The 56,363-nt window shown below is 60.2% G+C and carries 55 protein-coding genes and 1 pseudogene (1 of these 56 running past the window's edge); 30 read left to right on the top strand and 26 right to left on the bottom strand.

The annotated features are described in order from the left end of the window. The 4 genes from arcC to arcD (ACLD1Y_RS11535) form a co-directional block, all read right to left on the bottom strand. A protein-coding gene (arcC, locus tag ACLD1Y_RS11550) for a carbamate kinase (protein WP_429478127.1) crosses the window boundary here: on the bottom strand, positions 1-93 show its 5' end (the start). The gene continues 837 nt to the left of window position 1, outside the view; 93 of the gene's 930 nt are visible here — the first part of the coding sequence; it begins with the start codon at positions 91-93; its stop codon lies off the left edge, out of view. A gap of 159 nt (positions 94-252) precedes the next feature. After that, positions 253-1,263 (bottom strand): ornithine carbamoyltransferase, encoded by a 1,011-nt coding sequence (locus ACLD1Y_RS11545; RefSeq protein ID WP_429478126.1) that lies wholly within the window; start codon positions 1,261-1,263, stop codon positions 253-255. A gap of 69 nt (positions 1,264-1,332) precedes the next feature. Beyond that, positions 1,333-2,589 (bottom strand): arginine deiminase, encoded by a 1,257-nt coding sequence (arcA, locus tag ACLD1Y_RS11540; RefSeq protein WP_429478125.1) that lies wholly within the window; start codon positions 2,587-2,589, stop codon positions 1,333-1,335. Positions 2,590-2,614: 25 nt separating this feature from the next. Beyond that, positions 2,615-4,042, bottom strand: coding sequence for an arginine-ornithine antiporter (gene arcD / locus ACLD1Y_RS11535; protein WP_429478124.1), 1,428 nt, complete (start codon positions 4,040-4,042; stop codon positions 2,615-2,617). A 447-nt stretch (positions 4,043-4,489) separates the two neighbouring features. Here arcD (ACLD1Y_RS11535) and arcD (ACLD1Y_RS11530) point away from each other — a divergent pair, with 447 nt between their 5' ends. Both arcD (ACLD1Y_RS11530) and ACLD1Y_RS11525 read left to right on the top strand, forming a co-directional pair. Further along, entirely contained in the window at positions 4,490-5,920 is a 1,431-nt protein-coding gene (arcD, locus tag ACLD1Y_RS11530) for an arginine-ornithine antiporter (protein ID WP_429478123.1), read from the top strand. Next, positions 5,887-5,988, top strand: a pseudogene (locus tag ACLD1Y_RS11525) (hypothetical protein); the annotation flags it as partial. The gene arcD (ACLD1Y_RS11530) and the pseudogene ACLD1Y_RS11525, both read left to right, overlap by 34 nt. Before the next feature lie 179 nt (positions 5,989-6,167). Here ACLD1Y_RS11525 and ACLD1Y_RS11520 read toward each other — a convergent pair. From ACLD1Y_RS11520 to ACLD1Y_RS11490, 7 genes are all read right to left on the bottom strand, one after another. Further along, positions 6,168-7,517 carry a CoA transferase gene (locus ACLD1Y_RS11520; protein ID WP_429478122.1) on the bottom strand — a complete coding sequence of 450 codons (1,350 nt, stop codon included), beginning with the start codon at positions 7,515-7,517 and terminating at the stop codon, positions 6,168-6,170. A 40-nt stretch (positions 7,518-7,557) separates the two neighbouring features. Next, complete coding sequence (locus tag ACLD1Y_RS11515; protein WP_429478121.1) at positions 7,558-8,901, bottom strand: sensor histidine kinase; 1,344 nt, start codon at positions 8,899-8,901, stop codon at positions 7,558-7,560. A gap of 70 nt (positions 8,902-8,971) precedes the next feature. After that, the gene (locus ACLD1Y_RS11510; protein ID WP_429478120.1) at positions 8,972-9,436 is read right to left on the bottom strand and encodes an LTXXQ domain protein; all 465 of its coding nucleotides are present in this window, start codon (positions 9,434-9,436) and stop codon (positions 8,972-8,974) included. A 252-nt stretch (positions 9,437-9,688) separates the two neighbouring features. Then, positions 9,689-10,366, bottom strand: coding sequence for a response regulator transcription factor (locus ACLD1Y_RS11505; protein ID WP_429478119.1), 678 nt, complete (start codon positions 10,364-10,366; stop codon positions 9,689-9,691). Positions 10,367-10,373: 7 nt separating this feature from the next. Continuing rightward, a complete protein-coding gene (locus tag ACLD1Y_RS11500) occupies positions 10,374-10,781 on the bottom strand; it encodes a translation initiation factor 2 (RefSeq protein ID WP_429478118.1) in 408 nt (135 codons plus the stop codon). Between the two features lie 107 nt (positions 10,782-10,888). Next, positions 10,889-11,188 carry a YciI family protein gene (locus ACLD1Y_RS11495; RefSeq protein WP_429478117.1) on the bottom strand — a complete coding sequence of 100 codons (300 nt, stop codon included), beginning with the start codon at positions 11,186-11,188 and terminating at the stop codon, positions 10,889-10,891. Between the two features lies 1 nt (position 11,189). Continuing rightward, a complete protein-coding gene (locus tag ACLD1Y_RS11490) occupies positions 11,190-11,786 on the bottom strand; it encodes a septation protein A (RefSeq protein WP_429478116.1) in 597 nt (198 codons plus the stop codon). Positions 11,787-11,873: 87 nt separating this feature from the next. On the opposite strand from ACLD1Y_RS11490, the gene ACLD1Y_RS11485 reads away from it, so the two are divergent. The 8 genes from ACLD1Y_RS11485 (at position 11,874) to arfB (ending at position 19,808) form a co-directional block, all read left to right on the top strand. Continuing rightward, positions 11,874-12,737, top strand: coding sequence for a PHP domain-containing protein (locus ACLD1Y_RS11485; protein ID WP_429478115.1), 864 nt, complete (start codon positions 11,874-11,876; stop codon positions 12,735-12,737). Positions 12,738-12,750: 13 nt separating this feature from the next. Continuing rightward, on the top strand, positions 12,751-13,380 hold the full coding sequence (locus ACLD1Y_RS11480; RefSeq protein ID WP_159955800.1) for an L-threonylcarbamoyladenylate synthase: 630 nt from the start codon (positions 12,751-12,753) through the stop codon (positions 13,378-13,380). A 120-nt stretch (positions 13,381-13,500) separates the two neighbouring features. After that, positions 13,501-14,199, top strand: coding sequence for a segregation and condensation protein A (locus tag ACLD1Y_RS11475; RefSeq protein ID WP_177053511.1), 699 nt, complete (start codon positions 13,501-13,503; stop codon positions 14,197-14,199). Between the two features lie 12 nt (positions 14,200-14,211). Next, positions 14,212-15,132: an SMC-Scp complex subunit ScpB gene (gene scpB, locus ACLD1Y_RS11470; protein WP_429478114.1), complete on the top strand. Its 921-nt coding sequence runs from the start codon at positions 14,212-14,214 to the stop codon at positions 15,130-15,132. A 304-nt stretch (positions 15,133-15,436) separates the two neighbouring features. Then, on the top strand, positions 15,437-16,648 hold the full coding sequence (rluB, locus tag ACLD1Y_RS11465; protein WP_010208149.1) for a 23S rRNA pseudouridine(2605) synthase RluB: 1,212 nt from the start codon (positions 15,437-15,439) through the stop codon (positions 16,646-16,648). A 523-nt stretch (positions 16,649-17,171) separates the two neighbouring features. After that, complete coding sequence (locus ACLD1Y_RS11460) at positions 17,172-18,593, top strand: amino acid permease (RefSeq protein WP_429478113.1); 1,422 nt, start codon at positions 17,172-17,174, stop codon at positions 18,591-18,593. 105 nt (positions 18,594-18,698) lie between these two features. Next, positions 18,699-19,382 carry a pentapeptide repeat-containing protein gene (locus ACLD1Y_RS11455; RefSeq protein WP_429478112.1) on the top strand — a complete coding sequence of 228 codons (684 nt, stop codon included), beginning with the start codon at positions 18,699-18,701 and terminating at the stop codon, positions 19,380-19,382. 12 nt (positions 19,383-19,394) lie between these two features. Continuing rightward, entirely contained in the window at positions 19,395-19,808 is a 414-nt protein-coding gene (arfB, locus tag ACLD1Y_RS11450; protein ID WP_159955637.1) for an alternative ribosome rescue aminoacyl-tRNA hydrolase ArfB, read from the top strand. On the opposite strand, the gene ACLD1Y_RS11445 is transcribed toward arfB, so the two are convergent. The 3 genes from ACLD1Y_RS11445 to ACLD1Y_RS11435 all read right to left on the bottom strand — a co-directional run bounded on the left by ACLD1Y_RS11445 (position 19,805) and on the right by ACLD1Y_RS11435 (position 21,937). Next, a complete protein-coding gene (locus ACLD1Y_RS11445) occupies positions 19,805-21,001 on the bottom strand; it encodes an MFS transporter (RefSeq protein WP_429478111.1) in 1,197 nt (398 codons plus the stop codon). The two genes, arfB and ACLD1Y_RS11445, sit on opposite strands and share 4 nt — an antisense overlap. A 104-nt stretch (positions 21,002-21,105) precedes the next feature. Further along, complete coding sequence (locus ACLD1Y_RS11440; protein WP_429478110.1) at positions 21,106-21,276, bottom strand: hypothetical protein; 171 nt, start codon at positions 21,274-21,276, stop codon at positions 21,106-21,108. 349 nt (positions 21,277-21,625) lie between these two features. Then, entirely contained in the window at positions 21,626-21,937 is a 312-nt protein-coding gene (locus ACLD1Y_RS11435) for an Mpo1-like protein (RefSeq protein ID WP_429478109.1), read from the bottom strand. Between the two features lie 162 nt (positions 21,938-22,099). Here ACLD1Y_RS11435 and ACLD1Y_RS11430 point away from each other — a divergent pair, with 162 nt between their 5' ends. Further along, positions 22,100-23,158, top strand: a complete 1,059-nt coding sequence (locus ACLD1Y_RS11430; RefSeq protein ID WP_429478108.1) for an AraC family transcriptional regulator — start codon at positions 22,100-22,102, stop codon at positions 23,156-23,158. Here ACLD1Y_RS11430 and ACLD1Y_RS11425 read toward each other — a convergent pair. The 6 genes from ACLD1Y_RS11425 to ACLD1Y_RS11400 all read right to left on the bottom strand — a co-directional run bounded on the left by ACLD1Y_RS11425 (position 23,115) and on the right by ACLD1Y_RS11400 (position 30,317). Next, a complete protein-coding gene (locus tag ACLD1Y_RS11425; protein WP_429478107.1) occupies positions 23,115-24,569 on the bottom strand; it encodes a TrkH family potassium uptake protein in 1,455 nt (484 codons plus the stop codon). The genes ACLD1Y_RS11430 and ACLD1Y_RS11425 overlap by 44 nt on opposite strands. Before the next feature lie 260 nt (positions 24,570-24,829). Further along, positions 24,830-26,173 (bottom strand): imelysin family protein, encoded by a 1,344-nt coding sequence (locus tag ACLD1Y_RS11420; RefSeq protein WP_429478106.1) that lies wholly within the window; start codon positions 26,171-26,173, stop codon positions 24,830-24,832. A gap of 127 nt (positions 26,174-26,300) precedes the next feature. Next, positions 26,301-28,352, bottom strand: a complete 2,052-nt coding sequence (locus ACLD1Y_RS11415) for a putative bifunctional diguanylate cyclase/phosphodiesterase (RefSeq protein ID WP_429478105.1) — start codon at positions 28,350-28,352, stop codon at positions 26,301-26,303. A 183-nt stretch (positions 28,353-28,535) separates the two neighbouring features. Further along, positions 28,536-29,132, bottom strand: a complete 597-nt coding sequence (locus tag ACLD1Y_RS11410; RefSeq protein WP_429478104.1) for a superoxide dismutase — start codon at positions 29,130-29,132, stop codon at positions 28,536-28,538. A gap of 178 nt (positions 29,133-29,310) precedes the next feature. After that, the gene (locus ACLD1Y_RS11405; RefSeq protein WP_429478103.1) at positions 29,311-29,910 is read right to left on the bottom strand and encodes a LysE/ArgO family amino acid transporter; all 600 of its coding nucleotides are present in this window, start codon (positions 29,908-29,910) and stop codon (positions 29,311-29,313) included. Positions 29,911-29,915: 5 nt separating this feature from the next. Beyond that, entirely contained in the window at positions 29,916-30,317 is a 402-nt protein-coding gene (locus ACLD1Y_RS11400) for an ACT domain-containing protein (protein ID WP_429478102.1), read from the bottom strand. A gap of 99 nt (positions 30,318-30,416) precedes the next feature. On the opposite strand from ACLD1Y_RS11400, the gene ACLD1Y_RS11395 reads away from it, so the two are divergent. The 10 genes from ACLD1Y_RS11395 to ACLD1Y_RS11350 all read left to right on the top strand — a co-directional run bounded on the left by ACLD1Y_RS11395 (position 30,417) and on the right by ACLD1Y_RS11350 (position 41,721). Then, the gene (locus ACLD1Y_RS11395; protein WP_429478101.1) at positions 30,417-31,310 is read left to right on the top strand and encodes a LysR family transcriptional regulator ArgP; all 894 of its coding nucleotides are present in this window, start codon (positions 30,417-30,419) and stop codon (positions 31,308-31,310) included. Positions 31,311-31,362: 52 nt separating this feature from the next. Next, positions 31,363-32,361, top strand: coding sequence for an NAD-dependent epimerase/dehydratase family protein (locus tag ACLD1Y_RS11390; protein ID WP_429478100.1), 999 nt, complete (start codon positions 31,363-31,365; stop codon positions 32,359-32,361). 127 nt (positions 32,362-32,488) lie between these two features. After that, the gene (locus ACLD1Y_RS11385; protein WP_429478099.1) at positions 32,489-33,313 is read left to right on the top strand and encodes an ATPase; all 825 of its coding nucleotides are present in this window, start codon (positions 32,489-32,491) and stop codon (positions 33,311-33,313) included. Between the two features lie 263 nt (positions 33,314-33,576). After that, positions 33,577-34,836, top strand: coding sequence for an AGE family epimerase/isomerase (locus ACLD1Y_RS11380; protein WP_429478098.1), 1,260 nt, complete (start codon positions 33,577-33,579; stop codon positions 34,834-34,836). A gap of 104 nt (positions 34,837-34,940) precedes the next feature. Continuing rightward, positions 34,941-36,227: an ABC transporter substrate-binding protein gene (locus ACLD1Y_RS11375; RefSeq protein WP_429478097.1), complete on the top strand. Its 1,287-nt coding sequence runs from the start codon at positions 34,941-34,943 to the stop codon at positions 36,225-36,227. Between the two features lie 153 nt (positions 36,228-36,380). Continuing rightward, complete coding sequence (locus tag ACLD1Y_RS11370; protein WP_003175732.1) at positions 36,381-37,289, top strand: carbohydrate ABC transporter permease; 909 nt, start codon at positions 36,381-36,383, stop codon at positions 37,287-37,289. Continuing rightward, a complete protein-coding gene (locus tag ACLD1Y_RS11365) occupies positions 37,282-38,127 on the top strand; it encodes a carbohydrate ABC transporter permease (protein WP_178925093.1) in 846 nt (281 codons plus the stop codon). Before ACLD1Y_RS11370 ends, ACLD1Y_RS11365 begins: the two co-directional genes overlap by 8 nt. A gap of 2 nt (positions 38,128-38,129) precedes the next feature. Beyond that, complete coding sequence (locus tag ACLD1Y_RS11360) at positions 38,130-39,293, top strand: ABC transporter ATP-binding protein (RefSeq protein ID WP_429478096.1); 1,164 nt, start codon at positions 38,130-38,132, stop codon at positions 39,291-39,293. A 133-nt stretch (positions 39,294-39,426) separates the two neighbouring features. Then, complete coding sequence (locus ACLD1Y_RS11355) at positions 39,427-40,773, top strand: carbohydrate porin (protein ID WP_429478095.1); 1,347 nt, start codon at positions 39,427-39,429, stop codon at positions 40,771-40,773. Positions 40,774-40,875: 102 nt separating this feature from the next. Further along, positions 40,876-41,721 carry a D-hexose-6-phosphate mutarotase gene (locus ACLD1Y_RS11350; protein ID WP_429478094.1) on the top strand — a complete coding sequence of 282 codons (846 nt, stop codon included), beginning with the start codon at positions 40,876-40,878 and terminating at the stop codon, positions 41,719-41,721. Positions 41,722-41,853: 132 nt separating this feature from the next. On the opposite strand, the gene ACLD1Y_RS11345 is transcribed toward ACLD1Y_RS11350, so the two are convergent. Further along, positions 41,854-42,714 carry a MurR/RpiR family transcriptional regulator gene (locus ACLD1Y_RS11345; protein WP_185708207.1) on the bottom strand — a complete coding sequence of 287 codons (861 nt, stop codon included), beginning with the start codon at positions 42,712-42,714 and terminating at the stop codon, positions 41,854-41,856. Between the two features lie 219 nt (positions 42,715-42,933). On the opposite strand from ACLD1Y_RS11345, the gene zwf reads away from it, so the two are divergent. From zwf to ACLD1Y_RS11330, 3 genes are read left to right on the top strand one after another with little or no spacing between them, the layout of a single operon-like run. Continuing rightward, positions 42,934-44,400 (top strand): glucose-6-phosphate dehydrogenase, encoded by a 1,467-nt coding sequence (gene zwf, locus ACLD1Y_RS11340; protein ID WP_429478093.1) that lies wholly within the window; start codon positions 42,934-42,936, stop codon positions 44,398-44,400. Continuing rightward, entirely contained in the window at positions 44,387-45,100 is a 714-nt protein-coding gene (pgl, locus tag ACLD1Y_RS11335) for a 6-phosphogluconolactonase (protein ID WP_429478092.1), read from the top strand. The genes zwf and pgl overlap by 14 nt, the downstream gene beginning before the upstream one ends. Positions 45,101-45,117: 17 nt before the next feature. Beyond that, positions 45,118-45,783, top strand: a complete 666-nt coding sequence (locus tag ACLD1Y_RS11330) for a bifunctional 4-hydroxy-2-oxoglutarate aldolase/2-dehydro-3-deoxy-phosphogluconate aldolase (protein ID WP_429478091.1) — start codon at positions 45,118-45,120, stop codon at positions 45,781-45,783. A gap of 221 nt (positions 45,784-46,004) precedes the next feature. Here the strand turns inward: ACLD1Y_RS11330 and ACLD1Y_RS11325 are convergent, their stop codons facing one another. Beyond that, on the bottom strand, positions 46,005-47,180 hold the full coding sequence (locus tag ACLD1Y_RS11325; protein WP_429478090.1) for an aminotransferase class V-fold PLP-dependent enzyme: 1,176 nt from the start codon (positions 47,178-47,180) through the stop codon (positions 46,005-46,007). 10 nt (positions 47,181-47,190) lie between these two features. Next, positions 47,191-47,427, bottom strand: coding sequence for a DUF3820 family protein (locus tag ACLD1Y_RS11320; protein ID WP_017735664.1), 237 nt, complete (start codon positions 47,425-47,427; stop codon positions 47,191-47,193). A 206-nt stretch (positions 47,428-47,633) separates the two neighbouring features. Between ACLD1Y_RS11320 and ACLD1Y_RS11315 the strand changes: the two genes are divergently transcribed. Next, a complete protein-coding gene (locus tag ACLD1Y_RS11315; RefSeq protein WP_236528964.1) occupies positions 47,634-48,101 on the top strand; it encodes a ferritin-like domain-containing protein in 468 nt (155 codons plus the stop codon). Between the two features lie 137 nt (positions 48,102-48,238). On the opposite strand, the gene ACLD1Y_RS11310 is transcribed toward ACLD1Y_RS11315, so the two are convergent. Further along, a complete protein-coding gene (locus ACLD1Y_RS11310) occupies positions 48,239-48,709 on the bottom strand; it encodes a MaoC family dehydratase (protein ID WP_105523957.1) in 471 nt (156 codons plus the stop codon). Positions 48,710-48,766: 57 nt separating this feature from the next. Next, entirely contained in the window at positions 48,767-49,711 is a 945-nt protein-coding gene (locus ACLD1Y_RS11305; RefSeq protein WP_429478089.1) for a lysophospholipase, read from the bottom strand. 199 nt (positions 49,712-49,910) lie between these two features. Between ACLD1Y_RS11305 and fadD2 the strand changes: the two genes are divergently transcribed. Beyond that, positions 49,911-51,599 carry a long-chain-fatty-acid--CoA ligase FadD2 gene (gene fadD2, locus ACLD1Y_RS11300; protein WP_429478088.1) on the top strand — a complete coding sequence of 563 codons (1,689 nt, stop codon included), beginning with the start codon at positions 49,911-49,913 and terminating at the stop codon, positions 51,597-51,599. Positions 51,600-51,985: 386 nt separating this feature from the next. Then, entirely contained in the window at positions 51,986-53,677 is a 1,692-nt protein-coding gene (gene fadD1, locus ACLD1Y_RS11295) for a long-chain-fatty-acid--CoA ligase FadD1 (RefSeq protein ID WP_429478087.1), read from the top strand. Between the two features lie 127 nt (positions 53,678-53,804). Here fadD1 and ACLD1Y_RS11290 read toward each other — a convergent pair whose 3' ends face one another. Next, positions 53,805-54,182, bottom strand: a complete 378-nt coding sequence (locus ACLD1Y_RS11290) for a hypothetical protein (RefSeq protein WP_429478086.1) — start codon at positions 54,180-54,182, stop codon at positions 53,805-53,807. Between the two features lie 199 nt (positions 54,183-54,381). Here ACLD1Y_RS11290 and ACLD1Y_RS11285 point away from each other — a divergent pair, with 199 nt between their 5' ends. The 3 genes from ACLD1Y_RS11285 (at position 54,382) to def (ending at position 56,231) form a co-directional block, all read left to right on the top strand. Next, complete coding sequence (locus ACLD1Y_RS11285; RefSeq protein WP_176994235.1) at positions 54,382-54,567, top strand: CsbD family protein; 186 nt, start codon at positions 54,382-54,384, stop codon at positions 54,565-54,567. 170 nt (positions 54,568-54,737) lie between these two features. Further along, a complete protein-coding gene (locus ACLD1Y_RS11280; protein WP_429478085.1) occupies positions 54,738-55,688 on the top strand; it encodes a YihY/virulence factor BrkB family protein in 951 nt (316 codons plus the stop codon). 3 nt (positions 55,689-55,691) lie between these two features. Beyond that, positions 55,692-56,231 (top strand): peptide deformylase, encoded by a 540-nt coding sequence (gene def / locus ACLD1Y_RS11275; protein WP_429478084.1) that lies wholly within the window; start codon positions 55,692-55,694, stop codon positions 56,229-56,231. The last annotated feature ends 132 nt before the right edge of the window (positions 56,232-56,363 follow it).

Here is a 56,363-nt window from a genome sequence, read left to right as displayed (position 1 = left end):
GGCGATGCGGATATTGGCGCGTTGGTTGTCCGCCGTCATGGGTTCACCACGGCGGAGCAGGGCGTTGCCGCCCAGGGCTACGACGATGCGCATACAGAGTGTCCTTCCGTAATTCTGCGTTGTGAACACGGGACTAAATGTGGGAGCGGGCTTGCTCGCGAAAGCGGTATGTCAGTTAGCCCATGTATCGACTGATACACCGCTTTCGCGAGCAAGCCCGCTCCCACATGTGCTCCGTGTTCCTTCAGTTATTTACAGGTCGGCGAGGGTAGAAACCAAAATCGCCTTGATGGTATGCATGCGGTTCTCCGCCTGCTCAAAGGCAATACACGCCGGCGACTCAAACACGTCGTCGGTCACCTCAATACCGTTGGCCAAATGCGGATACTGCTCGGCAATCTGCTTGCCGATCTTGGTATCGCTGTTATGGAACGCTGGCAAACAGTGCATGAACTTGGTGCGCGCATTGCCGGTGGCTTTCATCAGCTCGGCGTTGACCTGGTAAGGCAGCAGTTGCTCGATGCGCTCGGCCCAGGCTTCCACCGGCTCGCCCATCGATACCCACACGTCGGTGTGGATGAAGTCCACGCCCTTGACGGCGGCTTTCGGGTCTTCGGTGAGGGTGATGCGCGCACCGCTTTCTTCCGCGTATTTTTTGCAGCGACCGACTAGATCATCGTGGGGCCACAGGGCTTTTGGCGCGCAGATACGCACGTCCATGCCGAGCTTGGAGCCCACCAGCAGCAGCGAGTTGCCCATGTTGTTGCGGGCGTCACCCAGGTACGCGTAGCTGATCTCGTGGATCGGCTTGTCGGCGTGTTCACGCATGGTCAGCACGTCAGCAATCATCTGGGTGGGGTGGTATTCATCGGTCAGGCCGTTGAATACCGGCACACCGGCGAACTTGGCCAGTTCTTCGACGATCTCTTGCTTGAAGCCACGGTATTCGATGGCGTCGTACATGCGCCCAAGTACACGGGCGGTGTCTTTCATGCTTTCTTTGTGGCCGATCTGCGAGGAGCCCGGGTCGATGTAGGTGACGTTGGCGCCTTGGTCGTAGGCCGCCACTTCAAAGGCGCAGCGGGTGCGGGTGGAGGTTTTTTCGAAGATCAGCGCAATGTTGTTGCCCTTGAGGTGTTGCTGTTCAGTGCCGGTGTACTTGGCGCGCTTGAGGTCGCGGGACAGGTCCAGCAGGTAGCGCAGCTCGCGCGGGGTGTGGTGTTCCAGGCTGAGCAGGCTGCGGTTGTGGATGTTGAACGCCATGATGATTCTCCTTGGATTCGGTAATCGGCCCGGTCGGCACGTTTTGAGTGCCGCCGAGTGGAGGGTCGCTTAGTAGTCGATAGGGTCACGGATGATCGGGCAGGTCATGCAGTGGCCGCCGCCACGGCCCCGACCGAGTTCACCGGCGCTGATGGTGATCACCTCCACACCGGCCTTGCGCAGCAGGGTGTTGGTGTAGGTATTGCGGTCGTAACCGATCACCACACCAGGCTCCACGGCCACCACGTTGTTGCCGTCGTCCCATTGCTCGCGCTCGGCGGCGAAGGCGTTGCCGCCGGTTTCCACCACGCGCAGGGTTTTGAGCTTGAGGGCGTCGGCGACCACGTCGAGGAAGCTGGCGTCTTCGCGGCGTACGTCGATGCCGCCGGGCTTGGTTTCATCGGGGCGCAGGCTGAAGGCGACGATCTGCTTGACCACTTCCGGGAAGATGGTGACCAGGTCGCGGTCGCAGAAGCTGAACACTGTGTCCAAGTGCATCGCGGCGCGGGATTTAGGCAGGCCGGCGACGATCACGCGTTCCACGGCCTTGTGTTTGAACAGGTTCAGTGCCAGTTGGCCGATGGCTTGGCGCGAGGAGCGCTCGCCCATGCCGATCAACACCACGCCCTTGCCGATGGGCATCACGTCGCCGCCTTCCAGCGTGGCGTTGCCGTGTTCCTTGTCGGGGTCGCCGTACCAGATCTGGAAGTCGGCGTTGGTGAACTCAGGGTGGAATTTATAGATGGCGGTGGTCAGCAGGGTTTCCTGGCGTCGCGCCGGCCAGTACATCGGGTTGAGTGTGACGCCGCCGTAGATCCAGCAGGTGGTGTCGCGGGTGAACTGAGTGTTGGGCAGCGGCGGCAGGATGAAGCTTGAATGCCCGAGGAAATCGCGGAACATCTCGATGGTCTTGCCACCGAAGCTGGTGGGCAGGTCGTCGGCGGACACGCCGCCAATCAGGAATTCGGCGATCTTGCGCGGCTCAAGGCTGCGCAGCCACGAACCCACTTCGTTGACTAGGCCCAGGCCGACCTGGTTGGCGGTGATCTTGCGTTCCAGGATCCAGTCCAGGGCTTCGGGGATGGCAACGATGTCAGTGAGCAGGTTGTGCATTTCCAGCACATCAATATCCCGCTCGCGCATTTTGGTCACGAAGTCGAAATGGTCGCGCTTGGCCTGGGCCACCCACAGCACGTCATCGAACAGCAGTTCATCGCAGTTGTTGGGGGTCAGCCGCTGGTGGGCCAAGCCTGGGGAGCACACCATGACTTTGCGCAGTTTGCCGGCTTCGGAGTGGACGCCGTACTTCACTTTTTCCGTGGTCATTTCAGATCCTCCAGTGAACAACGAATTACAACGTTAAAAAGCCGTCGTAGAGCCCATAGGCCGCCACCAGGGCGCCAATGACCACTGCGGCGAAAATCAGCTTCTCGACGTTGGTGAATACAGGTTTGCCCAGTTCACGCTTGGCCTTGGCGAACAAAATCGCACCGGGGGCGTAGAGCAGGGCGGAGAGCAGCAGGTATTTGGTGCCGCCGGCGTAGAGCAGCCAGATCGCATAGATCAAGGCGATGGCGCCGATGAACAGGTCTTTCTTGCGCTCGTGCAGGGCGTTTTCGTAGGTCTCGCCGCGCACCGCCAGCAGCAGCGCATAGGCCGCTGACCACAGGTAGGGCACCAGGATCATCGAGGTGGCGAGGTAGATCAGCGACAGGTAGGTGCTGGCGGAGAACAGCGTGATGATCAGGAACAGCTGCACCATCGCGTTGGTCAGCCACAGGGCGTTGACCGGCACGTGGTTGGCGTTTTCCTTACGCAAGAACTCCGGCATGGTGTGGTCTTTGGCGGCGGAGAACATGATCTCCGCACACAGCAGCACCCACGACAGCAGCGCGCCCAGCAACGAGATGATCAAGCCGACGCTGATCAACACCGCGCCCCAGTGGCCCACTACGTGCTCGAGCACGGCCGCCATCGACGGGTTCTGCAGCTTGGCAAGTTCCGGTTGGGTCATGATCCCCAGGGACAGCACGTTCACCAGCATCAAAAACAGCAGCACGGTGATAAAGCCGATCACGGTGGCCTTGCCCACGTCGGAGCGTTTTTCGGCACGGGACGAGAAGATGCTCGCGCCCTCAATACCGATAAACACCCACACGGTGACCAGCATCATGTTGCGCACCTGGTTCATCACACTGCCCAGTTCCGGGTTTTTCACGCCCCAGATGTCTGCGGTGAAGATGTCCAGCTTGAACGCAAACAGCGCGATCAACACGAACAGCACCAGCGGCACCACTTTGGCGACGGTGGTCACCAGGTTGATGAACGCCGCTTCCTTGATCCCGCGCAGCACCAGGAAATGCACGGCCCACAGCAGCACTGAGGCACCAATCACGGCCGCCGGGGTGTTGCCTTCGCCGAAGATCGGGAAGAAATAACCGAGGGTGCTGAACAGCAACACGAAGTAACCGACGTTGCCCAGCCAAGCGCTGATCCAGTAGCCCCAGGCCGATGAGAAACCCATGTAATCGCCAAAACCGGCCTTGGCGTAGGCATACACGCCGCCGTCGAGGTCGGGCTTGCGGTTGGCGAGGGTCTGGAACACGAACGCGAGGGTCAGCATGCCGATGGCGGTAATCACCCAACCGATCAGCACCGCGCCCACATCGGCACTGGCGGCCATGTTTTGCGGCAGTGAGAAAATCCCGCCACCAATCATCGAGCCCACGACAAGTGCAACCAGTGCACCAAGCCTAAGTTTTCCGGGAGTTTCAGACATTGCGTGACTCCAATGCAGGAGAAGAGAGACCACAGAATAATTCCGTGCGCTATTCAAACAGCTGACTCAGATCACTTCATTGGCACATTCCATTGTGAATTAATGACTTAGGTTGGTAATTCGTAGGCGATACTAGTCCTCGGAAAGGCGCGGCGTAGAGCCGTTCCTCAATTGTGGTTAATGATTTAGTCAGGTCTATGGACGTTTGAAGCTAGACCGTATTTGCGGATGTGCAAACTTTTTGAACAAAGTTTCACCAAGGCGCTATAACGATTAGGCGCAGGGCAGTATTTAAAATCTAAATAAGCCTAAACTTCATCGCCTGACAGACCATTAGGTTATGACAGTGTCTGTTTTATCGCCGTCTCTAATAAACGCTACACTCGCTGAGTTAATTAGTTGAGTGCACGGTTGTTAGCTCAAACTGTTATTTATCCAGGAGTGTTCATGTCCCAGCCGGCCCAAAAGCTTCGACTCAGTGCCCTGATCGCCTTGGTGGTGGGGTCGATGATCGGCGGCGGGATTTTTTCCCTGCCGCAGAACATGGCTGCCCGCGCCGAGGTGGGCGCGGTCTTGATCGGTTGGGCCATAACCGCAGTCGGCATGCTGACCCTGGCGTTTGTGTTCCAGACATTGGCCAACCGAAAACCTGAGCTGGATTCCGGGGTTTACGCCTACGCCAAGGCCGGTTTTGGCGACTACATGGGGTTTTCATCGGCCTGGGGGTACTGGATCAGCGCCTGGATGGGCAATGTCGGTTACTTCGTGTTGCTGTTCAGCACCCTCGGCTACTTTTTCCCGGTGTTCGGCCAGGGCAATACGCCGGTGGCCATCGGCTGTGCGTCGCTGCTGCTGTGGGCCGTGCACTTCCTGGTGATGCGCGGGATCAAGGAGGCCGCGTTTATCAACCAGATCACCACCGTGGCGAAGATCGTGCCGCTGCTGATGTTTATCGTGATCGCCGCCGTGGCCTTCAAGGCGGATATTTTTACCCGCGATATCTGGGGCCTGGGCAACCCGGCGCTGGGTGATGTGGTGGACCAGGTGCGCAACATGATGCTGGTCACGGTGTTTGTGTTTATCGGGATCGAAGGCGCCAGCGTGTATTCGGCGCGGGCCGAAAAGCGTTCAGACGTGGGCCGCGCTACGGTGATCGGCTTTCTTGGCGTGCTGGCACTGTTGGTACTGGTGAATGTGCTGTCTCTGGGGATCATGAGCCAGCCTGAGTTGGCCACACTGCAAAACCCGTCGCTGGCGGGGGTACTGGAACATATTGTTGGCCCCTGGGGCGCGATGGCCATCAGTATCGGCCTGGCGGTGTCGCTACTCGGTGCGTTGCTGTCCTGGGCGTTGCTCTGCGCCGAAATCCTCTACGCCACCGCCCATGACAAGACCATGCCGGCCTTCCTGAAAAAGGAGAACGCCAACCAGGTGCCGGTCAATGCGCTGTGGCTGACCAATGTGATGATCCAGCTGTTTCTGGTGATCACGCTGTTTTCCCACAGCACCTACACCACGCTGATCTACCTGGCTTCCTCGATGATTTTGGTGCCGTACCTGTGGTCGGCGGCGTACGCGGTGCTGCTGAGCGGGCGCGGTGAAACCTATGAAGGTGCCCATGGCCGGCGCGTGAAGGACCTACTGGTAGCGCTGGTCGCCCTGGGCTATGCGGTGTGGCTGCTGTATGCCGGTGGCCTCAAGTACCTGTTGCTGTCGGCGCTGCTGTACGCACCTGGCGTGATCCTGTTTGCCCTGGCCAAGCGCGAACAGGGGCAGCCGTTATTTACCCACATGGAGAAGGGCATTTTCAGCTGCGTGATTGCGGGCGCCGGGCTGGCGGCGNCAAGACCGTTGAAAACGCCAAGATCGACACCGTGATGAGCAACAGCTTCGGCTTCGGTGGCACTAACGCCACCCTGGTACTGAAACGCTGGCAGGGCAAGTAAGGCCTGTAGCTTGATCGCATGAAAAAGCCCCGACTGGTTCGGGGCTTTTTTATGGGCGGATGGATTTGAGACCGAGTCGCCTGCTTCGCGAGCAAGCCCGCTCCCACACTTGAGCGCATTCCAAAGGATGTACTCGGTCAAGTGTGGGAGCGGGCTTGCTCGCGAATGCGTACTGAAGGTCACCACTGCGCCCGATGTGCCCCCAATTCTCCAGCTGCCAGATCCCACTGCAACGGTGTGCCGCTGATGCTCAACGGTGGCAATAATCGGTGGGCTGGGCCCCAACTGGTCTGTTCGACTAGCAAGCCTTGGTCATTGGGTTCCTCGGCCCTCAGCGGCGGTTGTTCGGGAACCTGCCCGGCTTGCATCAACAACGATGCGGTGCGCGCCAACGACAACTGCGCCGCCCCCCCGCGGCCGGTTTCCAATCGCTCGCTCAATGCTTGAATCGCACTGGCCGCCATCAGATACCCCGTGGCGTGATCCAGCGCCTGCAACGGCAGCGGCACCGGTTTATCCGCCTGTTTCCAGGCCATGCCCGCGTCAGCAATCCCGCTGCTCATCTGCACCAGGCTGTCAAAGCCCCGGCGATTACGCCACGGGCCGCTCCAGCCGTAGGCGTTGAGACTCACGTCGATCAGGCCGGGGGTGAGGGTTTGCAGTTCGTCGGGGGTGTAGCCCAGGTGTTCAAGGGCGTCGGCGCGGTAGCCGTGGAAGAGAATGTCGGCATCCTTGAGCAGGCTTTCGAACATCTGCCGGCCTTCGGGGCTTTTCAGGTCCAGGCGTGCGCAGCGTTTGCCCAGGGTCATCTCCGGCACCACGCCGGGTTCGTTCCAAGTGAGGGAGTCGATGCGCAGCACATCGGCACCCAGGCCTGCGAAAAAGCGACTGGCGACGGGGCCAGCCAGCACGCGGGTAAGGTCCAGCACCTTGATGCCCGCCAGCGGCCGCGCCACCGAGCCGCGCCAGGGTTTGTCGGTGGTGGTTTCAAACGTGTGGCGTTGCACCAAGGCTTCTGCATTCACTGCCAACCCTTGGGGGTGGGCTTGCCAGGCCTGCCATGAACGCATCTGCGCGGCGCAACCGCCGGCATCGACAATCGCCTGCTCCAGTTCGGCGGCGTTCCAGGTGGCGACCTTGCTGGCCATTGCGACGCGGTCGGCGACCTTGCCCAGTACGCGCTCGGCAGCGGCGCGATGATGGGGGGCGTTGGTGTGCAGGCGAATCCAGCCATCGGCGCTGGCGTAGTCTCCGGCCACCGGGTCCCACAGCGGCGGCACTTGCCAGCCCACCGGACGGATCGAGGAGGAAAACCAGAACGATGCCAGGCGCCGGTCCACGCTGACGCCTGGCAGGCGCCCGGTCTGTTGCGCGATCAACTGAGCCACCGCCTGGCCGGCGGCGCCGATGCTGGCGCTGGCCAGTTCGGTGACGGCGAAGGCTGAGGGCAGGGCGCCAGCTTCGGTGGTGGTGAGTGGTGTGTGCGGTAAATCGAGTGCGGCTTGGATGGGTGTCAGCAGGTCAGTCATCAAAGGCCCTCCGTAAGAGAAGGACCACTATAAGAGATGATCAGGGCGGTGTGACCACCCCAGGTTCCAGCGGCAGGTCGATGCTGGCGATAAAACCGCCGTCGGGGTGGTTGGCCAGGACCAGGCTGCCGCCATGGCGTTCGGCGGCGCGGCGTGCAATCGCCAGGCCCAGGCCATGGCCTTGTGCGGTCTGGCCTGGGGCGCGGTAGAACGGCTCGCCCAATTGGCTAAGGTGCTCGGCTTCGACGCCGGGGCCGTGGTCGCGCACGCTGATCAAGATACGGTCGCCCGTGCGTTGGGCCTGGAGTTCAATCGCCTGGTTTGGCGGGTTGAAACGCTGGGCATTGCGCAGCAGGTTGTCCACCGCCCGCTCGATCATGGTCGGCCAGCCCTTGAGATGCAGGCCGGCTTCGGCGGTGAGTTGTACTTTTTGCTCCGGCGCGCTGAGCAGGGCGTCTTTTTGCAAGGTCTTGAGCAATGGATTGAGGTCCACATCCTCGGCGCTGGCGTTGTCGGCATCGACGCGGGCCAATACCAGAATTTCGCTGATCAAGGCTTCCAGGCGATCACATTCACGGGTCAGGCGCGGCCAGAGTTTTTCCCGCTCCTCGGGGCTGGCCCGCTCGGCCAGGGCCAGGGCGATGCGCAGCCGGGCCAGGGGGGAGCGCAGTTCGTGGGACACATCACGCAGCAACTGGCGCTGGCTGCCGATCAGGCTTTGCAGGCGGGCGCCCATGCGGTTGAAGTCGGTGGCGAGCACGCCAAACTCATCGCGGCGGTTGGCCAGGCGTGCCAGGCTGTTTTGCTGGTAGGTGGCCTGGCCCAGGTCATGCACCGCACCGCGCAGGCGGCTGAGGGGGCGGGTGATGGACAGCGTGACCAGCAAGCTGAACAGGGTTAGCACCACCAGCGCAATTGCCAGCGCACTCAAAGGCCAGAGCAGACTGTTGCGGTGCCAGGCGTCCAGTTCCGGGTGGGGGATGCGGTAGATCAGCAGGTAGGTGTCACCGGTTTTTTCGCTGGTGTACTCGGCAGTCAGGCGCCGCCACGGTAGATGGCCGTCCTGGCTGTCGTTCTGGCGGGCTTCGAAGGCGGCGGCGCGGCGGGGGAAGGTGCCGCGCACCACCGGCTCGCCGCTTTCGTTCAGCACTTGCACGTCGATGTGGTACTGGCGCTTGCGCTGTTGCAACAAGTCCTGGGCGGCGTCTTCGCCTTGGGTTTCGTAGAGCTGGGTCCACTCTTCGGCCAGGTTGTTAAGGCCAGGGTGGCGGCTGAGAATCCAGGCATCTTGATTGAGCATATGCCCAAGCAGGATCGACAACCCGGCAACCAAGGCGATGGCCAGCCAGAAACTGGCCAGGATGCGCCAGAACAATGAACGCACAGGAAACCCTCAAAACAGGAAAAGCCCAGTGGCGAGAGGCCACTGGGCTGGGAGCGTTAACGCGTGGGCATTATTGCGCTTTTTGCGGCTGTTGCGCTTTCCAGGCCTGGAATTCCTTCCATTCGGCACGGCGCTGCTCTTGCTTCTTGACGATCTCGTCGAATTTCTTCTGTTGATCGGGCTTGAGCACGGCACGGATGTCGGCTTGGGTTTTCTGCTTGCCGGCGGCGATTTCGTCCTGCATGGCTTTCTGGTCAGCGGCTGGCAGCTTGTCCAGGTACTTTTTGGTCAGGTCTTTGCGAGCGTGCCATTGGTCGCCCATCAGCTTGCCGATCTGCTGGCGCTGTTCGCGGCTCAGGTCCAGCTGGCTGAAAGGGCCACCTTTGCCACGCGGACCGTGTTCACCGCCGTGGCCCGGGCCACCCATCATGTGACCTTCCGGGCCGCCCATCGGGCCTGGGCCTTCTGGCATGGCAGCCATGGCAACGGTAGGCAGGGCAGCGGCGAACATCAAAGCGATAAGGGTCTTGCGCATGGTGATTCTCCTGTCTCTATTCCGGTGAGTCCGGATGTGAGTAGATTACGGAGATGAAGGTCAGCGGCAGTCAGGGGAGCGTAAAGCTTGGGTAAAGACAGCTTTTATCGAGGCTGACAAAAGCCTAGAGATCAAGGAGGTCAAATGTGGGAGCTGGCTTGCCTGCGATGCAGGCAACTCGGTCTGTCAGCTAGATCTAGGTGATGCCATCGCAGGCAAGCCAGCTCCCACAGAAGAGCAACGAGGCACCTGTCAGGGGGCGTAGTAGTAACCACGGCTGCGCAGGGCCACGATCCGTGGCCGGCCATCGGGGTGCGGGCCGATCTTTTTGCGCAGGTTGCTGACGTGCATGTCCAGGCTGCGATCGTAAAGGGTCAGCTTGCGGCCCAGGGCAATCTGCGCCAGTTCCTGTTTATCCAGTGGCTCGCCAGGCTGGCGCAGCAAGGCTTCCAGCAGGCGGCTTTCGGAGACGGTAAGGGCAAATTCCTGCTCGTCGATGCTGACGACGCCACGCTGCGGGCTGAAACACAAATCACCCAGCTCAAGCTGCGTCGACACTGCCGCCGGGTGGCTGCGGCGCAATACTGCGCGCAGGCGGGCGGTCAGTTCCCGTGGGTCGCAGGGCTTGGCCAGGTAATCGTCGGCGCCCAGTTCCAGGCCGAGGATACGGTCCAGCGGCTCGCCCCGGGCCGAGAGCATCAGCACCGGCAGCTCCGGGTGGTCGTTGCGCAATTGCTTGAGCAGCTCCAGGCCGCTGCCGTCGGGCAACATCACGTCGAGCACCACGGCGGCGGGTGCATTGTCGGCCAAGGCTTTGCGCGCGCTCAGGCCGTCATGGCAGGCGCGCACCTGGAAACCTTCCTGGCTCAACCAACTGGTCAGCAGCTCACAGAGCTCCTGGTCATCATCTATCAGTAACAGCTCGCTCATGACTCACTCAATTTAGCCATTGTCGACGGCGACGGTGCCCACCACTGGCGAAAATCCCGCACAGCAGGGCGATCAGTGCGACGGCGCCACCGGTGACAAACCACTGTTGTTGCTCGGTCAGCCATCGGGTCAAGGCACCGCCCTGTGAATCTTTGAGTTGCTGGGCCAGGCGTTGGTTCTCGTGGCGCAGGCGACTCAATTGGGCGCTTTCGCGGCTGGCGTCTGCATTCTGCAGTTGCTTGCTCAGTTCTTCGCGCTGGCGTTCGCTTTCTTTCAAGCGTTGCTGCAACTCGGTGATCTGGCTGCCGGCACTCAACGACAGTGGCGTGGAATTGCCGGTGTTCGGGGTTTCTTCAGCGTGGGCCGTAGCCCCGATCATTAACACTGCCAACAGACACAACTGACGTAAGCGCATCGGAACTCCTGATTCCACACGAATATTCAGATCGTTGTCGGCAGGTTACCGAGAATAATGAGCAATTAGGAGTGTGCCGAACGTAATAGGTTCGACACATTCCCAGGTCAAGGCAGGACTTGCTTGAACGGCTTGATCACGACATCAGCGTAGACGCCGGCCGCGATGTAGGGATCGGCCTTGGCCCAGGCTTGGGCATCGGCCAGGGAGGCGAACTCGGCGACGATCAGGCTACCGGTGAAACCGGCGTCGCCCGGGTCGTTGCTGTCTACCGCCGGGTGCGGGCCGGCCAGCACCATGCGGCCTTCGGCTTGCAGTTGCTTGAGACGCTCGACGTGGGCGGGGCGCACGCTCAGGCGTTTTTCCAGGGAGTTGGCAACGTCGGTGGCAATGATGGCGTAGAGCATGTCAGTCCTCGGTTTTTGGCGTAGTAGGGTCGGCGTCATGCAGGTGGCGCGACAGGTAGATACCCTGGCCGATCAGGAACAATACGGTCATGCCCAGGCTGCCGAAGACTTTAAAGTCGACCCAGTAGTCCTGGAAGGTAAAGGCCACGAACAGGTTGGCGGCGCCGCAGAACAGGAAAAACACGATCCAGGCCACGTTCAACCGCACCCAGACGGGTTCCGGCAAGGTCAGCGCATGGCCCATGATCCGCTTGATCAGCAAGCGATCACCGATGAAGTGGCTGCCGATAAAGACCAGGGCGAACAGCCAGTTGACCACCGGGGCCTTCCACTTGAGGAAGGTTTCGCTGTGGAAGGCCAGGGTGAGGCCGCCGAATACCAGGCACGCGACCAGGGTCAGCCATTGGCTTTTTTCCAGTTTGCGTTGGGAGATGAAGATGGCGCCGTAGACCACGATGGAGCTGATGATCAGTACGGCGGTGGCACTGTAGATGCCTCCGAACGACAGCTCATGGCCGGCGATATCGATGACCCTTGGGTCGAGTTTGGTAACGATGAAAAACAGCAACAGCGGGATGAAGTCGATGAATTGTTTCACAGTAAGAGCCAGAAGCCGGATGTGGCGGCATAATAACAAACATCCTTGGTAGCGAAAGCGCCAGCTGACTTGAGGTTACACACTCCCGTGAATGTTGATTTGCACTGCCACAGCACGGCCTCCGACGGCGCCCTGGCGCCCGCGGTACTGGTTGCGCGTGCGTTTGAAAAAGGCGTGCGAGTCCTGGCGTTGACCGACCACGACACCCTCGAGGGCCTCGATGAAGCCCGAGTCGCGGCCCATGCCCTGGGCATGCAACTGGTCAACGGCGTGGAATTGTCCTGCACCTGGGGCGGCGCCACCATTCATGTGCTCGGCTACGGTTTCGATCAAACCGCCGCGCCGCTGGTGGCCGCCATTGCCGCTTTGCACGACGGCCGCTGGCTGCGCTCCGAAGAAATCAGCCGCAAACTCAGCCTCAAAGGCATGCCCAATGCCCTCGACGGCGCCCGTGCGATCCAGCAGGAGCTGGGCGACAGCGGCAACGCGCCGGCCCGGCCGCACTTTGCCGACTGGATGGTGCGCGAAGGTTTTGTCAAAGACCGCGCCGAAGCCTTCCGCAAATGGCTGGGCGCCGGCAAGTTGGGCGACGTGAAGCAACACTGGCCGACCCTGGAAGACACCGTCGAGACCCTGCGGGCCTCTGGGGCCTGGGTCAGCCTGGCGCACCCTTGGCATTACGATTTCACCCGCAGCAAGCGCCGCAAGCTGATCAGCGACTATATTGGAGCGGGTGGCCACGCGATCGAAGTGGTCAACGGGCACCAGCCCGCCGAACAGGTCGGCAGCCTGGCGATTCTTGCCCGCGAATTTGGTCTGCTGGTCAGCGCCGGCAGTGACTTTCATGGCCCAGGTGGGTGGTCCGAAATCGGCGAGTATCGCCAGGTACCTGAAGACCTGCCGCTCTTGTCGGGGCGATTCAAGCATGACCCCATTACTGCCACCGTCTGAACAGGTAGAACACGTGAGTCAATTCTTCCAGATTCACCCGGAGAACCCCCAGGCGCGCCTGATCAAACAGGCCGTGGAGATCATTCGCGCCGGTGGCGTGGTGATCTACCCAACGGATTCGTCCTACGCCATTGGCTGCCAGATCGGCGATAAAGGTGCGGTGGAGCGTGTCAGACGCTTGCGCCAACTGGACGACAAGCACAACTTTGCATTGATCTGCAGCGACCTGTCCCAACTGGGCCTGTTCGCCAAGGTCGACACCGGCACCTTCCGCCTGCTCAAGGCCCACACGCCGGGGCCCTACACGTTCATCCTCAATGCCACCCGCGAAGTGCCGCGCCTGCTGCTGCATCCCAAGAAGCGCACCATCGGCCTGCGGGTGCCGGAGCATCCCATTGCCCTGGCGCTGCTCGAAGAACTGGGTGAGCCGTTGATGAGCGTGTCGCTGATCATGCCCGGTGAAACCGAGCCGCTGGAAGACCCGTACGAAATGCGCCAACTCCTGGAGAAACAGGTGGACCTGATCATCGACGGCGGTTTTGGCGGTAACAAGGCCTCCACCGTGATCAACCTGGCCGACGGCGAGCCCGAAGTGATCCGCGTGGGTTGCGGCGACCCGGCTCCGTTCATGGTTGAGGCCTGAATGTCCGCCGTGGAAACCGTCGACAGTCAGGCCGGCGCCCAGCAGGAACTGCCATTTGCCATGGTCTACGGCCAGGCCGTGCTGGAAATGCCGCTGGATTTGTACATCCCACCGGACGCATTGGAGGTCTTCCTTGAAGCCTTCGAAGGCCCGCTGGACTTGCTGCTGTACCTGATCCGCAAGCAGAACATCAACATCCTCGACATCCCGGTGGCGGAAATCACCCGCCAGTACATGGGCTACGTGGAACTGATGCAGTCGGTGCGCCTGGAACTGGCCGCCGAGTACCTGGTGATGGCCGCCATGCTTGCCGAGATCAAGTCGCGCATGCTGCTGCCGCGCTCGGAGACGGTGGAAGCCGAGGAGGACGACCCCCGCGCCGAACTGATCCGCCGCTTGCAAGAGTACGAACGCTTCAAGGCTGCTGCCGAAGGTATCGACGGTTTGAGCCGCGTTGGCCGTGACGTCGTGGTGCCCAAGCTCGACGCCCCCGAAGCCCGGGCCCGCAAGCTGTTGCCGGATGTGAGCCTGGAAGAGCTGCTGATGTCTATGGCCGAGGTGCTGCGCCGCGGCGACATGTTTGAAAGCCACCAGGTCAGCCGCGAGGCGCTGTCCACCCGCGAGCGCATGAGCGATGTACTGGAACGCCTCAAGGGCGGTGGCTTTGTGCCGTTTGTCGAGCTGTTCACCAAAGAAGAAGGGCGCCTGGGGGTGGTGGTGACCTTTATGGCGATCCTTGAACTGGTCAAGGAGTCCTTGGTCGAGCTGGTCCAGAATGAGCCTTTTGCGGCTATCCACGTGCGGGCGCGAGCCGAATAAAGAGCTGAATCGATGAATCTGACTGAACCCCGCGAACTGGCGCCGCTACTGGAAGCCTTTCTCCTGGCCTCGGGTAAACCCCAATCCCTGGAACGCCTGTTCGAACTGTTTGAGGAAGCCGAGCGCCCTGAGCCGCCGGTATTCAAGAAGGCGCTGGAGATTCTGCGTAAATCCTGCGACGGCCGTGCCTTTGAGCTGCGGGAAGTGGCGTCGGGTTATCGCCTGCAGATCCGTGAGAAGTTTTCCCCGTGGGTGGGCCGTCTGTGGGAAGAGCGCCCGCAACGTTATTCACGGGCGATGTTGGAGACCATGGCGCTGATCGCCTATCGCCAGCCGATCACCCGGGGCGAGATCGAGGATGTGCGGGGCGTGGCGGTCAACAGCCATATCGTCAAGACGCTGCTGGAACGCGAGTGGATCCGTATCGTCGGCTACCGTGACGTGCCCGGCAAGCCGGCGATGTTTGCCACCACCAAGGTGTTTCTCGACCACTTCAACCTGAAAAACCTCGACGATTTGCCGCCGCTGGCTGAATTGCGCGAGATGGAAGCCGAGCCGGTGCTCGACTTCGACGATGCGCCGGTGCCGGCAGGTTTGCAGGAACTCGCCGATGCCAGTGCCGAGCCGGAGGAGCCGAAGGACGAAACCAGCTTCCACACGTTGTTGCTGGAATTGGATGACATGGAGCAGGGCATCAAGACCGACTTTGATGATTTGTTGCGTGATGGTGTTGCCGAGCCTCAGGTTGCGGAAAGCATCGAGCCTGAGCCTGAGCTCGAACCCGAAGAAGACATCCTCGGCGTTGCAGAAGCCCGCGAAAAACTCCTGGCCGCCGTTGCAGCGTTAGAGCAGCCGCCCCTGAGCGACGAAGAAGACGAAGCCCGCGCCTTGGCCGAAGCCATTGAGGCCGAGCGCCGCCAATTCGAAGACTGACGCGTTCCTGCAAACACTGCTGAACCCCTGTGGGAGCGGGCTTGCTCGCGAAAGCGGAGGGTCAGTCACCGGAGATGGAGACTGATCCACCGTATTCGCGAGCAAGCCCGCTCCCACATTTTGACCTGCTGTGGTCCACCGGTCGGCGTAAAGCAGGTGACTTGGCCTTTATCGACTACTCTCTGATGCGCAACGCGCGCCATACGCGTATGATTCGCGACCCTTCGCCGACCTCTTCGGCCAAGACCCCGCTTTCAACACTCTTCAGGCCACGCCTGAATCGACCCACCGGGAGGTGCTTAAGATGAACGACAAAGACCAGAACGACAGCCAGGAAATCGGCCCAGCAGGCGAAAAACTGCAAAAGGTGCTGGCGCGTATCGGCGTGGGCTCGCGCCGCGACGTCGAGGCCTGGATCACCCAGAAACGCATCAAGGTCAACGGCGTCGAGGCCACCCTCGGCCAGCGCGTCGATCTGCACGATGCAATCACCATTGATGGCAAGGTCATCAAGCGTGAAGAGGCTGCCGAATCGGTGCGCCGCGTGATCATGTACAACAAGCCCGACGGCGAGATCTGCACCCGTGACGACCCGGAAGGCCGTCCGACCGTGTTCGACAAGATGCCTAAGCCTAAAGAAGGCCGCTGGATCAACATCGGTCGCCTGGACATCAACACCACCGGCTTGCTGATGTTCACCACCGACGGTGAGCTGGCCAACCGCCTGATGCACCCGTCCTACGAGATGGACCGCGAATACGCCGTGCGTGTACGGGGCGAAGTCGATGACGAGATGATCGAGCGCTTGAAAGCAGGCGTCGTCCTCGAAGACGGCCCGGCCAAGTTCACCGACATCAAGCAGGCGCCAGGCGGCGAAGGCTTCAACCACTGGTACCACTGCGTGGTGATGGAAGGCCGTAACCGTGAAGTGCGTCGCCTGTGGGAATCCCAGGGCCTGGTGGTCAGCCGCCTGAAACGCGTGCGTTTCGGCCCGGTGTTCCTCAACTCCGACCTGCCGATGGGCCGCTGGCGCGAAATGAGCCAGTACGAAGTCGACATCCTCAGTGCTGAAGTGGGCCTGACGCCGGTCGCCATGCCGCAGATGAACGCCAAGAGCAAAGACAAGCTTGAGCGTATGCAGCGTAAATCGTCGCGCCCTGTGGCGCGTACCGAACGCGTTGCCCGCACCTTGCGCCCGGCGCTGAATGCACCGGCAACTGGCGGTCGTATCTCCCGTGAGCCGCAGATTGAAGGTGAGCGTCGCCCAACCGCGCCGTCCCGTCAGGAAGGCGAACGTGCACCGCGCGCGCCGCGTCCGGCACCGGCCGGTGGTCGCAGCAACCGTGGTGAAGCCGATCGCCCTGCTGACAACGCCAGCACCAAGCGTCCAGCCAAGCCAGCGGCAAACAAGCGCCCAGGTCCTAAACTGGTCGCGGATGAGCCGTCGGGCAAACGCCGTGGCGCACCGGCCGGCTCTGGCCAGCGTCCTGGTTTTGGTCGCAAGAAGCCGCAGTGATTTGTTAAGCGCTGCCTAAAAACGCCAATCTTCGGGTTGGCGTTTTTTTTTGTCTGAATTTGAAATGCAATCAAGCCCGCTCCCACACAAGCCCGCTCCCACAGTTGATCTTCAGTGCCTGTAACGTCTGTGCTCCGGTCTGTAACGAATAGTTTACGATATGGCGGCGTGTTTATTGAGTGGTATAGCGCTGTAAGGAATATCTGACAGTTTTGATCCGCGACAACAAGGCTCGGCCTTAAGCTTTCCAGCGTGTACAATCCGCCGCGTTTTACTGTGACCCCCCTTGCGTACCCACGCAAAAGGCCAAGACCCAGGGTTTACCCACCCTGATCACTCCGCCCGGCCATGAGCCTGGCGGGTTCGATTTCGTCACAGATAAAAACAAACAGGTGACGCATGACCGTTAGAAACACGCTGTACTCCTGGTGCCTGCGCTGGGGTTTGAGCGGCGCTGCTTGAGTCTTGATTCAAGTCAGCCACGTGCATTCAACATCATCAAACCTTGCGTGAGACCCTTTTCATGAGTGGACCCCATTCCCCTTCAGGCGAGCTGAAACGCGGCCTGAAAAATCGTCATATCCAGTTGATCGCCCTCGGTGGCGCCATCGGTACTGGCCTGTTCCTGGGCTCGGCCGGGGTGCTCAAGTCCGCCGGCCCGTCGATGATCCTGGGTTATGCCATCTGCGGCTTTATCGCCTTCATGATCATGCGCCAACTCGGCGAAATGATCGTCGAAGAGCCCGTCGCCGGCTCCTTCAGCCACTTTGCCCACAAGTACTGGGGCGGTTTCGCCGGCTTCCTGTCGGGTTGGAACTGCTGGATCCTGTACATTCTCGTGGGCATGTCGGAGCTGACGGCCGTCGGCAAATACGTGCACTACTGGTGGCCGGAGATCCCCACATGGGTCTCGGCGGCCGCGTTCTTCGTGCTGATCAACCTGATCAACCTGGCCAACGTCAAAGTGTTCGGCGAGGCTGAGTTCTGGTTTGCCATCATCAAGGTGGTGGCTATTGTCGGCATGATCGCCCTGGGCAGCTACTTGCTGGTCAGTGGCAGCGGCGGCCCGCAAGCCTCGGTGAGCAACCTGTGGGAACACGGCGGCTTCTTCCCCCACGGTGTGGGCGGTTTGGTGATGGCCATGGCGATTATCATGTTCTCCTTCGGCGGCCTGGAAATGCTCGGTTTCACAGCGGCCGAGGCCGACCAGCCACGCACCGTGATACCCAAGGCGATCAACCAGGTGATTTACCGCATCCTGATCTTCTACATCGGCGCGCTCGTCGTGCTGCTGTCGCTGACGCCATGGGACAGCCTGCTGACCACCCTCAACGCCTCCGGCGATGCCTACAGCGGCAGCCCGTTCGTGCAGGTGTTCTCCATGCTGGGCAGCAACACCGCCGCGCACATCCTCAACTTCGTGGTGCTGACGGCCGCGCTGTCGGTGTACAACAGCGGCACTTACTGCAACAGCCGCATGTTGCTGGGCATGGCCGAGCAGGGCGACGCGCCTAAAGCGCTGGCCAAGATCGACAAGCGCGGGGTGCCGGTGCGCTCGATCCTCGCCTCCGCAGCCGTCACGCTGATTGCGGTAGTGATGAACTACCTGATCCCACAACACGCCCTGGAACTGTTGATGTCCCTGGTAGTGGCCACCCTGGTAATCAACTGGGCGATGATCAGCTTCTCCCACTTCAAGTTCCGCCAGCACATGAACCGCACCGGCCAAGTGCCGCTGTTCAAGGCGCTGTGGTACCCGTACGGCAACTATGTGTGCCTGGCGTTTGTGGTGTTTATTTTGGTGATCATGCTGATGATCCCGGGCATCCAGGTGTCGGTGTACGCGATCCCGGTGTGGGTGGCGTTTATGGCGGTGTGTTATTGGGTCAAGAATAAGCGCAGGGCAAAAGCCAGCGTGAACACCTCGGGGACAGTTCTGGAGTAGGACGCTTCCCGTAAACAGAAACCCGGCGCGTTGCCGGGTTTTTTGTGGGCGCTATCGGGTTAGACTCGCGCCTCGTTTTTATTTGTGCCACGCGCGGAGGCCCCCATGCACCACACCGACATCGACGGCGGCACCCTGCAACGCGATGAGCTGGAAGGCCTGATCGCCCAGCACAACGGTCCCTTACGCTTGATCGGCGTTGACCTGAGCGGCGCCGATCTGTCACGTATGGCACTGGACCACTGGATCTTCGAGCGCTGCATCCTCATGCAGACGTCCTTTCTTGGCTCACGCCTGGAAGGCACGCAGTGGAAAAGTTGCCGTGCCAGCCACGCGATTTTCGAAGCGGCCAACCTGCTGGAAGCGCAATTCCACAGCTGCGACCTGAACAACACCCGCTGGCAACGCAGCAAGCTGTCCCAGGCGAGTTTTGAACACTGCAAGCTCACCGGTGCCAACTTCACCCATTGCGCGTCCCTGGGCCTGAGCTTTAGTGAAACCCGCTTGAACAGCGCGTTTCTGTCCGGTTTGTCGTTTGCCCGCACGGTGCTCAATAACCTGGATTTTTCCGACAGCGACCTGTCAGACGCAGACTTTCGCAAGGCTGAGCTGATTGATTGCAGCCTGGCTCACGCCCGCATCAACGGCGCCAATTTCGCCGGTGCCGACCTTCGGGGCGCGGATTTGAGCGGGTTTCGCCTCAATGATGCCAAACTGTTCAAAGGCGCCGTGATTTCCAAAGCCCAGGCGTCGATGTTGTTGTCCGAGTTGGGCTTGTCCGTTGCGTAAGGTTTTTGATTGATGCTGGTGATTTCCAACAATGTGCACTTGCCCGATGCCGAGATCGAGCTGACCGCCATTCGCGCCCAGGGCGCCGGTGGGCAGAACGTCAACAAGGTGTCGAGTGCGGTGCACCTGCGCTTTGATATTCCGGCCTCGTCGCTGCCGGAGTTTTATAAGGAACGGCTGTTGGCGCTGCGGGACAGCCGTATCACCAGTGAAGGTGTGCTGGTGCTCAAGGCCCAGCAATACCGGACCCAGGAACAGAACCGTGCGGATGCGTTGGAGCGCCTGGTGGAGTTGATCCAGAGCGCCACCAAAGTGGAGAAGAAGCGCCGCCCGACCAAGCCGACACTGGGTTCGAAAAAGCGCCGGCTTGAATCCAAGACCAAGCGCGGCAACATCAAGGCCGGGCGCGGCAAGGTCGACTTTTAGTCGCCGCGTGCCTCACGAGCCTTGGGTGCTTGGCGGTAGAGATAGACACTCAGCAGCAAACCACCGAGAGCGGCGAGGGCGGCGAACAGGAAGATCGACGCAAAGCCGAACCCTGACGCCACGGCTCCGGCCAGCGGGCCGGTGATGCCCAGCGACAAGTCGATAAACAGCGAATACGCCCCCACCGCTGCGCCTCGGCTAGAGGCGGGCACCAGGTTGACCGCTTCCACACCCAGCGCCGGAAATACCAGGGAAAAGCCAAAACCGCTCAGTGCTGCGCCGGCCAGTGCCAGGTTCGCGTCCGGCGCCAGCCACAACAGCAGCAGGCCGAGGATTTCTACCGACAGGCAGGCAATGGCTACCCGGAAACCGCCGATACGGTTGATCAAGTTGCCAAACAGTAGTCGCGCACCGATAAAACTGGCGCCGAACAGGCTTAAGGCCCACACCGCGTTATCCCAGTGCTGGGTGGTGTAATACAGCGTGATAAAGGTGGCGATGGTGCCAAAGCCGATCGAGCCCAGCGCCAACGCGCAACCGTGGGGCAGGACGCGGCCCAGCACATTCATGAACGGCAGGCGAACGCCAGCCACAATCGGTGCGGCGACCTTGTTCCAGGCCAAAAGCAGCCCAACGATCGCCAACAGGATGATGCTGACCCCCATGCTCCACAGCCCGAAGTTTCTGACCAGCAGCACCCCCAACGGCGCGCCGACGGCCAGGGCGCCGTAGCTGGCGATGCCGTTCCAGGAAATCACTTTGGCGGTATTTTCCGCGCCCACCCGGCCAATGCCCCAGCCGATAGCACCCGAGCCCACCAGGCTTTCGGCGCTGCCCAGCACAAGGCGGCCGACCAGCAGACTGGCCAGGCTCAACACCGGCAGGCTGGAAAACCACGCCGCCAGCAACATGAACACACCGCTCAAGCCGCAGCCGGCCAGGCCGATCAACACGGCACGCTTGCTGCCCAGGTTGTCGATGATTTTGCCAGCATAGGGGCGGCTCAGCAGGGTGGCCAGGTATTGCACGCTGATCACCAGGCCCGCGACGACCGCGCCATAACCCAGCTCACTGTGGACATAGCCCGGCAACACGGCCAGGGGAATGCCGATATTCAGGTAGCCGATAAAGGTGAACAACACGATGGAAACAACTTGCAGCGTGACCGCTAGGGGGCGCTGGGTATCTGGCATGGGAAAGGTCCACTGTCGCAGCAGGTAAAGATAGGCTGCTAATGATACCGGCGCTTTGGCCGGGCAGGGCGGCTAATGCTTAAAAAGGGTAGCTCAAAAACACATCAAGACTGCGCAGGGGCCACCAATTGGGTGGTAACCAAGGCGGCCAGGGCGTTTTCCTGGGTGCCGAAGCGCTTGAGCAGCAGGGCTTGTTTGTCGGCGCTCAGGCGGTTCCATACATCGACCATCTGCAAGGCAGCGTCGAGTACGGCGGAGTCTGGGGTGTCAGTCATGGCGGGATCTCGATTCATTCAGGCAGTGTGGAAAGCGCTCAATGTTGCGCTTTCCACACGGTCTGGTACGGCGTCAGTCCTGGCTTTCGCTGTCGACTGGTTTTGCTTCTTTGGCCTCAGGCTGCTTGTCGCTGGCCTGCTGCGGTGTTGGCTGCTCAGTAGGGTGCAGGCTTGGGAAGGGGAGATTAGGTATCTCGTGCATCGTCGTCGCTCCTCGCAAGGTCTGTTTTTTCAATCGCAGGTGATTCCGCGCTCTCAAAAAGCCTTGGCAGGATACAGCACTGCAAATGACAAAAAGAATTTTATGTCGGCGGATGTAGGAACTTTCATCGTTAAAACGGTCGTTTGGCTAGAACGGCACCTTGCCCAGGATCATGTCGCGGTACATCACAAAATCCCCCAAGAGGCTGTAGAACGGGTGCTTGAAGGTCGCTGGGCGGTTCTTTTCGAAGAAGAAGTGGCCGACCCAGGCAAAGCTGTAACCGGCTATCGGCACGGCCAGCAGCAAGCCCAGCGAACCCCGACCAATGGCATAGGCCAGGATGCCGATTACCAGGGTGGTGCCGATAAAGTGCAGGCGCCGGCAGGTGCTGTCGGCGTGCTCTCTCAGGTAATACGGGTAGAACTCGGCAAAGCTGTTGAATTGTTTGACGTTTTCCACGGTGGCCGGCCCTTTGATTGTTGTGCCGCCCAACAGATGTTCGGCGGGGAGCTTATTTGAGTCTAGAGTGATCAGTGGTAACAGCCAGTGACAATAGATGCCACTTTAGTATCCTTGGCTTTCCTGGCTGCCGTTTTAAGCCTGCTTTATTAAGAAGACGCCATGAGCGAACGAACAACTTCTGCAAGCTGGGCGATGGGGATAGTCAAGGCGTTGGAAATGGACGGCCTGGATTGCCGGGCCCTGTTCAAGCAATTGGGCCTGGACTACGCCGCGCTGGATGACCCTGATGCACGCTTCCCGCAAGACTCCATGACGCGGCTATGGCAGCGGGCGGTGGAGCTGTCGGGCAACCCGGCGATTGGCCTGAACATGGGCAAGGTGGTGCGCCCGGCGTCGTTTCATGTAGCCGGTTATGCGTTGATGTCCAGCAATACGCTGGCCGAGGGCTTTATGCGCCTGGTGCGCTACCAGCGGATCATCGCCGAAAGCGCTGACCTGAGTTTCCGCCTGTTACCCGAAGGTTATGCGCTGATCCTGACGGTGCATGGCGACCATCTGCCGCCCACCCGGCAAAGCGCCGAAGCTTCGCTGGCCAGTGCGTTGGCGCTGTGCGGCTGGCTGACCGGGCGCACCCTGCAACCGCGCAAAGTGCTGTTGCAAGGCGAGCAACCGACTGACCTTGCACCCTACAAACAAGCGTTCCACGCGCCGTTGGAGTTCAACGCGCCCTATGACGCGTTGATCTTTGAGCGGGCTGACATGGACGCACCGCTGCCCACTGCCAACGAGGCCATGGCCCTGCTGCATGATCGCTTTGCCGGCGAATACCTGGCGCGTTTCTCGGAAAGCCGCGTGACCCACAAGGCGCGGCAGGTGTTGTGCCGCTTGCTGCCCCAGGGCGAGCCCAAGCGTGAGGTGGTGGCCCAGACCCTGCACCTGTCCCAGCGCACCCTGCAGCGGCGCTTGCAGGAGGAGGGCACCAGTTTCCAGACGCTGCTCGACGACACCCGCCGCGAATTGGCCGAGCAATACCTGGCGCAGCCCAGCATGACCTTGCTGGAGATTGCCTACCTGTTGGGCTTTGCCGACCCCAGTAACTTCTTTCGTGCGTTTCGCCGCTGGTTTGATGCCACGCCCGGCGAATACCGGGCGCGGTTGCTGGAAGCGCCGACGGTCAGTGCCGCCAAAACGCCGGAATACACAGCACAAACACCGTAATGATCTCCAGTCGGCCCAGCAGCATGCCGAACGACAGGATCCACTTGGCCGCATCCGGCAGGCTGGCGAAGTTGCCGGCCGGGCCGATGGTCTCCCCCAGCCCTGGGCCGACGCCGGACACCGTGCTGGCGGCGCCGGTAAGCGCAGTCATCCAGTCCAGGCCCAATAGCGACAGGGCCAGGGCGATGGCGCAGATGGTGATGGCAAAGAAAAACGAGAAGGTCAGGATCGACCGCACAATTTCTTCATCGAGACGGTGGCCGTTGTACTTCTGCTTGATCACTGCGCGCGGGTGAATCAGTTGATTCAAGTTAGCCTTGAGCAGGATATAGGCGACCTGGAAACGGAAGATCTTGATCCCGCCCGCCGTCGAGCCTGAGCAACCGCCGACAAAACCCAGGTAGAAGAACAGCATCAGTGAGAAGTTGCCCCAGATGCTGTAGTCCCCGAGCGCAAAACCGGTGGTGGTGACCACTGACGTGACGTTCACCGCTACATGGCGTAGGGCGTCGAGCCACGGCAAATTGGTGGTCCACCAATACCAGGTGCCCAGTACCAGCCAAGTCACCAGCAGCAAGCCGAGCAGGCCTTGTACCTGCTGATCCTTGATCAATGCCTTGCGATTGCCGCGCAACGTGGCGACATACAGGGCGAACGGCAAGCTGCCAAGGATCATCACCACCACAGCCACCCAGTGCACGGCAGGTTGTTTCCAGTGCGCCAGGGATTCATCGGAGGTGGAGAACCCACCCGTGGAAATCGCCGACATTGCATGGTTGATCGCATCGAACAGACCCATACCCGCCCACCAGAAGGCCAGGCTGCCGAAGATGGTGATGCCCACGTACGCCGCCACGATCAGCCGCGCCACCATGTGTGAGCGGGGCATGACCTTTTCGGAGCGGTCCGAGGATTCGGTCTGGAACAGGCGCATGCCACCAATGCGCAGCAGCGGCAGGATCGCCACCGCCATGCCGATAAAGCCGATACCCCCCAGCCAGTGCAGCAGCGAGCGCCACATCAGGATGCCTGGCGACATGCTGTCCAGCCCGCTCAACACGGTGGAGCCGGTGGCGGTGATGCCTGACATGCTTTCAAAAAACGAGTCGGTGTAGCTGATGTGCTGGGTCAGCAAAAACGGCAGGGCGGCGAAGATGCACACCACCACCCAGCTGGTCACGGTGAGCAGGTACATGTCCCGGGGGCGCAAGTGCACATGCTCGGGGCGACCGGGGATCACCAGGGCCAGGCCGGCGATAAACGTGATCAGGCTGGCCCACAGGAACGAGGGCAAATCGCCGGTGCGTTCGAAGATCACCAGGGTGGCCATTGGCACGACCATGGCGATCGCAAGGGTGATCAGGAAGATGCCGATGATGAAACCGATGATGCGTAGGGTCGGCAACGCCATGAAGTTCGCTCGAGATAGGGCAGAGGCGCCATTCTACCTGGGGTGCAGGGCATGTAAACCGAAGCTAGAAATCGCCGCAGGTCAAATGTGGGAGCGGGCTTGCTCGCGAATGCGGTGGATCAGCCGATGGCTTAGGTGGCTGACACACCGCATTCGCGAGCAAGCCCGCTCCCACATGGGTTTTGTGGTGTTTGTTTGATTGGGGAAAAACAGGCAAAAAAAAGCGACCCGAAGGTCGCCTTTTTTCAACTCGGCACCGATCAGAACTCGTGATCAGCGTTATCCGGGTTCAGGTCGCCGATACCCAGCTTGCCGGCAGCAGCTTCGATCGAACCGGTCTGCTTGACCAGCGAGGCGATGGCGTCGCGTACGATCTGGTTGCCCGCGTCGTTACCGGCAGCGATCAGTTGGTCGTAGTGCTCACCCTTGTTGGCGTGATCAACCATGACCTGGATCTTGGCTTCGGTCGCTGCCAGGTCCGCCTTGAGTGCGGTGTCGGCAGCCGGGTCGGCCTTGGCCACCAGGGACGACAGGCTGGCGCCGGTCAGCTTGGTGCCGTCGGTACGGGTGTACTCGCCCAGGTAGACGTTGCGGATGCCCTTGGCGTCGTAGAACTGCGAGTTGTGAGTGTTATCGCTGAAGCAGTCGTGTTCGTCTTCCGGCGAGTTGGCTTCCAGGGAAACCTTCATGCGCTCACCAGCCAGCTCGCCGAGGGACAGGCTACCCATGCCGAACAGCATTTTGCGCAGGCCGTCGGTGGCAGGTTCTGCCTCCAGGGTGGCGCGGTAGTTGTCTTCGACGTTGGGTTTCCAGTTGCCGACCATTTCTTCGAGGTCGCTGACCAGCAGTTGGGTCACGGCGCTCAGGTAGGCGCGACGACGTTCGTTGTGGCCGCCAGTGGCACCGTCGCCGGTGAGGTAGTCCGACGCAGGACGGTTGCCGGCGCCAGGGCCAGTGCCGTTCAGGTCCTGGCCCCACAGCAGGAATTCGATGGCGTGATAGCCGGTGGCGACGTTGGCTTCGGAACCGCCCAGCTCGTTGAGGCTTGCGAGTTTTTCCGGGGTGATGTCTTTCACGTCAATCTTGTCTTCGCCGACTTGGATCTCGGTGTTGGCGATGATGTTGGCCGTGGCGCCTGGGTTACCCAGGGCATGTTCGTAGGACTTGTCGACATAGTCGATCAGGCCTTCGTCCAGCGGCCATGCGTTAACTTGGCCTTCCCAGTCGTCGATGATGGTGTTGCCGAAGCGGAACACTTCGCTTTGCAGGTAGGGAACGCGGGCGGCGATCCAGGCCGTGCGAGCGGCTTTGAGGGTTTCATCGTTCGGCTTGGCGAGGAACGCATCAATAGCGGTTTGCAGGGTTTTCGCGGTGGACTCGGCGTCGCTGTAGACCGCGAACACCATGTCTGCGTAATGCGCGACCACAGCCTTGGCGGCTGCTTCGTCGACCTGGCCTGCTGGGGTGGCAGCCGCTGGAGCGGTAGTGCTGGCAGCCGGGGTCGGCGCCTGGGGCGCGGCGGCCTTGTCTTTACCTTCGCCGCAACCGGCGAGAGAAATGGCAATGGCCAGCAGACTGGCGGTGGCCAGGGGCATACGAATCATGGCGAACATCCTGCTTCGGTTGTTGATAGGGCGCGCGGGGGAGCGCAAAAACTGCGACATAATGCGAAAGATTTGCATTTTGTGTAAAGGGTTATACGCGGGAAATATTTAGTATCGTTTTGATCGGTCAGAGAATGACCGCGTTATTGCGCTCCGCCTGCTTCAAAAAGGCGGCCAGCTCTCGGGCCTGCAAGGGTTTGCTGTAGTGGTAGCCCTGACCCTCGTGGCAACCTTCGGAGACGATGTACGCCTCCTGCTCGGCAGTTTCCACGCCCTCGGCAATTACCTGCATGCCGAGGCTTTTGCCCAGTTGAATGATGGCCCGCACGATCGTGGCATCGTCATCATCGTCCAGCAGATCCTGGACGAAGCTCTTGTCGATCTTGATCTTGTCCAGGGGCAGGCTTTTCAGATAGCTCAAGGAGGAATAACCCGTACCGAAGTCATCAATGGCAATCAACGCCCCGGAGCGGCGCAGGCTCAGCAGGTGCTGGGCGGCGGTGCTGATGTCTTCCATCAGGCCGGTCTCGGTGACTTCCAGCTCCAGGCTGCGCGGCGGCAGGCGGTAGATTTGCATCAGGTTATTGACCACCCGCGGCAACTCGGTGTGGTGCAACTGCACGGTGGACAGGTTGACCGCCATGCGCAGGTCGGTGAAGCCCTGGTCGTGCCATTCGCGCAATTGGCGGCAGGCTTGGTCCAGGACCCATTCGCCAATCGGGATGATGGTGCCGTTCTGCTCCGCCAGCGGGATAAACAAGTCGGGCGGTACCAGGCCATGTTCCGGGTGTTGCCAGCGGATCAGCGCTTCTACGCCCACGACGCGGTGGTCGCGGTAGCTGATCTGTGGCTGGTACACCAGATGGAACTGATTGCGGCTGAGGGCGTCGCGCAGGTCTTTTTCCAGTTCGCGGCGGCGGCGCATTTCGCTGTCGACACTGGCGATATAGAACTGATAGCGGTTGCGCGAACGGGTCTTGGCCAGGGTCATGGTCTGCTCGGCTTTTTGCAGCAACTTCTCGGTGCTGTCGCCGTCTTCGGGGAACAGGGTGATGCCGATGGTGGCGCGCAGGCGGATGCCTTCATGGTCAAGGGCGAACTCCGCTTCCAGGTCATCAAGAATGCTTTGTGCCAGCTCCGCTGCTTCATAGGGCTGGTCGATATCGGCCTGCACCAAGGCGAACTGGTCGCCACCCAGGCGGGCCAGGGCGCCGAGGCGGCCGCTGTGGGCGCGCAGGCGGTCGGCCAGGGCCAGCAGCAATTTGTCGCCAGCCTGGTAGGTGAACTGCTCGTTGACGCTTTTAAAGTCGTCCAACCCCACGCACAACACGGCCACGCGGCGTTGGCGGCGGCCGGCGTCGATCAGGATCTTGTCCAGTTGCTCCTGCAGCTTCTGGCGGTTCGGCAGGCCGGTGAGAAAGTCGTACTGAGCCATGCGCAGCAGGCTGGTTTCGGCTTCATGGCGCAAATGGGTATTGCGCTCGATGGATTCGAGCAACTGGTTAGCGGTGTTGATCCACAGCCCTAGTTCATTGCGTTCGTGGCCCTTGAGCTGGGGGATCTTGTGTTCGCTGGGCCGGTCGGGGTTGATCGAGGTCAGGTGCTCGATAATCCGCGACAGCGGCTTGGTCAGCAGCCAGTGATAGACCAGGTACAGCACCAGGCCCATGGCCAGGGCGCGCAGCACCCCGGAAATGAAGATGATCACCGAATTGACGATAAACCCCTGGCCATAGGTGGCCGTGTCCAGGGTGATGCTCAGGTCGCCGTAATATTCGCTGTAGGGCCCCTTGCCCACCAACGGGGTGGTGAAGGTGCGTTCCTGGCCCAGGATCAGGTCGGTCAGCCAGCGGCTGGGTGCGTGCTGCAACGCGCGGCTTTTCTCCGCCAGCATGGTTTCGTTGGGATGGCCAATGGAGGCCATGCGCACGGCATCGTCCTGGAACAGGCCCTCAATGACCTGCATGCCCATCTCACGGTCCAGGCTGTAGACGGCTTGGGTTGAGGGGTCGCGAAACATGTCGAGGATGCGCTGGGCATCACTGGCCACGGCCTGACGCGTCTTGTAGGCATCGAAAACGATCTGCGCCACGCTCAGTGCCACACCCACGATCAATGCCGATAAAAGCACGACCCGTAGCAACTTCACCGACAAGCTGTTTTTGAGTTCCAGCTTCAAAGGGTCATTCCTTGTTCCGTGCGGGTGGCCTCAATATGCCATGAGTATTGGCAATCCCGTGATGGCAGTCAAAGGGACATTGCGGCGGGCATTTACTGGAAGTTGGCAGGGTGATCAGCTTTGATTGAATCGCGCCCATGAAAAAGCCCGGCATGGCCGGGCTTTTTCTACTGCAAGCGGTGCTTAGGCAGTGAAGGTCTTGCCTTCGAACTGCTCAGCCACGAACTTCCAGTTGACCAGGTTCCAGAACGCTTCCACATACTTTGGACGCACGTTGCGGTAGTCGATGTAGTAAGCGTGTTCCCAGACGTCGCAGGTCAGCAGCGGGGTGTCGCCGCTGGTCAGCGGGTTGCCGGCGCCGATGGTGCTGGCCAGGGCCAGCGAACCGTCAGCCTTTTTCACCAACCAGCCCCAACCGGAACCGAAGGTGCCGACGGACGTCTTGGTGAACTCTTCCTTGAACTTGTCGAACGAACCGAACGCAGCGTTGATGGCCTCAGCCAGCGCGCCGGTAGGTTCGCCGCCGGCGTTTGGCGCCAGGCAGTTCCAGTAGAAGGTGTGGTTCCAGACCTGAGCGGCGTTGTTGAAGATGCCGCCCGAAGAAGACTTGACGATCTCTTCCAGGGTCTTGCCTTCGAACTCGGTGCCAGGCACCAGGTTGTTCAGGTTCACGACATAGGTGTTGTGGTGCTTGTCGTGGTGGAATTCCAAGGTTTCCTTGGAAATGTGCGGCTGCAGGGCATCGTGTGCGTAGGGCAGCGGCGGCAATTCGAAAGCCATGATGATTCTCCTAATCAGGTCAGTTGCGGTGAGCGCAAGGCCGATCACGGGCGGCCAAACAAGCGCCGGGGAGTTTGTACTCTTTGCGGCGCAGGGGCAGGATCATAGCACCGGGGGTGCGGCAAAACCACGCAACAACTGTGTGGGATAGAGGTTCCAGAGCGTTTTGGAATATTCCCTAAGCCGCGATCAATTGGTACGCCACGCTGAACATCATCACCGCCACCAACACGTCCAGCAGACGCCAAGTGGCCGGGCGTGCCAGCCACGGTGCCAGCCATGCGGCACCCAGGGCCAGGGTGGCGAACCACAGGAACGATGCACTGGCGGCACCCGCCACATACGCGCCGGGTTCGGTTTGCTGAGCCCCTAGCGAGCCGATCAGCAATACCGTGTCCAGATACACATGAGGATTGAGCAGTGTCACCGCCAGTGCGCTGAGCATGACCGCACGCAGTGAGCGCACCTTGAAGTTGCCATCTTGCTCCAGGCTTTGCGCCGAAAACGCACGGCGCAGGGCCAGGGTGCCGTACCACAACAGGAACGCCGCGCCGCCCCACCGGGCAACCGCCAGCAACAGTGGGTTTTGCGCCAGCACCGTGGCCAGGCCAAAGACCCCGGCGGCGACCAGCAACGCATCGCACACCACGCACAACGCCGCGACGGGCAAGTGATGTTCACGGCGCAGGCTTTGCGCCAGGACAAACGCGTTCTGGGTACCGATGGCCATGATCAAGCCCAGGGCCACCAACAGACCATTCACATAGCTTTGCCACATAGGGGTTACTCCGCGTCTGCCGCCAGTTGCCGTAATACTTGCAGGGCGCGTTGGGCATCCTTGCGGCCGACGAACAAGTGATCGTGGTAATAGCCGGCAATCACATTGCAACTGATGCCGGCCTTGCCCAGCGCACTGGCAAAAGCGGCAGTCAGGCCTACGGCTTCCAGGGCGGAATGCACATTCAGGGTGATCCACGCCGCCACGTAGTCGAAGGCCAGCCCGGCCTGTTCCGCTTGCTGGCGCTCAACGATCAGCGTCAGGCCTTCCTGTTCGCGAAAGCTGCCGATCACCTCGCAACCTGCCGGGATACGGTTGTCGGGCAAGGTGCAGAATACGTAGTCACCGTCATTCAAGTGCGGGCTCATGCTGCGCAGCAGGGTTGCCAGGGCGGTTTCGCCAGCCATGTGAAGGATCCTTTAATAGAGGTAAGCAATGCTGGTCATTCTCGGGGGCGAGGCTGTATAAGAAAAACCAATATTGCTGATCGCTCATTAGAGAAACTGATGTTCGACTATAAATTGCTTTCCGCCCTGGCGGCGGTGGTGGAACAGGCCGGCTTCGAACGTGGCGCCCAGGTGCTGGGGTTGTCGCAATCGGCGATCTCCCAACGCATCAAGTTACTGGAAGCACGCATCGGCCAGCCGGTGTTGATACGCGCCACGCCGCCGACGCCCACGGATATTGGCCGCCGTCTGCTCAACCATGTGCAGCAGGTGCGCTTGCTGGAACGTGACCTGCAAAGCCAGGTGCCGGCGCTGGATGAAGAAGGCATGCCCGAGCGCCTGCGCATCGCCCTGAATGCCGATAGCCTGGCCACGTGGTGGGCCGAGGCTGTCAGCGGGTTTTGCGCCGAGCAGCATCTGTTGCTGGACCTGGTGGTCGAAGACCAGACCGTAGGCCTCAAGCGCATGCGCGCCGGTGAGGTAGCCGCCTGTATCTGCGCCAGCGAACGCCCCGTGGCCGGCGCCCGCAGCCTGTTGTTGGGCGCCATGCGCTACCGGGCATTGGCCAGCCCGGCATTTATTGCGCGGCATTTCCCGAACGGTGTGCGTGCCGATCAGTTGGCTCGCACACCCGCCCTGGTATTTGGCCCGGATGATTTCCTGCAGCATCGTTACCTGGCGTCCCTCGGCGTGGATGGTGGTTTCGAGCACCATTTGTGCCCGTCATCCGAAGGGTTTATCCGCTTGACCGAAGCCGGTCTTGGTTGGGGCCTGGTGCCGGAATTGCAGGTGCGCGAGCAATTGCTAAAGGGCGTGCTGGTGGAGTTGTTACCAGATAAGCCCATCGATGTGCCGTTGTACTGGCATCATTGGCGCAGTGGCGGACAACTGTTGGGCCTGTTGACCGACCATCTGGCCCAGGCCTGTGGGCAATGGTTGGTGCCGTTGGAGTGATGGCGGGCGTCAAGGCAACAGTGATGAAAAATGAAAGAACACGGGGTAATACATGAAAATTCTGGTCACCGGCGCAAGCGGCTTCATCGGCGGGCGCTTTGCGCGTTTCGCCCTGGAGCAAGGCCTGGACGTGCGGGTCAACGGGCGACGCGCCGAAGGGGTGGAACACCTGGTCAGGCGCGGCGCTGAGTTTATCCAGGGTGACCTGAACGATGCCGACCTGGTGCGCCACCTGTGCCGCGATGTCGAAGCGGTGGTGCATTGCGCTGGGGCTGTCGGGCTGTGGGGCAAGTACCAGGACTTTCACCAGGGCAATGTGCTGGTGACTGAAAACGTCGTCGAAGCCTGCCTCAAGCAGCATGTGGGGCGCCTGGTGCACTTGTCCTCACCTTCGATTTATTTCGACGGCCGTGATCACCTGGGTTTGACCGAAGAGCAAGTCCCCAAACGCTTCAAGCACCCCTATGCCGCGACCAAATACCTGGCGGAACAAAAGGTGTTTGGCGCCCAGGAATTCGGTCTTGAAGTCATCGCCCTGCGCCCGCGTTTTGTCACGGGTGCCGGGGACATGAGCATCTTCCCGCGCCTGCTGAAAATGCAGCGCAAGAACCGCCTGGCCATCGTCGGTGACGGCCTTAACAAGGTCGACTTCACCAGCGTGCACAACCTTAACGAAGCCTTGCTCAGCAGCCTGCTCGCCCCGGGTTCGGCACTGGGCCGGGCCTACAACATCAGCAACGGCACGCCGGTGCCGGTGTGGGATGTGGTGAATTATGTGATGCGCCAGATGGAGCTGCCCCAGGTGACCCGTTACCGCTCCTACGGCCTGTCCTACAGCGTGGCGGCACTCAACGAAGCCTTTTGTGCGATGTGGCCCGGCCGACCGGAGCCTGCGTTATCGCGTCTGGGCATGCAGGTCATGAACAAAGATTTCACCCTGGATATCAGCCGGGCCAGGCATTATCTGGACTACGACCCCAAGGTCAGCCTGTGGACCGCCCTCGACGAGTTCTGTAGTTGGTGGAAAGCCCAGGATCCAGGCTTGAAGTAAAGTCACAACAGGCAACACATCGGGAACCGAATCTGTGGTTCCGGGTCGATCAGTGCGACGGGAGCGCGGTTTATACTCCCGCCGCTGGGCTTCTCAGCTAGCCACCTCACCGATTCAGGGTTGATTCATGCGCAACGATGCTAAAGACGACGACTTCGACAACGTTCCCAGCCTGCGGGCCGATGTTGGGGATGACGACGATTTCGAACCCCGTCCCGCCACCTCGGTGCGCTCGCGCAACACGCCGGTGGTCAAGGTCAAGAGCGCCAGCACCGGCCCATTGTGGGCCTTGATCGGCGCGCTGCTGATCGCCTTTGCCGGCCTGGCCTGGTGGAGCTTCCAGCAGATTTCCCTGATGGGCCAGCAATTGGTTGCCACCCAGGAAAGCTTTGCGCGTATCAGTGAAGAAGCGGCAGGGCGCTTGCAGGACATTTCCGGCAAGGTCGTGGCCAGCGAGGCCAGTGTGAACAATGGCAGCGAAGCGCTGAAACTGCAGATCAAGCAACTTGAAAGCCAGTTGCTGGAGCAGGGCAAGCAGCAAGTCGGCGTGGCTGGTCAGGCTACCGAACTGGACAAGCGCCTGGCGCAAATGACTGCCAGCACCACCGAACTGTCCAACGCCAACAGCAAGCTGCAAGGCCAGGTACAAGCCCTGACCGACGCCGTGGCCACCCTCAAGGCGGCGCAAGGGGATACTCAGGTCAAAGACCTGGCTGCTGACGTCGCTGCGTTGAAGAAACAGGGCAATCCGAGCGCCGCTATCGCCCGACTGGAGCAGGACCTGGTGGTGCTTAAAAGCGAGCAGGACAATAAGCCCGCCAACAGCGATGCGCCGACCAATAAAGAGTTCGACGTGTTCCGCATCCAGACCACGCGCAATATCACCACCTTGCAGAGCCAGGTGCAGAACCTGCAACAACAATTGAATGCTCCGGCGCGAGCAGGGCAGTGATGGGTTAGCGGGTGTAAGCCGACCTAAATGTGGGAGCGGGCTTGCTCGCGAATGCGGTGGATCAGTCAATGAATCGAGCGACTGGCACACCGCATTCGCGAGCAAGCCCGCTCCCACATTTTAGATTGGGGCCAAGAGCCAAATATTGCTTGATCCTAAGAATGTCACTGGCTGGTGACATTTCCCTTGCCCTTCGTGACTTACCCCCCACCCCACCCTTGTTTAGACTCCGGTCATCCCGCAAACAATAATAAGGGCTACCCATGACCACCCACCCACTGCCCGCTAGCAGTTGGCTGAACGCACCTGCCCACCGTGCCTGGCTCGCTGCCGAAGGCCAGCGCCTGCTGTCATTCGCCAAGGCTTCGCGCCTGGCCGACGGCTTCGGCAACCTGGACGATAAAGGCCAACTGCCGGCCGATGCCCACGCCGAAACCATGAACACTGCCCGCATGACCCACAGCTTCGCCATGGCCCACGCCATGGGGCTTCCCGGTTATGCCGACTTGGTGGCCCACGGTGTCGCGGCCCTCAGTGGCCCGTTGAAGGATGCTGAGCATGGCGGCTGGTTCGCCACTCCCCACGCCCTGGATGGCAACCGTGGCAAGGCCGCCTACCTGCACGCGTTCGTGGCCCTGGCCGCCAGCTCGGCGGTAGTGGCTGGCGCGCCGGGGGCGCAAATGCTGCTAAACGACGCGATCCATATCATCGACCAGTTCTTCTGGAGTGAAGATGAGGGGGCGATGCTCGAATCCTTCGCCCAAGACTGGAGCGGTGTCGAAGCCTATCGCGGCGCCAACAGCAACATGCACGCCACCGAAGCCTTCCTGGCGCTAGCCGATGTGACCGGTGACAATCGCTGGCTGGACCGTGCGTTGCGCATTGTCGAGCGGGTGATCCACACCCACGCCGCCGCCAACCAGTTCATGGTGATCGAGCACTTCGACGCGCAATGGCAACCGTTACTCGGCTACAACGAAGACAACCCTGCCGATGGCTTCCGACCCTACGGCATCACCCCCGGTCACGGTTTTGAGTGGGCGCGGCTGGTGCTGCACCTGGAAGCCGCACGCCTGCGCGCCGGCCTGGTCACGCCCGACTGGCTGCTGCCCGACGCCAAAGGCCTGTTCGCCAGCGCCTGCGAATACGCCTGGGCCGTCGATGGCGCCCTCGGCATCGTCTATACCCTCGACTGGAACCAACGGCCCGTGGTCCGTGAACGCCTGCACTGGACCCACGCCGAAGCCAGCGCCGCAGCCCAGGCCCTGCTCAAGCGTACCGGCGAGCTGCATTACGAAACCTGGTACCGGCGCTTCTGGGAATTTTGCGAAACCCATTTCATCGACCGTACCCACGGCAGTTGGCACCACGAACTCAGCCCGCATAACACGCCCAGCAGCACTATATGGGGCGGCAAACCGGACCTGTACCATGCCTGGCAAGCGGTTCTGCTGCCTGCGCTACCGTTAGCGCCAAGCATGGCCAGTGCATTGGGAAGCGGTGCTTATGTCACCACTTGGTGACATTTGTACGTCCCTTTGTTACCTGCGCCCTAAACATCCCTGTTTAAACTCCGTGCAGCGCAAGCTCTAGACTTGCATGCATAACAACAAAAAAAGGTACTCAGATGAACGCGATTAATCGCCTCGCCGTCGCTATTTCCATTGCCTCGTTGTTTCCCCTCACTGCATTTGCAGCCGACTCCAAAGGTACGGTTGAAGTGGTGCATTGGTGGACCTCTGGCGGTGAGAAAGCGGCAGTAGATGTCCTGAAGGCCCAAGTTGAGAAAGACGGCTTCACCTGGAAAGACGGTGCCGTCGCCGGCGGCGGTGGTGCTACGGCCATGACCGTGCTCAAAAGCCGCGCAGTGGCCGGCAACCCACCCGGCGTTGCCCAGATCAAAGGCCCGGACATCCAGGAATGGGCGTCCACCGGCCTGCTCGACACCGACGTGCTCAAAGACGTCGCCAAAGAAGAAAAGTGGGACTCCCTGCTCGACAAGAAAGTCTCCGATACCGTGAAGTACGACGGTGACTACGTCGCCGTACCGGTCAACATCCACCGCGTCAACTGGCTGTGGATCAACCCGGAAGTCTTCAAGAAAGCCGGTATCACCAAGAACCCAACCACCCTCGAAGAATTCTACGCGGCGGGCGACAAGCTCAAGGCCGCGGGTTTCATCCCGCTCGCCCACGGCGGCCAGCCTTGGCAGGACAGCACTGTCTTCGAAGCCGTTGTGCTCTCGGTGATGGGTGCCGATGGCTACAAGAAAGCCCTGGTTGACCTGGATAACGGCGCGCTGACTGGCCCGGAAATGGTCAAGTCCCTCACCGAGCTGAAGAAAGTCGCGACCTACATGGACGTTGACGGCAAAGGCCAGGACTGGAACCTCGAAGCAGGCAAGGTCATCAATGGCAAGGCCGGCATGCAGATCATGGGTGACTGGGCCAAGTCCGAATGGACTGCCGCCAAGAAAGTCGCCGGTAAAGACTACGAGTGCGTAGCCTTCCCGGGCACCGACAAAGCCTTCACCTACAACATCGACTCCCTCGCGGTGTTCAAGCAGAAAGACAAAGGCACCGCTGCTGGCCAGCAGGACATTGCCAAAGTCGTGCTGGGTGAAAACTTCCAGAAAGTGTTCAGCATCAACAAGGGTTCGATCCCTGTGCGCAACGACATGCTGACCAAAATGGATAGCTACGGCTTTGACTCCTGCGCCCAAACCGCGGCCAAAGACTTCCTGGCAGACGCCAAGACCGGCGGCCTGCAGCCAAGCATGGCGCACAATATGGCCACCACCCTGGCTGTGCAAGGTGCGTTCTTTGACGTCGTGACCAACTTCATCAACGACCCGAAAGCCGACCCGGCCGACACCGCCAAGAAACTGGGCGCTGCGATCAAGTCTGCGAAGTAAGTTGTATCTGTAGGAGCGAGCTTGCTCGCGAAAAACTCAAGGTCACCGCGTTCATCCTGGATGCTCGCGTCATCGTTGAAGGCCTTCGCGAGCAAGCTCGCTCCTACAATAAAAGCGCCATGCTCGTCCTTTTTCCCTGTATTGGATTTCCCCATGAGTTCTGTTGCTGTGTTCAGCAAAGCCTCGCCGTTCGATGCACTGCAGCGCTGGCTACCCAAGTTGGTGCTGGCGCCCAGCATGTTCATCGTGTTGGTGGGCTTCTACGGCTACATCCTGTGGACGTTTGTGCTGTCGTTCACCACGTCCACGTTCCTGCCCAGTTACAAATGGGCGGGCCTTGCGCAGTACGAGCGGTTGTTCGACAACGACCGTTGGTGGGTGGCGAGCAAGAACCTGGCGCTGTTTGGCGGGATGTTTATCGGCATCACGTTGGTAATCGGCGTGACGCTGGCGATTTTCCTCGACCAGAAAATCCGCCGCGAAGGCTTTATTCGCACCATTTACCTATACCCGATGGCGCTCTCGATGATCGTCACCGGTACGGCCTGGAAATGGCTGCTCAATCCGGGCATGGGCCTGGACAAACTCCTGCGGGACTGGGGCTGGGAAGGCTTCCGTCTCGACTGGCTGATCGACCCGGATCGCGTGGTCTACTGCCTGGTAATCGCCGCCGTGTGGCAAGCCTCGGGCTTTATCATGGCGATGTTCCTCGCGGGCCTGCGAGGTGTTGATCAGTCGATCATCCGTGCCGCACAAATCGACGGCGCGAGCCTGCCGCGCATCTACTGGAGCGTGGTGCTGCCAAGCCTGCGCCCGGTGTTCTTCAGTGCGGTGATGATCCTGGCGCACATTGCGATCAAGAGCTTCGACCTGGTGGCGGCGATGACCGCTGGCGGCCCAGGCTACTCGTCCGATTTGCCGGCGATGTTCATGTACTCGTTCACCTTCAGCCGTGGCCAGATGGGCATGGGCTCGGCCAGTGCCATCCTGATGCTCGGTGCGATCCTTGCGATCATCGTGCCTTACCTCTACTCCGAGCTGAGGACCAAGCGTAATGACTAGTCTCGCCTCCAAACCTTCCATCAGCCTGAGCCGCATCGCGATCTACGCGGTGCTGATCCTCGCTGTGTTGCTGTACCTGGTGCCGCTGGTGGTGATGCTGCTCACCAGCTTCAAGACCCCGGAAGACATCAGCACCGGCAACCTGCTGAGCTGGCCCACCGTGGTCACCGGCATCGGCTGGGTCAAGGCCTGGGCCACGGTGGATGGCTACTTCTGGAACTCGATCAAGATCACCGTTCCCGCTGTACTGATCTCCACCGCCATCGGTGCCTTGAACGGCTACGTGCTGTCGTTCTGGCGCTTCAAGGGTTCGCAGTTGTTCTTCGGCCTGCTGTTGTTCGGTTGCTTCCTGCCGTTCCAGACCGTGCTACTGCCGGCGTCGTTCACCCTCGGCAAGATGGGCCTGGCCAGTACCACCACCGGCCTGGTGTTTGTGCACGTTGTCTACGGCCTGGCGTTCACCACGCTGTTCTTCCGTAACTACTACGTGAGCATTCCGGATGCGCTGATCAAGGCGGCACGCCTGGATGGCGCAGGATTTTTCACTATTTTTCGTCAGATCATTCTGCCGATGTCCACGCCCATCATCATGGTCTGCCTGATATGGCAATTTACCCAGATCTGGAACGACTTCCTGTTCGGCGTGGTGTTCTCCAGCGGCGACTCCCAGCCCATCACGGTGGCGCTGAACAACCTGGTCAACACCAGCACCGGGGCCAAGGAATATAACGTGGATATGGCAGCGGCGATGATCGCCGGGCTGCCGACCCTGCTGGTCTATGTGATCGCAGGCAAGTATTTCGTGCGCGGCCTCACGGCCGGCGCGGTCAAGGGGTAATCATGGCTACGCTTGAACTTCGCAATGTAAACAAGACCTATGGCGCCGGCCTGCCCGACACCTTGAAGAACATCGAACTGTCGATCAAGGAAGGCGAATTCCTGATCCTGGTCGGCCCTTCGGGCTGCGGTAAATCCACGCTGATGAACTGCATCGCGGGCCTTGAGACCATCACCGGCGGCGCGATCATGATCGGCGACCAAGACGTGAGCGGCATGAGCCCCAAGGATCGCGACATCGCCATGGTGTTCCAGTCCTACGCGCTGTACCCGACCATGAGCGTGCGCGAGAACATCGAGTTCGGCCTCAAGATCCGCAAGATGCCCCAGGCTGACATCGACGCCGAAGTGGCGCGCGTGGCCAAGCTGTTGCAGATCGAACACCTGCTCAACCGCAAGCCGGGCCAGCTTTCCGGTGGCCAGCAACAGCGCGTGGCCATGGGCCGAGCCCTGGCGCGTCGGCCGAAGATCTACCTGTTCGACGAACCGCTGTCCAACCTCGACGCCAAGCTGCGCGTCGAGATGCGTACCGAAATGAAACTGATGCATCAGCGTCTCAAGACCACCACCGTCTACGTGACCCACGACCAGATCGAAGCGATGACCCTGGGCGACAAAGTGGCGGTGATGAAGGATGGCATCATCCAGCAGTTCGGCACGCCCAAAGACATCTACAACAACCCGGCCAACCAGTTCGTGGCAAGCTTTATTGGTTCGCCGCCGATGAACTTTGTGCCCCTGCGCCTGCAACGCAAGGACGGTCGCCTGGTGGCCCTGCTCGACAGCGGCCAGGCCCGTTGCGAGCTGGCGCTGAACGTGACGGATGCCGGCCTTGAAGACCGCGATGTGATCCTGGGCCTGCGCCCGGAGCAGATCATGCTGGCGACAGGCGAAGGCGACAGTGCATCGAGCATTCGCGCTGAGGTGCAGGTTACCGAGCCGACCGGCCCGGACACCCTGGTGTTCGTGCAACTCAACGACACCAAGGTCTGCTGCCGCCTGGCACCCGACGTGGCGCCGCAGGTGGGTGAGACCCTGACCCTGCAATTTGATCCAGCCAAGGTTTTGTTGTTCGACGCCAATACCGGCGAGCGTCTGGGCACTGTGCAGTCACAGCCTGTCCCTGTGGGAGCCGGGCTTGCCCGCGATGGCATCACCGCGTTGTAACTGAAGGACCGAGTTGCCTGCATCGCGGGCAAGCCCGGCTCCCACAAAAGAAGATAAGTTGTTGTTTTAGATAAAAAAAGTAAACCGCGTTAGATAAAAACAGTTTAATAACAATAAAGACGAGGATGTAGGGATGAAAAAGCAACACAACAATGCTCGGCTGATCTGCCAACTGTCAGCAGCAGCAGCCCTGGTTTTGTCCGCCAATGCGATGGCGGACGAAGCGTTCAGCGCCGATTCCAAGTGGATGACCGGCGATTGGGGCGGTGAGCGTACCAAGCTGATCGAGCAAGGTATCGACATCAAGGCTGATTACGTCGGGGAAATGGGCTACAACGCCCACGGCGGCTACAACAACGACAAGACCGGTCGCTACGCCGACCAGTTCGGTCTGGGTGTAGCCCTGGACCTGCAAAAGCTGTGGGGCTGGGACAACACCCAGGCCAAGATCCAGTTGACCAACCGTAATGGCCAAAACATCTCCAACGACCGCATTGGTGACCCGCGTGCCGGCACGCTGAGCTCGTCGATGGAAGTGTACGGTCGTGGCCACATGGTGCGTCTGACCCAGTTCTGGATCCAGCACCAGATGTTCGACAACAAGCTCGACGTGAAACTCGGTTATTTCGGTGAAGGCGAAGACTTCAACACCTTCCCGTGCGACTTCCAGAACCTGTCGTTCTGCGGCTCCCAGGTCGGTAACTATGTGGGCACGTGGTACAACTGGCCAGTCAGCCAAGCGGCTATCCGCGTGAAGTACCACATCACCCCAGAGCTGTATGCGCAAATTGGTGCGTACAACCAGAACCCATCGCAGCTGGAGCACGGCAACGGCTTCAAGCTCAGCGGCAGTGGCACCAAGGGCACCGTGATTCCGGTGGAGTTGGTCTGGTCGCCGAAGGTTAACAGCCTGCCGGGCGAATACCGTGTCGGCTACTACAAGAGCGCCGCCGATGCTGCCGACGTACGTGAAGACGTCAATGGCAACGATGCTGCCACCACAGGCGCAGCCTACCGCACCCACAGCAGCAAAAAAGGCTACTGGTTCGTTGCCCAGCAGCAACTCACCAGCCACAACGGTGATGCTTCCCGTGGCCTGAACATTGCGGCCAACGCCACGTTCCACGACAAAGAAACCAACACCGTCGACAACTACCAGTCGTTGATGCTGGTGTACAAAGGCCCATTCGATGCGCGTCCAAAAGACGACGTCGGCATTGGCGCGGCGCGTCTGCACGTCAACAAAGACGTGAAGAAAGACGCTGAGTTGCTCAACGCCGCCAATGGTGTGGACGACTACGACAACCCGCTGTACCGGCCGATCCGCGAAACCGAGTACAACTTTGAAATCAACTACGGCTTCCACGTCACCAACTGGCTGACCGTGCGTCCCAACCTGCAATACGTCGTGCAACCGGGCGGCGTAGATAAAGTCGACAACGCGCTGGTAGCGGGCCTGAAAATTCAGTCTACGTTCTAACGCTGTTGCGATAAGCTCCTTCTCTCTGTGCGCATTTTGCGGGTAGCCATGGCTACCCGCTTTTTTTGGGCAGCACCGTGAAGACATTCAGGACAGTGGCACATGCATGAGCAACCGCTGCAACGCTTTTTCAAATCCCTGCGCGAACGCCCGGTGTTTGCCTGGGAACGCTTTCAGATGCGCGATGTGTTGGTGATCGACCATCCGCTGTGCCAGGCGGTGTTCAGCCGCCAGGGCGCGCAACTGCTGCATTTTCAGCCCAAGGGGCAAAAACCCTGGCTGTGGTGCGCGGCCAAGTGGCCGCAGGTGGGGGCCATCCGCGGTGGTATTCCGGTGTGCTGGCCGTGGTATGGCCGTCACCCCAGCGAAAACGCCTGGCCGTCCCATGGTTGGGCGCGCTTGATCGACTGGAAACTGCTGGACAGCAGCACCGACGACGACGGCGTGCGCCTGCACTGGCAATTACAACTGTGCGACTGGCAGGTGGACCTGCACGCGCATTTGGGCGAAACCCTGGAGTTGCGCTTGAGCACCGAGCATCAAGACGAACTGCCTTGCCAATTGAGCCATGCTTTGCACGCTTACTGGCGTATTGGTCACGTTGATGAGATAGCGCTGTCTGGGCTCGACGGAGCGCAGGGTTACGACCAACTCAGCCGCCAGGCCTGCCAGCAGGAAGGCGAATTGCGGGTGGACGGTGGCTGTCAGCGGGTGTTCCAGCATGACGGCGAATTGCAGCTCAAGGACCACGCCTGGCAGCGCGAACTGTGCATCGACACCGGCGACAGCGCGGACACCGTGGTGTGGCACCCGGGCAGCCGGCCTCTATTGGGGGTGAGCTTCAACGAGGCGTCGGGGTTTGTGTGCGTGGAGTCGGCGATGGCCGGGGCGAGTTTGGCGCCGGGGGAGAGGGCGCACCTTAGTTTGCAGGCTCGGGCTGGGGTTTAGCGGTGTTGCTAATGGCCTCTTCGCGAGCAAGCCCGCTCCCACATTTGACCAAGTTCCCACATGAGAATGCGGTCGAATGTGGGAGCGGGCTTGCTCGCGAAAGGGCCGGTAATGCTGGTCGAGATGCCAGGCTTAGTTGAACTCATCCCCCACCGGATACCGGCTGTCATTCAAGCTCTCTTTGATCTTGCGCAAATGCGGCTGGAAATCCACCCCACGGCGCAACGTCATCCCGGTCGCCAGCACGTCCAGCACTGTCAACTGAATGATCCGCGAGGTCATCGGCATGTAGATGTCGGTGTCTTCCGGCAATGGAATGTTCAAGCTCACGGTACTGGCCTTGGCCAACGGCGAGTTCTCGGCAGTCACGCCCAGTACTGAGGCGCCGTTGCTGCGGGCAATACGCGCCACTTCCACCAGTTCACGGGTACGCCCGGTGTAGGAAATGATCACGAACAACTCACCGGTGTGGGCCACCGAGGCGATCATGCGTTGCATCAGCACGTCGGCGTGAGCGGTCACCGCCAGGTTGAAGCGGAAGAACTTGTGCAGCGCATCCATGGCTACCGGGGCCGAAGCACCCAGGCCGAAGAAGTGGATCTGCCGCGCCTGGATCAACAAGTCCACGGCCTTGCTGATCAGGGCCGGGTCCAGGGCCTGGCAGGCGCTGTCCAGGGACGCGATGGCACTGCCAAAGATCTTCTGGGTGTAGGCCTCGGGGTTATCATCGGCTTCCACGGCGCGGCTGACGTACGCTGCGCCACTGGCCAGGCTTTGCGCGAGCTGCAATTTCAGTTCAGGGTAACCGCTCACGCCGAACGAACGGCAGAAACGGTTGACCGTCGGTTCACTGACCGAAGCGGCCTGGGCGAGGGCGGCGATAGAGAAGCGGGTCGCCTGCTGTGGGTTGAGCAGGATGACCTCGGCGACTTTTTTCTCAGCCTTGTTCAATTCTTCGAGGCGGTTCTGGATCTGTTCCAGAAGATTTCGCACGCGGTCCATTCAGTCTTTCCTTCGGGCGACGATGCAAATAAAAGGTGGCAACCAATCGACCAGTGGTCTTTTGCGGTGGCCTATCCTACTGAGGGTAGCTGAACACCACCACTCGGAATGCGTATTTCGGGAAAATGTTGTGGTTATTACTACATTTTTCCTTGAGTGATGCCTTGAAAAAAGGTATTTGTAGCTTAACTTGATAAAAGAACAAACATCATGCCTTCGATAACCGTAGAACCCTGCACCTTTGCCCTGTTTGGCGCCTTGGGTGATCTGGCGCTGCGCAAGTTATTTCCTGCCCTCTATCAACTCGATGGCGCGGGCCTGCTGCACGACGACACGCGCATCCTGGCCCTGGCCCGTGAGGCCGGTTCTGCGCAGGACCACGTGGCCCATATCGAAAAAGAATTGCGCAACTACGTCGGCAAGGAACTGGACGAAGCGATCGCCCAGCGTTTCCTGGCCCGCCTGACCTACGTACACGTCGACTTCAAGAATGCCGGCGACTATGTTGCCCTGGCGGAAATTGCCGGTACTGCGCAAACCCTGATTGCCTACTTCGCCACACCGGCTGCCGTGTATGGCGCCATCTGCGAGAACCTGTCCAAGGTCGGCCTGGCGGAAAACACCCGCGTCGTGCTGGAAAAACCCATCGGCTCGGACCTGGAGTCCTCGCGCAAGGTCAACGACGCCGTGGCGCAGTTCTTCCCGGAGAACCGCACCTACCGCATCGACCACTACCTGGGCAAAGAGACCGTCCAGAACCTGATCGCCCTGCGGTTCGCCAACAGCCTGTTCGAAACCCAGTGGAACCAGAACTACATCTCCCACGTGGAAATCACCGTGGCCGAGCAGGTTGGCATCGAAGGCCGTTGGGGCTACTTCGACAAGGCCGGCCAGCTGCGGGACATGATCCAGAACCACCTGCTGCAACTGCTTTGCCTGATCGCCATGGACCCGCCGGCGGACCTCTCTGCCGACAGCATCCGCGACGAGAAGGTCAAGGTGCTCAAGGCCCTGGCGCCCATCAGCCCGGAAGGCCTGACCACCCAGGTAGTGCGCGGCCAGTACATCGCCGGCTACAGCGCGGGCAAGCCGGTGCCGGGTTACCTGGAAGAAGAGAACTCCAACACCCAGAGCGACACCGAAACCTTCGTCGCCCTGCGTGCCGATATCCGCAACTGGCGTTGGGCCGGGGTGCCGTTCTACCTGCGTACCGGCAAGCGCATGCCGCAAAAGCTGTCGCAGATCGTCATCCACTTCAAGGAACCGTCCCACTACATCTTCGCCCCCGAGCAGCGCCTGCAGATCAGCAACAAACTGATCATCCGCCTGCAACCGGACGAAGGGATTTCCCTGCGAGTGATGACCAAGGAGCAAGGCCTGGACAAGGGCATGCAACTGCGCAGCGGCCCGCTGCAACTGAATTTTTCCGACACCTATCGCAGCGCACGGATTCCCGATGCCTACGAGCGGTTGTTGCTGGAAGTGATGCGCGGCAATCAGAACCTGTTTGTGCGCAAAGATGAAATCGAAGCCGCGTGGAAGTGGTGTGACCAGTTGATCGCCGGGTGGAAAAAATCCGGTGATGCACCCAAGCCGTATGCGGCGGGTTCCTGGGGGCCGATGAGCTCCATTGCACTGATCACGCGGGATGGGAGGTCGTGGTATGGCGATATCTGATTTGAAACTGCCTCAGGGCGTAACACCCCATGAGTACCGCACGCCGGTGCTGCTGGCCGAAGGCTTGGCCAATGATGTGGCCGAGCAATTGCGCGCGGCCATCAGTGCCCGTGGCGAAGCGACGTTGGTGGTGTCCGGTGGCCGAAGCCCTGTCGCCTTTTTTCAGCACCTGGCCAAGCAAGGCCTGGACTGGTCCAAGGTCACCATCACTCTGGCCGACGAGCGCTGGGTGCCGGTGGAGCATGCCGACAGCAATGCGGGCCTGTTGAAGCAGCACTTGCTGCAAGGCCCGGCGGCCAAGGCCAAGTTCCTCAGCCTCTATAGCGCCGCAGCCAATCTTGAAGACGCAGCCGAGCAGGCCGATCGCCTGCTGGCCGAATTGCCAGCCATTGATGTGCTGGTGCTGGGCATGGGCGATGACGGCCACACCGCGTCGCTGTTCCCCAACAGCCCGAACCTGAACGAAGCCCTGCAGCCCGACGGTACCCGCCGTTGCTGGCCGATGCTGGCACCGACCGTGCCGCACCAGCGCCTGACCATGAGTCGTGCGCTGCTGGCCACGGCGACCTACACCGTGCTGTCGATTTCCGGCAGCTCGAAATTGACCACCTTAAGCGCCGCGCTGGCCAGTGACGACGTTGCTGCCATGCCGATTCGCGCGTTTTTGCAACCTACATTAGAGATTTACTGGTGCCCATGAACCAAGGATCAGCCGCTATGAACAGCCCTCAACCGACCGTGTCCATGGCGGACAAAGTTGCCCTGATCGACAGCCTCTGCGCCAAGGCGCGGATCCTGCCGGTGATCACCATCGCCCGCGAACAGGACATCCTGCCGCTGGCCGATGCCCTGGCCGCCGGTGGCCTGACGGCATTGGAAGTGACACTGCGCTCGCAGTTCGGCCTCAAGGCCATTCAGGTATTGCGCGAGCAACGCCCTGAACTGTGCACCGGTGCGGGCACCGTGCTGGACCGCCATATGCTCGAAGCGGCCGAAGTGGCTGGCTCGCAATTTATCGTCACCCCCGGCATCACTCGCGACCTGCTGGAAGCCTCGGTGCACAGCCCAATCCCGCTGCTGCCGGGCATCAGCAATGCCTCGGGCATCATGGAAGGCTACGGTCTGGGCTACCGCCGCTTCAAGCTGTTCCCGGCTGAAGTCAGTGGCGGCGTGGCGGCGATCAAAGCCCTGGGCGGTCCGTTTGGCGAAGTGAAGTTTTGCCCAACCGGCGGCGTCGGCCCGGCCAACATCAAGAGCTACATGGCGTTGAAAAACGTGATGTGCGTGGGCGGCAGCTGGATGCTGGACCCAGAGTGGATCAAGAACGGCGATTGGGGCCGTATCCAGGAAGTCACCGCCGAGGCGCTGGCGCTGCTGGACTGATCTGATTTAACGAATCGTTGTTGCTGTGCTTAACGGCATTTTTGCGGCGCACTTGGTCGGTGTGCCGCTTTTTTTTGCCTGTAGAAAAGCTTTCGGGCCAGCATAAATCCATAGGTTGGAATGAGTTTATGTGGGAGCGGGCTTGCTCGCGAATGCGGTCTTTCAGTCACAGTATTATTGACTGATCCACCGCTTTCGCGAGCAAGCCCGCTCCCACAGTTTTAATCGGTGTTCAGTTCGGTAATGGCGTGGACCAGTACATTGATATCCCCCGCAGACGTCACCAACCCCGGGGTCACCCGAATACAGGTGCCAAATGCCGCGCCCACTCGGGTGGTGGTAAACAGGTTGTAGTCCTTGAGCATTTGATCCGCCATCGCCTGCTGATCCCGCCCCACAAACTTGAACGCCGTTATCCCACAATAAAGCCGCGGATCATCCGACGTCAGCACCTCAATCCCCGCCAACGGCCGTACCTGGCTCACCCACAGGTCGCGCAGGTAATTGACCCGCGCACCTTTGGCCGCCGAGCCTCCCAAAGCACGATGCTCTTCAAACACCAGCGGCAAGGTCATCAGCGCGGGAAAGTTCGGCGTGCTGTAGGACGTGCGTGCGCGTACATCGGTGGTGGGGTAGTGAAACTCGCCCATGTCCGGGTCGATGTCGGCCAGGCGCTCGGGCGCGATGTACAAAAAACCCAGGGTCAGCGGTGCACCGACCCATTTATGCAGGTTGAAACCGGCGAACTGAATGCCCAGCTCGGCAAGGTTGAAATCGATCTGGCCTAGGGCATGAGCGCCGTCGAGGATTACGTCCACATCATGCTCACGCGCCGCCTTGGCAATCGCCTCGACTGGCATCACCAGCCCGGTGCGATGAGTGACGTGGGTCAGGGCCATCAGCTTTAAACGTGGGTGCTGCGCGAAGGCATCGCGATAAGTCTGCACCAGGCTGTCGAAACTGGCCGGATGCGCGTGGGACAGTTCGATCACCTCAACGCCGCGAACGCTTGCCAACCAGCGCATGGCGCCTTTGACCGTGTCGTACTCCAGGTCACTGATCAACACTTGATCGCCCGGTTGCAAGCGGTTGTAGTTGCGGATCAGCGACTGCAAGGCTTCGGTTGCGTTGCGCGTGAAGGCCACCGACGCCGGATCGACGCTGATCAGCTCGGCCAACTGGCGACGAATCTCGACGTTTTCTCCCTGCTCGAAACGCTGGCGCACATACACCGAGTTGCTGCGGTTGATAAACGCAACGTGCTCCAGGTATTGCGCCTGCACTGCGCGGCTCATGCGCCCGAAGTAGCCGTTTTCCAGGTTGATCGGCCCGGGCTCCAGCTCATAGCGCTGGGCGATGGTAAGCCAGTGGTGTTTGTTTTCGGCATTCCTTGGCATGGCAGGGCTCTTAATGGCGAGGGGCAGGTTTGCCGTGTTTTGCACGCAACGGTTCAAGCAGTTCGGCCAGACCGTTGCTGTCGATTTCCTGCATCAACGCCAACAAGCCACCCAACTCGCCGTGGGGGAAACCTTCACGGGCAAACCAGTTCAGGTAGGGGCCTGGCAGGTCAGCGATGATCCGGCCCTTATACTTGCCGAAAGGCATTTGGCGGGTGATCAGCAGTTCAAGTTTTTCGGGGTTCATGGGGTTTCAATGCTGTGAGTCGAGGCTCTGGAAAATACAGGCATTCTGCATGAAGGCCAATTGACAGATCATGCAAATAACGTACATACAGATGGTTCAATAATTCTCAAGCTATTGAAAAACAAGAAAAATATTGTTTTCAAAAACCTGGCACGGGCGCTGCAATCATTAAGACAACCTTCTTAACCCGCACAAGGAATTAGAAAATGACTGACATCAATAAAGAATCGATCTCCGTACTCAATGACCTGATCGAGACCAGCAAAGACGGCCAGAAAGGTTTCGCCACCTGCGCCGAAGACATCAAGCACCCAGAACTCAAGGCGCTGTTCGTCAAGCGTTCAGCTGATTGCGCCAGTGCCGCTGCCGAGCTGCAAACCGCAGTGCGTGCGTTGGGTGGCGATCCGGAAGAGTCGGGCAGCGTGGCCGGTGCCTTGCACCGCGGCTGGGTCGACGTGAAGTCGCTGGTGACCGGTAAAGATGAAGAAGCTGTTCTGAACGAAGCCGAGCGCGGTGAAGACCACGCGTTGAAGGCTTACAAGGAAGCGATCGAGAAGATCAACAAGCATAACCTGCTGGGGATTCGTGATCTGGTGGAGCGTCAGTTCCACGGTGCACAACGCAATCACGATCAAGTGAAGGCGCTGCGTAACCAGGCTCGCGCTCAGTCGTAAGCCGTACGCTGGACCCAATGTGGGAGCGGGCTTGCTCGCGAAAGCGGTAGATCAGTCAATAAAGCTGTGACTGAAAGACCGTATTCGCGAGCAAGCCCGCTCCCACATTTGTTTTTGCGTATGGCTATAGATCCAGATCAGCCGATGGTAATCGGCGGCAGTTCGGTCAACGTCACTTCTTGCTGCTTACGCGGCGCCAAAATCTCCGCTTCACCATCCACCACCAACTCATCACGCTGGTTAAACACGCGAGTGGCAATGCGTACGCGAAACTTCGGCAGTTTTTCGAGGATTTCCAAGCGTACGGTCAGGGTGTCGCCGATCTTCACCGGCTTCTGAAAGCTCATCTGCTGGCCAATATAGATAGTCCCCGGCCCAGGCAGCTCGCAGGCGACGGCCGCGCTGATCAGGGCGCCGCTGAACATGCCGTGGGCGATACGCTCCTTGAACATGGTGGCCTTGGCGTATTCGGCGTCCAGGTGCACCGGGTTGTGGTCACCGGACATCGCGGCGAACAGCTGGATATCGCGCTCTTCCACCAACTTGCTGTAGCTGGCGGTCTGGCCGACTTCGAGGGCTTCGTACGGGGTGTTGGTTACCTGGGTCATCTAAAGGTGCATCCTGTGGCTAATCGGTAATTTAATCGGCTGATTTTAAAGCAAAAACTATTCGCAGCGGGCCGGCCGGCGCAACGCCAGGGCCTGGTCGAGCCACGCCAGTACATCGCCGGTCACTTGATCACGGTTGGTTTCGTTGAACACCTCATGACGCGCCTGCGGGTAGATCGTCAGGTGTACGTGCTGGCCGCCGGCCTCGCGCAGGGCGTTGGCCAGGAGGGTGAGACGCTTGCCCTCGCTCACCGGATCACATTCGCCGCCGATCACCAGGATCGGCAGCCCCGGATCGATTTGCGCGAGATTGGACGCTTTGCTGATTTGCTGCAAGCCGCCCAGCAGGTCGATCCACAGCTGGTTGGTGCAACGGAAGCCGCATAGCGGGTCGTTGATGTACTTGTCTACTTCAACCGGGTCGCGGCTGAGCCAGTCAAACGCGGTGCGGTTGGGCTTGAACGCTTTGTTGAATGAGCCGAACGACAGGAAGTCGATCAACGCACTGCGTCCGCGCAACCCCTGGCGCGCCCGCTCGATACGCGCGATCACCCGCGCTGCACGGTACAGCGCCACCGGCTGGAAATTCGAACCGCTGAGAATCGCACCATCCAGGCTGGCGCTGTGGTGGATCAAGTATGCCTGGGCGATATAACTGCCCATGCTATGGCCGAGCAAAATGATCGGCACGCCCGGCTGTTGCTGGCCGATATGCTGGTTGAGGCTGGCGAGATCGCCCACCACCTTGTTCCAGCCATCGTGCTCGGCATACAGGCCCAAGGTGCCTTCGTCGGCGGTGCGCCCGTGCCCACGCTGGTCCAGCGCATACAGGCCGTAACCGGCCCCGCACAAGGCGTCGGCCAGGCGCGCATAGCGCCCGCTGTGCTCGGCCATGCCGTGGGACAGCATCACCAGTGCCTTGGCCTGGCCCTCAGGCATCCATTGATTGACGTACAGGCGGCTGCGGTCATTCGCGGTCAGCCAGAAGGTGCTGTGGTTCATGACGCTTTCCTTTGCTCGGGGTCGTTGCAGTGTATAGCGCATCCCCAGCAAAACGCCTGATCAGCCCAGGGCCTTGTAGGAAGATTCACGCAATCAATGACGCACTTTCCAGTATTTGCCTGTTTAGCCATAGCTGCTAACGTCCCCAAAGCTCCGCTTTCTATGCGGCCGGACACACTCAGGTAAGAGGACAAGAATAATGCAACCTGATTTCTGGAATGACAAACGCGCGGCGGGCGTTCCCAACGAGATCGACCTTACGGCCTACAAGTCAGTGATCGAAGTCTTCGAGCGTTCCTGCAAGGCCTTTGCCGACCGTCCGGCATTCAGCAACATGGGTATCACCCTGACCTACGCCGAGCTTGAGCGCCAAAGTGCAGCGTTCGCCGGCTACCTGCAGCAACACACTGACCTCAAGCCGGGCGAGCGCATCGCGGTGCAGATGCCCAATGTCCTGCATTACCCGATTGCTGTGTTTGGCGCCTTGCGTGCCGGGCTGATCGTGGTCAATACCAACCCGCTGTACACCCCACGCGAGATGCGCCACCAGTTCAAGGACGCCGGCGTGCGTGCGCTGGTCTACCTGAACTTGTTCGGCTCACGGGTGCAGGAGGTGTGCAGCGACACCGAGATCGACTACCTGATCGAAGCCAAGATGGGCGACTTCATGCCCGCCGCCAAGGGCTGGCTGGTCAACACCTTGGTCGATAAGGTCAAAAAGATGGTCCCGGCCTACAGCCTGCCACGGGCTGTCTCGTTCAAGCGCGCGCTGCGCATGGGCGCAGGCCTGGGTGTGACGCGCCATCCGGTGAGCCTGGACGACATCGCCGTGCTGCAATACACCGGTGGCACCACCGGCCTGGCCAAGGGCGCGATGCTCACCCACGGCAATCTGGTGGCGAACATGCAACAGGTGCGCGCCTGCATGTCCCAGACCGGCGAGGATGGCCACCCGCTGATCAAGGAAGGCCAGGAGGTGATGGTGGCGCCGTTGCCGCTGTATCACATCTATGCCTTCACTGCGAACTGCATGTGCATGATGGTGTCCGGTAACCACAACGTACTGATCACCAACCCGCGGGACATCGGCGGCTTTATCAAAGAACTGAAAAAGTGGCGGTTTACCGGGCTGCTGGGGCTTAACACGCTGTTTGTGGCATTGATGGACCATCCCGAGTTCAAGAGCCTGGATTTCTCCCACCTCAATCTCACCAACTCCGGCGGCACCGCGTTGATCAAGGCCACCGCCGAGCGCTGGGAGCAAATCACCGGCTGCGCCATTGGTGAAGGCTACGGCCTGACGGAAACCTCGCCGGTGGCGAGCACCAACCCCTACGGCAATAAATCGCGCCTGGGCACCGTGGGCATTCCGGTGCCGGGTACGGCGATGAAGGTGATCGATGATCAAGGCGTCGAGCTGCCTCTGGGTGAGCGCGGCGAGTTGTGCATCAAGGGCCCGCAGGTGATGAAGGGCTACTGGCAGCAACCGGCTGCGACGGCTGACACCCTGGACGCCGAAGGCTGGCTCAAGACCGGTGATATTGCGGTGATCGACGAGGACGGGTTTATCCGCATCGTCGACCGTAAGAAAGACCTGATCATCGTCTCGGGCTTCAACGTGTACCCCAACGAGATCGAAGACGTGGTGATGGCGCACCCGGCGGTGGCCAACTGCGCGGTAATCGGCGTGCCGGACGAGCGTACGGGGGAAGCGGTGAAGCTGTTTGTGGTGGCGCGTGCCGAAGGGGTGAGCCTTGAGGAGTTGAAGGCCTACTGCAAGACCAACTTCACGGGGTACAAGGTGCCCAAGCATATTGTGTTGAGGGAGTCGTTGCCGATGACGCCGGTGGGTAAGATTTTGCGCAGGGAGTTGCGCGACATCGCCTGAATTGAAATAGGCTCAAAATGTGGGAGGGGGCTTGCCCCCGATTGCGGTGTGTCAGTCACTAAATTTTTTGGCTGACACACTGCAATCGGGGGCAAGCCCCCTCCCACATTTGATTTGTGTTGCCTTGGAGGCCTTGTTCCAGAGCCTTTTCCGGGAGGATTTAAACTGTGACCAAATATTGTCCTACAGTCGTGTTTATGACTGTGGACCCCTCTTTTGGCTCTAGTCGGCCCCTGGCAAAGCTGCTACTCTCGGCGCGCTTTGTGACATCTCGGCCTGCTTGAAAGCGCCAGACTCACCTAAAAAAACATACACCAATAATAATCGCATCAAATGCGATGATGAATTCGCGTCGCTGAATTCGTGTCGCTGAGGAGTGGGCTTCCATGAACGAAGACTTTTGGAAGGATAAGTACCCCGCCGGGATTGCTCCAGAGATCAATCCAGACGAGTATCCAAATATTCAGGCGGTACTGAAACAGTCCTGCCAGCGCTTCGCCAACAAACCGGCTTTCAGCAACCTGGGCAAGACAATCACCTACGGTGAGTTGTACGAATTGTCCGGCGCCTTTGCCGCCTACCTGCAACAGCACACCGACTTGAAGCCCGGCGATCGCATTGCCGTGCAACTGCCCAACGTTTTGCAATACCCGGTCGCCGTGTTCGGTGCCATCCGTGCCGGCCTGATCGTGGTCAATACCAACCCGCTGTACACCGCGCGGGAAATGGAACACCAGTTCAACGACTCCGGCGCCAAGGCCCTGGTGTGCCTGGCCAACATGGCGCACCTGGCGGAAAAGGTCGTCCCCAAGACTGCCGTCAAGCACGTGATCGTCACCGAAGTCGCCGACTTGCTGTCGCCGTTCAAGCGCCTGCTGATCAACAGCGTCATCAAGTACGTGAAGAAAATGGTCCCGGCCTATCACCTGCCCAACGCGATCAAGTTCAACGACGTGCTGGCCAAGGGGCACGGTCAACCGGTCAGCGATGCCAGCCCTGCCAGCAGTGATGTGGCGGTGCTGCAATACACCGGCGGCACCACCGGCGTGGCCAAGGGCGCGATGCTCACCCACCGCAACCTGGTCGCCAACATGCTGCAATGCAAGGCGCTGATGGGCTCCAACCTCAATGAAGGCTGCGAGATCCTCATCACCCCGCTGCCGCTGTACCACATCTATGCGTTCACCTTCCATTGCATGGCAATGATGCTGATCGGCAACCACAACATCCTGATCAGCAACCCGCGCGACCTGCCGGCGATGGTCAAGGAACTGTCGAAGTGGAAGTTCAGCGGTTTTGTCGGCCTGAACACCTTGTTCGTGGCGCTGTGCAATAACGAAGCCTTCCGCAAACTGGACTTCTCGGCGCTGAAAGTCACCCTGTCGGGCGGCATGGCCCTGCAACTGGCGGCCGCCGAGCGCTGGAAGGCCGTGACTGGCTGTGGCATTTGCGAAGGTTACGGCATGACCGAAACCAGCCCGGTGGCCACGGTTAACCCGATCCAGCATATTCAAATCGGCACCATCGGCATTCCGGTACCGTCCACGGTCTGCAAGGTGATTGCCGATGACGGCACCGAGCTGGCCCTGGGTGAAACCGGTGAGCTGTGCGTCAAGGGCCCGCAGGTGATGAAAGGCTACTGGCAGCGCCAGGACGCCACCGACGAGATGCTCGACAGCGAAGGCTGGCTCAAGACCGGCGACATCGCGATCATCCAGCCGGATGGCTACATGCGCATTGTCGACCGCAAGAAGGACATGATCCTGGTCTCGGGCTTCAACGTGTACCCCAACGAGCTGGAAGACGTACTGGCGGGCCTGCCGGGCGTGCTGCAATGCGCAGCCATCGGCGTGCCGGACGAGAAGTCCGGGGAGATCATCAAGCTGTTTATCGTGGTCAAGCCGGGTGCGACCCTGACCAAAGACCAGGTGATGGAGCACATGCGCGCCAACGTCACCGCGTACAAAGTGCCCAAAGCCGTTGAGTTCCGCGATGCGTTGCCGACGACCAACGTGGGCAAGATCCTGCGGCGGGAGTTGCGCGATGAGGAACTGAAGAAGCTGGGCCTGAAAAAGTAACTAGCTTGAAATACAGTCCAATGTGGGAGGGGGCTTGCTCCCGATAGCTGAGTGTCAGTCACTGCATCTGGTGACTGATAAACCGCTATCGGGAGCAAGCCCCCTCCCACATTTTTTGACCGCATTCTTACAGAGCGAAGTGCGCGAAGCCCACGCCTGCGCCAGTCGGGCGCACATCTTTCAAGAACGAATCCTTATCCGCACTCAGCTCCAGCGTGATCTCCGGCTTGCGCTTGTTCGCGTTGCGCACCACCAGCCCTTCGATGTGTTCACGCAGGAACGCCGTTGGCACCTTCAGGTGCAGCAACTGGTCGGTCTCGGCGTTGTGCATCAACAGATGGATCCACTCGTATTGGCCCACGGCAATGCGGCCCACCGGCAGGTCGAACCACCAGATGTTGCGCTTGCGGTCCAGGTCGGTGAAGTGGCAGTTGTTGACGCCGAGTACGGCACCGCCCAGTTCGGTGTTTCTGCGGGCGATGGCCTGTGCTTTATTGAGTTTCATAACCTTCCTACGGGATCTGTTATTCAGCGTTATAGCCTGAATGTGCCGGGCATTCTCGTGGGTTGGCCGCAAAACATAAAGCCAAACCTGCGGCCGGCGATGAAATGCCCCTCGAAAATAATTGAAACTCTGCCGAACCGCGCCGGGTCAATCTCTAGGTAATGACCAAAACCCTTGAATGTTCGATCGGAGAAATACCATGGGCAGCACAGCGGATAAGGCAAAAGGTTTGAAAGACGAAGCCGTCGGTAACATCAAGCAAGGCGTCGGCAAAGTCACCGGCAACGACAAACTGCGCGCTGAAGGTGTGGTGCAGGAAAAGAAAGGCCAGGTTGAAAAAGCCATTGGCGACACCAAGGACGCTGTGAAGAAAGCCACTAAATAAGTTCGCTTTCACACAGCCCAAACGGCCATCCACGGATGGCCGTTTTTGTGTCATCTGGCGCAGTTAAAGTTTCGAAATTGTTTCAAGGTCGCCAAATAGGCTACCTTGATGTAGAAAACGGCCCCTGAGTCGCCCATGAACCAAACCTTTTTGCGGCGAAAGGAGACGCTATGATTTTTCCGGTCCTCGATGGCCTCAAGCTTCACAAAGTGTTGGTGCGCACCGTCAAGGAATTCGTTGATGACGAGATGCCCACCTACGCCTCGGCACTGGCCTACCAGATGCTGTTTTCCCTGTTTCCCTTCCTGCTGTTCCTGATTGCCCTGATCGGTTTCCTGCACCTGCCGGACTTCTTCACCTGGCTGCGCATGCAATCTGAGCTGGTGTTGCCGCCCCAGGCACTGGAGCAGGTCAACCCGGTGATCGACCAGTTGCAGCAGTCCAAGGGCGGCTTGCTCTCGGTGGGTATCGTGATCGCGCTGTGGACCGCTTCGGCCGGCGTGCGCCTGATGATGAGTGCAATGAACGCCGCCTACGACGTGGTGGAAGGCCGGCCGATCTGGAAGCGCTTCCCACTGTCGATTTTCTACACCGTCGGCATCGCCGGCATGCTGCTGGCCGCCGCCGCGCTGATGGTGCTGGGCCCGCAAGTGATGGAATGGCTGGCCGGGCAGATCGGCATGCAGGAATTCGTGGTCACCCTGTGGACCATCGTCCGTTGGCCCTTGATCGTGATTTTGCTGATGTTCGCCGTGGCCCTCATGTACTACGTGATGCCTGACGTCGAGCAGAAATTCCGCTTTATCACCCCAGGTTCCGTGCTGGCGGTGGTGGTGTGGATCGTCGCCTCCCTGGGGTTTGGCTACTACGTCAAAACCTTCGCCGACTACAACGCCATGTATGGCAGTATCGGGGCGATCATCGTCCTGCTCCTGTACTTCTACATTTCCGCCGCCGTGCTGTTGCTGGGCGCGGAAATGAATGCCGTGATCGAACACATGTCGGCCGAGGGCAAGGACCCGGGTGAAAAAGAGTTCGATGAGCCCGGCCACACCGATGAAAAACAGCACGTCTCAGGCCTCGGCCGAGACCATTCCAAGCCCACTCCTGATGAAGTCTGATCGATGATCCGTGAAATCCTGAAAATGGGCGACGAGCGCCTGCTGCGTATCGCGCCACCGGTGCCACCGGAAATGTTCGACAGCCCCGAGTTATGGCAGTTGATCGACGACATGTTCCAGACCATGGAGCACGTGGGCGGCGTGGGCCTGGCCGCACCGCAGATCGGCGTCGACCTGCAACTGGTGATCTTTGGTTTCGAGGCCAGCGAACGCTACCCGGATGCACCGCCGGTGCCGCAGACCATCCTGATCAACCCGCTGATTACTCCGCTGAGCCCAGTGCTGGAGGAAGGCTACGAAGGTTGCCTGTCGGTGCCGGGGTTGCGCGGTGCAGTGGAGCGTTACCAGCAGATCCGCTATGAGGGATTTGATCCCAAGGGCGAGCCGATCGTGCGGATTGCCGAGGGTTTCCATGCGCGGGTGGTGCAGCATGAATGCGATCACTTGATCGGCCGGTTGTACCCGTCGCGGATTACGGATTTCACCAAGTTTGGGTTTATCGAAGTGATGTTCCCCGACATGGATCCCACAGCCGACGAGTAATTCTCAGAAATACAGAGATCCAAATGTGGGAGCGGGCTTGAACTGGCCTAATGAATTTGGACACATCAATAGGGCGCTATGATGGCGCCCAAACCCGAGGTGTGCAGATGATGCGAAAGTCCTATTCCAGCG

It is taken from the genome of Pseudomonas sp. 18175 (assembly GCF_050432925.1).
In the GTDB taxonomy this organism is placed as follows: domain Bacteria; phylum Pseudomonadota; class Gammaproteobacteria; order Pseudomonadales; family Pseudomonadaceae; genus Aquipseudomonas.
The sequence above is the reverse complement of the archived record's forward strand: the minus strand, read 5'-3'. Positions and strand labels throughout refer to the sequence as shown.

Bases quoted from the DNA above. Each gene is read 5' to 3' on its own strand.
- def (WP_429478084.1), top strand. From the start codon at position 55,692: ATGATCCGTGAAATCCTGAAAATGGGCGACGAGCGCCTGCTGCGTATC.
- ACLD1Y_RS11410 (WP_429478104.1), bottom strand. From the start codon at position 29,132: ATGGCTTTCGAATTGCCGCCGCTGCCCTACGCACACGATGCCCTGCAG.
- ACLD1Y_RS11385 (WP_429478099.1), top strand. From the start codon at position 32,489: ATGCGCAACGATGCTAAAGACGACGACTTCGACAACGTTCCCAGCCTG.
- ACLD1Y_RS11395 (WP_429478101.1), top strand. From the start codon at position 30,417: ATGTTCGACTATAAATTGCTTTCCGCCCTGGCGGCGGTGGTGGAACAG.
- ACLD1Y_RS11365 (WP_178925093.1), top strand. From the start codon at position 37,282: ATGACTAGTCTCGCCTCCAAACCTTCCATCAGCCTGAGCCGCATCGCG.
- ACLD1Y_RS11405 (WP_429478103.1), bottom strand. From the start codon at position 29,910: ATGTGGCAAAGCTATGTGAATGGTCTGTTGGTGGCCCTGGGCTTGATC.
- ACLD1Y_RS11510 (WP_429478120.1), bottom strand. From the start codon at position 9,436: ATGCGCAAGACCCTTATCGCTTTGATGTTCGCCGCTGCCCTGCCTACC.
- arfB (WP_159955637.1), top strand. From the start codon at position 19,395: ATGCTGGTGATTTCCAACAATGTGCACTTGCCCGATGCCGAGATCGAG.
- ACLD1Y_RS11420 (WP_429478106.1), bottom strand. From the start codon at position 26,173: ATGATTCGTATGCCCCTGGCCACCGCCAGTCTGCTGGCCATTGCCATT.
- ACLD1Y_RS11350 (WP_429478094.1), top strand. From the start codon at position 40,876: ATGCATGAGCAACCGCTGCAACGCTTTTTCAAATCCCTGCGCGAACGC.
- ACLD1Y_RS11495 (WP_429478117.1), bottom strand. From the start codon at position 11,188: ATGCTCTACGCCATCATTGCCACCGACGTTGCCAACTCCCTGGAAAAA.
- ACLD1Y_RS11370 (WP_003175732.1), top strand. From the start codon at position 36,381: ATGAGTTCTGTTGCTGTGTTCAGCAAAGCCTCGCCGTTCGATGCACTG.
- ACLD1Y_RS11455 (WP_429478112.1), top strand. From the start codon at position 18,699: ATGCACCACACCGACATCGACGGCGGCACCCTGCAACGCGATGAGCTG.
- ACLD1Y_RS11280 (WP_429478085.1), top strand. From the start codon at position 54,738: ATGATTTTTCCGGTCCTCGATGGCCTCAAGCTTCACAAAGTGTTGGTG.
- ACLD1Y_RS11520 (WP_429478122.1), bottom strand. From the start codon at position 7,517: ATGACTGACCTGCTGACACCCATCCAAGCCGCACTCGATTTACCGCAC.
- ACLD1Y_RS11400 (WP_429478102.1), bottom strand. From the start codon at position 30,317: ATGGCTGGCGAAACCGCCCTGGCAACCCTGCTGCGCAGCATGAGCCCG.
- ACLD1Y_RS11425 (WP_429478107.1), bottom strand. From the start codon at position 24,569: ATGGCGTTGCCGACCCTACGCATCATCGGTTTCATCATCGGCATCTTC.
- ACLD1Y_RS11430 (WP_429478108.1), top strand. From the start codon at position 22,100: ATGAGCGAACGAACAACTTCTGCAAGCTGGGCGATGGGGATAGTCAAG.
- ACLD1Y_RS11305 (WP_429478089.1), bottom strand. From the start codon at position 49,711: ATGAACCACAGCACCTTCTGGCTGACCGCGAATGACCGCAGCCGCCTG.
- ACLD1Y_RS11375 (WP_429478097.1), top strand. From the start codon at position 34,941: ATGAACGCGATTAATCGCCTCGCCGTCGCTATTTCCATTGCCTCGTTG.
- ACLD1Y_RS11390 (WP_429478100.1), top strand. From the start codon at position 31,363: ATGAAAATTCTGGTCACCGGCGCAAGCGGCTTCATCGGCGGGCGCTTT.
- ACLD1Y_RS11355 (WP_429478095.1), top strand. From the start codon at position 39,427: ATGAAAAAGCAACACAACAATGCTCGGCTGATCTGCCAACTGTCAGCA.
- arcD (WP_429478124.1), bottom strand. From the start codon at position 4,042: ATGTCTGAAACTCCCGGAAAACTTAGGCTTGGTGCACTGGTTGCACTT.
- pgl (WP_429478092.1), top strand. From the start codon at position 44,387: ATGGCGATATCTGATTTGAAACTGCCTCAGGGCGTAACACCCCATGAG.
- fadD2 (WP_429478088.1), top strand. From the start codon at position 49,911: ATGCAACCTGATTTCTGGAATGACAAACGCGCGGCGGGCGTTCCCAAC.
- ACLD1Y_RS11380 (WP_429478098.1), top strand. From the start codon at position 33,577: ATGACCACCCACCCACTGCCCGCTAGCAGTTGGCTGAACGCACCTGCC.
- zwf (WP_429478093.1), top strand. From the start codon at position 42,934: ATGCCTTCGATAACCGTAGAACCCTGCACCTTTGCCCTGTTTGGCGCC.
- ACLD1Y_RS11440 (WP_429478110.1), bottom strand. From the start codon at position 21,276: ATGACTGACACCCCAGACTCCGCCGTACTCGACGCTGCCTTGCAGATG.
- ACLD1Y_RS11320 (WP_017735664.1), bottom strand. From the start codon at position 47,427: ATGAACCCCGAAAAACTTGAACTGCTGATCACCCGCCAAATGCCTTTC.
- ACLD1Y_RS11310 (WP_105523957.1), bottom strand. From the start codon at position 48,709: ATGACCCAGGTAACCAACACCCCGTACGAAGCCCTCGAAGTCGGCCAG.
- ACLD1Y_RS11460 (WP_429478113.1), top strand. From the start codon at position 17,172: ATGAGTGGACCCCATTCCCCTTCAGGCGAGCTGAAACGCGGCCTGAAA.
- ACLD1Y_RS11445 (WP_429478111.1), bottom strand. From the start codon at position 21,001: ATGCCAGATACCCAGCGCCCCCTAGCGGTCACGCTGCAAGTTGTTTCC.
- ACLD1Y_RS11290 (WP_429478086.1), bottom strand. From the start codon at position 54,182: ATGAAACTCAATAAAGCACAGGCCATCGCCCGCAGAAACACCGAACTG.
- scpB (WP_429478114.1), top strand. From the start codon at position 14,212: ATGAATCTGACTGAACCCCGCGAACTGGCGCCGCTACTGGAAGCCTTT.
- ACLD1Y_RS11360 (WP_429478096.1), top strand. From the start codon at position 38,130: ATGGCTACGCTTGAACTTCGCAATGTAAACAAGACCTATGGCGCCGGC.
- rluB (WP_010208149.1), top strand. From the start codon at position 15,437: ATGAACGACAAAGACCAGAACGACAGCCAGGAAATCGGCCCAGCAGGC.
- ACLD1Y_RS11325 (WP_429478090.1), bottom strand. From the start codon at position 47,180: ATGCCAAGGAATGCCGAAAACAAACACCACTGGCTTACCATCGCCCAG.
- ACLD1Y_RS11500 (WP_429478118.1), bottom strand. From the start codon at position 10,781: ATGCGCTTACGTCAGTTGTGTCTGTTGGCAGTGTTAATGATCGGGGCT.
- ACLD1Y_RS11330 (WP_429478091.1), top strand. From the start codon at position 45,118: ATGAACAGCCCTCAACCGACCGTGTCCATGGCGGACAAAGTTGCCCTG.
- ACLD1Y_RS11315 (WP_236528964.1), top strand. From the start codon at position 47,634: ATGACTGACATCAATAAAGAATCGATCTCCGTACTCAATGACCTGATC.
- ACLD1Y_RS11545 (WP_429478126.1), bottom strand. From the start codon at position 1,263: ATGGCGTTCAACATCCACAACCGCAGCCTGCTCAGCCTGGAACACCAC.
- ACLD1Y_RS11505 (WP_429478119.1), bottom strand. From the start codon at position 10,366: ATGAGCGAGCTGTTACTGATAGATGATGACCAGGAGCTCTGTGAGCTG.
- fadD1 (WP_429478087.1), top strand. From the start codon at position 51,986: ATGAACGAAGACTTTTGGAAGGATAAGTACCCCGCCGGGATTGCTCCA.
- arcA (WP_429478125.1), bottom strand. From the start codon at position 2,589: ATGACCACGGAAAAAGTGAAGTACGGCGTCCACTCCGAAGCCGGCAAA.
- ACLD1Y_RS11285 (WP_176994235.1), top strand. From the start codon at position 54,382: ATGGGCAGCACAGCGGATAAGGCAAAAGGTTTGAAAGACGAAGCCGTC.